This window comes from Kitasatospora aureofaciens (assembly GCF_019192735.1).
Taxonomy (GTDB): Bacteria; Actinomycetota; Actinomycetes; order Streptomycetales; family Streptomycetaceae; genus Kitasatospora; species Kitasatospora aureofaciens_A.
Map to the genome: position 1 here is coordinate 1 of NZ_JAHTKP010000052.1, position 54,854 is coordinate 54,854.

At 72.9% G+C, this 54,854-nt stretch carries 50 protein-coding genes and 1 pseudogene; 26 read left to right on the forward strand and 25 right to left on the reverse strand.

The window, feature by feature from the left end:
* Positions 1-539 precede the first annotated feature (539 nt).
* The 3 genes from KV557_RS32295 to KV557_RS32305 form a co-directional block, all read right to left on the reverse strand.
* Positions 540-962 (reverse strand): hypothetical protein, encoded by a 423-nt coding sequence (locus tag KV557_RS32295; protein WP_218205107.1) that lies wholly within the window; start codon positions 960-962, stop codon positions 540-542.
* A 181-nt stretch (positions 963-1,143) separates the two neighbouring features.
* A complete protein-coding gene (locus KV557_RS32300; protein ID WP_218205108.1) occupies positions 1,144-1,344 on the reverse strand; it encodes a DUF397 domain-containing protein in 201 nt (66 codons plus the stop codon).
* Positions 1,337-2,434 carry a helix-turn-helix domain-containing protein gene (locus KV557_RS32305; RefSeq protein ID WP_308130183.1) on the reverse strand — a complete coding sequence of 366 codons (1,098 nt, stop codon included), beginning with the start codon at positions 2,432-2,434 and terminating at the stop codon, positions 1,337-1,339. Before KV557_RS32305 ends, KV557_RS32300 begins: the two co-directional genes overlap by 8 nt.
* Before the next feature lie 75 nt (positions 2,435-2,509).
* On the opposite strand from KV557_RS32305, the gene KV557_RS32310 reads away from it, so the two are divergent.
* The 3 genes from KV557_RS32310 to KV557_RS43315 are packed head-to-tail and all read left to right on the forward strand — an operon-like array spanning position 2,510 to position 3,245.
* Positions 2,510-2,872 (forward strand): ATP-binding protein, encoded by a 363-nt coding sequence (locus KV557_RS32310; protein WP_218205110.1) that lies wholly within the window; start codon positions 2,510-2,512, stop codon positions 2,870-2,872.
* Positions 2,869-3,126 (forward strand): hypothetical protein, encoded by a 258-nt coding sequence (locus tag KV557_RS32315; RefSeq protein ID WP_218205111.1) that lies wholly within the window; start codon positions 2,869-2,871, stop codon positions 3,124-3,126. Before KV557_RS32310 ends, KV557_RS32315 begins: the two co-directional genes overlap by 4 nt.
* Entirely contained in the window at positions 3,114-3,245 is a 132-nt protein-coding gene (locus tag KV557_RS43315; protein WP_256178284.1) for a hypothetical protein, read from the forward strand. Before KV557_RS32315 ends, KV557_RS43315 begins: the two co-directional genes overlap by 13 nt.
* Positions 3,246-3,307: 62 nt before the next feature.
* Here KV557_RS43315 and KV557_RS32320 read toward each other — a convergent pair whose 3' ends face one another.
* The 5 genes from KV557_RS32320 to hisC all read right to left on the reverse strand — a co-directional run bounded on the left by KV557_RS32320 (position 3,308) and on the right by hisC (position 8,623).
* Positions 3,308-3,910 (reverse strand): DUF5666 domain-containing protein, encoded by a 603-nt coding sequence (locus tag KV557_RS32320; RefSeq protein ID WP_218205112.1) that lies wholly within the window; start codon positions 3,908-3,910, stop codon positions 3,308-3,310.
* A gap of 11 nt (positions 3,911-3,921) precedes the next feature.
* A complete protein-coding gene (locus KV557_RS32325) occupies positions 3,922-5,133 on the reverse strand; it encodes an ABC transporter permease (protein ID WP_218205113.1) in 1,212 nt (403 codons plus the stop codon).
* The gene (locus tag KV557_RS32330; RefSeq protein WP_218205114.1) at positions 5,130-5,939 is read right to left on the reverse strand and encodes an ABC transporter ATP-binding protein; all 810 of its coding nucleotides are present in this window, start codon (positions 5,937-5,939) and stop codon (positions 5,130-5,132) included. The genes KV557_RS32325 and KV557_RS32330 overlap by 4 nt, the downstream gene beginning before the upstream one ends.
* Before the next feature lie 2 nt (positions 5,940-5,941).
* Positions 5,942-7,291 (reverse strand): efflux RND transporter periplasmic adaptor subunit, encoded by a 1,350-nt coding sequence (locus KV557_RS32335; protein WP_218205115.1) that lies wholly within the window; start codon positions 7,289-7,291, stop codon positions 5,942-5,944.
* A 255-nt stretch (positions 7,292-7,546) separates the two neighbouring features.
* Entirely contained in the window at positions 7,547-8,623 is a 1,077-nt protein-coding gene (gene hisC / locus KV557_RS32340) for a histidinol-phosphate transaminase (RefSeq protein WP_218205116.1), read from the reverse strand.
* Between the two features lie 328 nt (positions 8,624-8,951).
* Between hisC and KV557_RS32345 the strand changes: the two genes are divergently transcribed.
* From KV557_RS32345 to KV557_RS32360, 4 genes are all read left to right on the forward strand, one after another.
* On the forward strand, positions 8,952-10,109 hold the full coding sequence (locus tag KV557_RS32345; RefSeq protein ID WP_218205117.1) for a LacI family DNA-binding transcriptional regulator: 1,158 nt from the start codon (positions 8,952-8,954) through the stop codon (positions 10,107-10,109).
* A gap of 114 nt (positions 10,110-10,223) precedes the next feature.
* Positions 10,224-11,453 (forward strand): metallophosphoesterase, encoded by a 1,230-nt coding sequence (locus KV557_RS32350; protein WP_218205118.1) that lies wholly within the window; start codon positions 10,224-10,226, stop codon positions 11,451-11,453.
* A gap of 236 nt (positions 11,454-11,689) precedes the next feature.
* Positions 11,690-12,511 (forward strand): hypothetical protein, encoded by an 822-nt coding sequence (locus tag KV557_RS32355; protein ID WP_218205119.1) that lies wholly within the window; start codon positions 11,690-11,692, stop codon positions 12,509-12,511.
* 164 nt (positions 12,512-12,675) lie between these two features.
* Positions 12,676-14,076 carry an alpha/beta hydrolase family protein gene (locus KV557_RS32360; RefSeq protein WP_218205120.1) on the forward strand — a complete coding sequence of 467 codons (1,401 nt, stop codon included), beginning with the start codon at positions 12,676-12,678 and terminating at the stop codon, positions 14,074-14,076.
* Between the two features lie 20 nt (positions 14,077-14,096).
* On the opposite strand, the gene KV557_RS32365 is transcribed toward KV557_RS32360, so the two are convergent.
* From KV557_RS32365 to thiC, 5 genes are all read right to left on the reverse strand, one after another.
* On the reverse strand, positions 14,097-14,306 hold the full coding sequence (locus tag KV557_RS32365) for a hypothetical protein (protein WP_256178285.1): 210 nt from the start codon (positions 14,304-14,306) through the stop codon (positions 14,097-14,099).
* Positions 14,307-14,409: 103 nt separating this feature from the next.
* Positions 14,410-14,811: a DUF5994 family protein gene (locus KV557_RS32370; RefSeq protein WP_218205121.1), complete on the reverse strand. Its 402-nt coding sequence runs from the start codon at positions 14,809-14,811 to the stop codon at positions 14,410-14,412.
* 281 nt (positions 14,812-15,092) lie between these two features.
* The gene (locus tag KV557_RS32375) at positions 15,093-15,665 is read right to left on the reverse strand and encodes a dihydrofolate reductase family protein (protein ID WP_218205122.1); all 573 of its coding nucleotides are present in this window, start codon (positions 15,663-15,665) and stop codon (positions 15,093-15,095) included.
* Positions 15,666-16,189: 524 nt separating this feature from the next.
* Positions 16,190-18,568, reverse strand: coding sequence for an ice-binding family protein (locus KV557_RS43320; protein ID WP_308130184.1), 2,379 nt, complete (start codon positions 18,566-18,568; stop codon positions 16,190-16,192).
* A gap of 83 nt (positions 18,569-18,651) precedes the next feature.
* A complete protein-coding gene (thiC, locus tag KV557_RS32385; RefSeq protein WP_218205123.1) occupies positions 18,652-20,484 on the reverse strand; it encodes a phosphomethylpyrimidine synthase ThiC in 1,833 nt (610 codons plus the stop codon).
* A gap of 225 nt (positions 20,485-20,709) precedes the next feature.
* Here thiC and KV557_RS32390 point away from each other — a divergent pair, with 225 nt between their 5' ends.
* The 7 genes from KV557_RS32390 to KV557_RS32420 all read left to right on the forward strand — a co-directional run bounded on the left by KV557_RS32390 (position 20,710) and on the right by KV557_RS32420 (position 27,881).
* Positions 20,710-20,910: a hypothetical protein gene (locus tag KV557_RS32390; protein WP_218205124.1), complete on the forward strand. Its 201-nt coding sequence runs from the start codon at positions 20,710-20,712 to the stop codon at positions 20,908-20,910.
* Positions 20,911-21,085: 175 nt separating this feature from the next.
* Positions 21,086-22,537: an SPFH domain-containing protein gene (locus KV557_RS32395; protein ID WP_218205125.1), complete on the forward strand. Its 1,452-nt coding sequence runs from the start codon at positions 21,086-21,088 to the stop codon at positions 22,535-22,537.
* Positions 22,538-22,640: 103 nt separating this feature from the next.
* Positions 22,641-23,654 (forward strand): 3-oxoacyl-ACP synthase III family protein, encoded by a 1,014-nt coding sequence (locus tag KV557_RS32400; RefSeq protein WP_218205126.1) that lies wholly within the window; start codon positions 22,641-22,643, stop codon positions 23,652-23,654.
* A complete protein-coding gene (locus tag KV557_RS32405; RefSeq protein ID WP_308130185.1) occupies positions 23,651-24,397 on the forward strand; it encodes a glycosyltransferase family 2 protein in 747 nt (248 codons plus the stop codon). The genes KV557_RS32400 and KV557_RS32405 overlap by 4 nt, the downstream gene beginning before the upstream one ends.
* 28 nt (positions 24,398-24,425) lie before the next feature.
* The gene (locus KV557_RS32410; protein WP_218205127.1) at positions 24,426-25,895 is read left to right on the forward strand and encodes a class I adenylate-forming enzyme family protein; all 1,470 of its coding nucleotides are present in this window, start codon (positions 24,426-24,428) and stop codon (positions 25,893-25,895) included.
* Positions 25,892-26,956 (forward strand): cytochrome P450, encoded by a 1,065-nt coding sequence (locus tag KV557_RS32415; RefSeq protein ID WP_218205128.1) that lies wholly within the window; start codon positions 25,892-25,894, stop codon positions 26,954-26,956. The genes KV557_RS32410 and KV557_RS32415 overlap by 4 nt, the downstream gene beginning before the upstream one ends.
* 31 nt (positions 26,957-26,987) lie before the next feature.
* Positions 26,988-27,881, forward strand: a complete 894-nt coding sequence (locus KV557_RS32420) for an NAD-dependent epimerase/dehydratase family protein (RefSeq protein WP_218205129.1) — start codon at positions 26,988-26,990, stop codon at positions 27,879-27,881.
* 43 nt (positions 27,882-27,924) lie between these two features.
* Here KV557_RS32420 and KV557_RS32425 read toward each other — a convergent pair whose 3' ends face one another.
* Together KV557_RS32425 and tenA are read right to left on the reverse strand one after the other, a co-directional pair.
* Entirely contained in the window at positions 27,925-28,125 is a 201-nt protein-coding gene (locus tag KV557_RS32425; RefSeq protein ID WP_218205130.1) for a DUF5326 family protein, read from the reverse strand.
* Between the two features lie 210 nt (positions 28,126-28,335).
* Positions 28,336-29,004, reverse strand: a complete 669-nt coding sequence (gene tenA / locus KV557_RS32430) for a thiaminase II (RefSeq protein WP_256178286.1) — start codon at positions 29,002-29,004, stop codon at positions 28,336-28,338.
* A 211-nt stretch (positions 29,005-29,215) separates the two neighbouring features.
* Between tenA and KV557_RS32435 the strand changes: the two genes are divergently transcribed.
* Together KV557_RS32435 and KV557_RS32440 are read left to right on the forward strand one after the other, a co-directional pair.
* On the forward strand, positions 29,216-29,596 hold the full coding sequence (locus tag KV557_RS32435; protein WP_218205131.1) for a phage holin family protein: 381 nt from the start codon (positions 29,216-29,218) through the stop codon (positions 29,594-29,596).
* Between the two features lie 290 nt (positions 29,597-29,886).
* Positions 29,887-30,429: an NUDIX domain-containing protein gene (locus tag KV557_RS32440; RefSeq protein WP_218205132.1), complete on the forward strand. Its 543-nt coding sequence runs from the start codon at positions 29,887-29,889 to the stop codon at positions 30,427-30,429.
* Here the strand turns inward: KV557_RS32440 and KV557_RS32445 are convergent.
* From KV557_RS32445 to pdhA, 4 genes are all read right to left on the reverse strand, one after another.
* Positions 30,426-31,940, reverse strand: a complete 1,515-nt coding sequence (locus KV557_RS32445; protein ID WP_308130186.1) for a globin domain-containing protein — start codon at positions 31,938-31,940, stop codon at positions 30,426-30,428. The two genes, KV557_RS32440 and KV557_RS32445, sit on opposite strands and share 4 nt — an antisense overlap.
* 367 nt (positions 31,941-32,307) lie before the next feature.
* Positions 32,308-33,615: a dihydrolipoamide acetyltransferase family protein gene (locus KV557_RS32450; RefSeq protein WP_218205153.1), complete on the reverse strand. Its 1,308-nt coding sequence runs from the start codon at positions 33,613-33,615 to the stop codon at positions 32,308-32,310.
* Positions 33,616-33,620: 5 nt separating this feature from the next.
* Positions 33,621-34,619 (reverse strand): alpha-ketoacid dehydrogenase subunit beta, encoded by a 999-nt coding sequence (locus tag KV557_RS32455; protein ID WP_218205133.1) that lies wholly within the window; start codon positions 34,617-34,619, stop codon positions 33,621-33,623.
* Positions 34,619-35,758 carry a pyruvate dehydrogenase (acetyl-transferring) E1 component subunit alpha gene (gene pdhA, locus KV557_RS32460; protein ID WP_218205134.1) on the reverse strand — a complete coding sequence of 380 codons (1,140 nt, stop codon included), beginning with the start codon at positions 35,756-35,758 and terminating at the stop codon, positions 34,619-34,621. Before pdhA ends, KV557_RS32455 begins: the two co-directional genes overlap by 1 nt.
* Positions 35,759-35,922: 164 nt before the next feature.
* On the opposite strand from pdhA, the gene KV557_RS32465 reads away from it, so the two are divergent.
* Positions 35,923-36,369, forward strand: coding sequence for an Lrp/AsnC family transcriptional regulator (locus KV557_RS32465; protein WP_078859968.1), 447 nt, complete (start codon positions 35,923-35,925; stop codon positions 36,367-36,369).
* Between the two features lie 24 nt (positions 36,370-36,393).
* On the opposite strand, the gene KV557_RS32470 is transcribed toward KV557_RS32465, so the two are convergent.
* Positions 36,394-36,978: a TetR/AcrR family transcriptional regulator gene (locus KV557_RS32470; protein WP_218205135.1), complete on the reverse strand. Its 585-nt coding sequence runs from the start codon at positions 36,976-36,978 to the stop codon at positions 36,394-36,396.
* A gap of 171 nt (positions 36,979-37,149) precedes the next feature.
* On the opposite strand from KV557_RS32470, the gene KV557_RS32475 reads away from it, so the two are divergent.
* The 3 genes from KV557_RS32475 (at position 37,150) to KV557_RS32485 (ending at position 41,903) form a co-directional block, all read left to right on the forward strand.
* Positions 37,150-38,415, forward strand: coding sequence for a glycosyltransferase family 39 protein (locus KV557_RS32475; protein ID WP_218205136.1), 1,266 nt, complete (start codon positions 37,150-37,152; stop codon positions 38,413-38,415).
* 151 nt (positions 38,416-38,566) lie between these two features.
* A complete protein-coding gene (gene paaN, locus KV557_RS32480) occupies positions 38,567-40,264 on the forward strand; it encodes a phenylacetic acid degradation protein PaaN (protein WP_218205137.1) in 1,698 nt (565 codons plus the stop codon).
* 145 nt (positions 40,265-40,409) lie between these two features.
* On the forward strand, positions 40,410-41,903 hold the full coding sequence (locus KV557_RS32485; protein ID WP_218205138.1) for an FAD-dependent monooxygenase: 1,494 nt from the start codon (positions 40,410-40,412) through the stop codon (positions 41,901-41,903).
* A 174-nt stretch (positions 41,904-42,077) separates the two neighbouring features.
* Here the strand turns inward: KV557_RS32485 and KV557_RS32490 are convergent, their stop codons facing one another.
* A complete protein-coding gene (locus KV557_RS32490; RefSeq protein WP_256178287.1) occupies positions 42,078-42,644 on the reverse strand; it encodes a CGNR zinc finger domain-containing protein in 567 nt (188 codons plus the stop codon).
* A 258-nt stretch (positions 42,645-42,902) separates the two neighbouring features.
* Between KV557_RS32490 and KV557_RS32495 the strand changes: the two genes are divergently transcribed.
* From KV557_RS32495 to KV557_RS32515, 5 genes are all read left to right on the forward strand, one after another.
* Entirely contained in the window at positions 42,903-45,059 is a 2,157-nt protein-coding gene (locus tag KV557_RS32495) for a protease pro-enzyme activation domain-containing protein (protein ID WP_218205139.1), read from the forward strand.
* A 291-nt stretch (positions 45,060-45,350) separates the two neighbouring features.
* Positions 45,351-46,379, forward strand: coding sequence for a hypothetical protein (locus KV557_RS32500; RefSeq protein WP_218205140.1), 1,029 nt, complete (start codon positions 45,351-45,353; stop codon positions 46,377-46,379).
* Positions 46,380-46,573: 194 nt separating this feature from the next.
* Positions 46,574-47,044, forward strand: coding sequence for a VOC family protein (locus tag KV557_RS32505; RefSeq protein ID WP_218205141.1), 471 nt, complete (start codon positions 46,574-46,576; stop codon positions 47,042-47,044).
* An 87-nt stretch (positions 47,045-47,131) separates the two neighbouring features.
* Complete coding sequence (locus KV557_RS32510; protein WP_218205142.1) at positions 47,132-48,052, forward strand: pyridoxamine 5'-phosphate oxidase family protein; 921 nt, start codon at positions 47,132-47,134, stop codon at positions 48,050-48,052.
* Positions 48,053-48,268: 216 nt separating this feature from the next.
* Positions 48,269-49,612: a peptidoglycan-binding protein gene (locus KV557_RS32515; RefSeq protein ID WP_218205143.1), complete on the forward strand. Its 1,344-nt coding sequence runs from the start codon at positions 48,269-48,271 to the stop codon at positions 49,610-49,612.
* A gap of 72 nt (positions 49,613-49,684) precedes the next feature.
* Here KV557_RS32515 and KV557_RS32520 read toward each other — a convergent pair whose 3' ends face one another.
* From KV557_RS32520 to KV557_RS44590, 4 genes are all read right to left on the reverse strand, one after another.
* Entirely contained in the window at positions 49,685-50,434 is a 750-nt protein-coding gene (locus tag KV557_RS32520) for a TrmH family RNA methyltransferase (protein ID WP_218205144.1), read from the reverse strand.
* Between the two features lie 36 nt (positions 50,435-50,470).
* Positions 50,471-51,631, reverse strand: coding sequence for an HTTM domain-containing protein (locus KV557_RS32525; protein WP_218205145.1), 1,161 nt, complete (start codon positions 51,629-51,631; stop codon positions 50,471-50,473).
* 164 nt (positions 51,632-51,795) lie between these two features.
* Positions 51,796-52,455 carry a DUF5819 family protein gene (locus KV557_RS32530; RefSeq protein WP_218205146.1) on the reverse strand — a complete coding sequence of 220 codons (660 nt, stop codon included), beginning with the start codon at positions 52,453-52,455 and terminating at the stop codon, positions 51,796-51,798.
* A 96-nt stretch (positions 52,456-52,551) separates the two neighbouring features.
* A complete protein-coding gene (locus KV557_RS44590) occupies positions 52,552-53,790 on the reverse strand; it encodes a rhodanese-like domain-containing protein (protein WP_218205147.1) in 1,239 nt (412 codons plus the stop codon).
* 246 nt (positions 53,791-54,036) lie between these two features.
* Here KV557_RS44590 and KV557_RS32540 point away from each other — a divergent pair.
* Positions 54,037-54,854, forward strand: a pseudogene (locus tag KV557_RS32540) (PAS domain-containing protein); the annotation flags it as partial.

The window sequence follows — 54,854 nt, forward strand, 5'->3', positions numbered from 1 at the left end:
CCCCGCCGCTATCTGCCTGAGGGCAGCATGGACCAGCTCTACCCTGGCGAGCAGGCTCGCGACCAACTACCACCCACCGCATGACCGTTGGCAAACGACCACTACACCACTTCACGGGACATGACCTGCAGAGTGGTGTCCCCTTCCACGAGACCGTCAGCCGAGCAGCCGAGATCGTTGCGGAGACCATTGCGGCCCATAGCTCGTTCAGCATCAGCTGCGTCAGTGGAATTCTCATGTGCTGGCGATGGGCCCGGAGCTCTTTGCCGGCGGCCCCTTGCGGCGAGCAAGGGGCCGCCGGAACGAATCGCTGGGCCTCGGTGATGAGGCGGTCGAACGTCCTGGGACTCACAGCAATGTGGCGAGGTGCGGCCCCTCGCGCGGGCCTTGAGCTCGAGGGGCCGTGAAGGTCGGGTGGTTCCACAACGTGCCGGCGCAGGAAGTCGGCTTGGCCGACTTCCTGCGCCAGGGGGACTTCGCTTGCCGGGTGGCCGGGTGTCGAAGGCGGTCCGGCAATCTGAAGGGCGGGGCTCAGGGCTTCACTTCTTGGGGAAGGCGGCGCTCAGCGCGACACCGCGGGTGATGAAGGCGACGCCGATCATGGCCAGGGCGGACAGTCCCTGGATCACGGCGTACCACGCCGGGCAGAGACCGGGGATCAGGTCGACGCCGATGATCGCGATCGGCATGATGGTGGAGAGGGTGCGCACCCGGTCGAAGGCCTTGTAGGACCCCTGCGAAGCCTGGACGGTCATCCGGTGGATGAACGGGGTGACCGCGAGCAGGATCGCTCCGCGGATCCACATGAACGAGGTCGCCTCGTGGCCGGTGAACGCCATCACGGCAACCGTCCCGAGGACGATCGCGCTGACGGCACCGAAGAGCGTCACGCACTTCTTCACCGTGTCGAATGCCTCCTGGGTACGGGAGTCGCCGAGCTGCGCCGTCGCGGTCGTCGCCATGATGTTTTCTCCTCCGTGTCGTTGTGGTACCGACGCTACGGAGCTCCCGGCCGGCCGGACACGGGTCTAGCCGTACGGGTGGGTGGGCCCAGACCCACTCCTGGGTTGGAGACGAACGAGAGAGTCACGCTTCCTGTCGGCGGCCCCTTGCGAGGAGCAAGGGGCCGCCGGAACGATTCGCTCAGGCGTCGGCGGTGAAGTGGTCGAACTCGCCGGCCCTCACGCCCTGGAGGAACCTGGCGAACTTGAGAGGGGTCGTACGGACGATGACATCCCCCTCGTCGGACTCACGGAGCTCGATCAGCCCATCGACAGTCCGCACCTCGACGCATGCATTACTTGAGCCGGAGTAGCTGGACTTCTGCCATGTGGGGCTACTCATGATTGCCCTCTATCTCCTTCTTGATAGATCGGATGAAGTCTCGCGAGTCCTCTTCCGAGAGAGCTACAGACTCCATGCGGTCGAGGATCTCGCGGTAACTTGCCAGGTCGGAGGGAGCATCGAAGAGCGGGCACCCGAAGCTGATGTCAATCTGCACAGTGTCCAGCTCGGGAACCGGGCCCTCGGTGTAGACGAAGTTCTCGCTGGGGCCAGGCAGCGATTCGATAGTGAACGGCACAACTCGAACTGAAATTCCGGAGCTCTCCGAGTCGTCGATGAGGGCACCGAGCTGCTCGGCAAGAGCCTCCGGGCCGCTGAACTGCATGCGGAGTGCGGCTTCGTGGATGAACGCCGTGTAGGGCGTCGCGCCGGACCGGACGATCTGCTGTCGCCGAAGGCGGAAGGACATCCTGAGATCGACGTCTGAGCTCGGCAACGGTGGGATCGCACGAGCGAACACCGACGCCGCGTAGGCCGGCGTTTGGAGCAGCCCGGGCACGAAGGTGATCGAGTAGGTGAAGACCCTCCGGGCATGAGCCTCGATCGCAGCGACGTCCAGCAAGTCGATGTTCAGGCTGTGGCTGTACTCCTCCCACCAACCGGTCTCTCGTTCCACGGCCATGCCGGCGAGCGCCTCGATCAGGGGTTCATTGGCGCACATGCAGGCCGTCGCGATCTCACGCAGGCGCTCCACGCCGACGGCGGACTTCCCGTTCTCCATCTGAGTCACCAGGGCAGGTGTCACCCCGAGCAGACGGGCGAGGTGGCTGCCTCCGAGGCCGGCTTGCTCTCGCATCCTCCGCAGTTCGGCACCGAGGCGGCGCTGACGAAGGGTTGGGGTTCGAAGGGCCATGGCGTCCTCTCTGCAGGTACAGGGGCCAGTGTGCCGCGCCGCCTGCGTAGGGAGCCATTTGGGTGCCGACGGGGCGCGCGTCCCACCGGAGGGGGAACCTTCTCGCATTCGGATTAACTTTAAGAGCCGATGCGCTATGGTCGTTCTCACATCGATCCGACGGATCGTCAGTAATGCCTGTTTCCCGGGCAGTAGGCGCATGCTGCCCGCGCACCGCAGAGCAGCCACGTGCGGCATCAGCCAGCCGCGGCCTGGCCTCGCTCACGGCGACGTATCCGCCGTCTCCTCCTTCTCCCTCCCCCGGAGGTTCCCGTGTGCACCCTTAACTCGCCCTCCCTCACCCTCGCCCGGCAGTCCCTCCGGGACGCCCTGACCCGCGCCGACTGGGACCCCGAGACCATCCTCAACGCCGAGCTGGCCCTCGCCGAACTGATCGTCAACGCCTGGCGGCACGGCGCCACCGCCTCCCCCGTCGTCCTCTACTCCCTCCTCGGCAACACCCTCCGCGTCTCCGTCTCCGACGAGAGCGCCGCCCTCCCCGAGCAGCGGACCCCCGCCGACCTCTCCGAATCCGGCCGGGGCCTCCAGCTCGTCGAAGGCCTCACCCACCGCTGGGGCGTCGACCCCCAGAAGCGCGGCAAAAGCGTCTGGTACGAGCTGGACTCCGCCGCGTGAGCACCGCCCGCGACCCCATCGCGCCGGACGACCCCCGCATGCGCGACTACACCGGACCCCAGGTCACCGCGCTCCTCCGCGAGTTGCGCAAGCGCGGCCGCCCCTACGGCCTCCTCTGGGGCTCCGCCTCCGCCACCGAGACCACCCTCGACGGCCGCCTCCTGGTCGACTTCGGGAACGCCCCGGTGAGCACTCTCCTCAACCTCCTCCACCTGCTCCGCGACGCGGAGAGGAACGAAGCGTGGGAGCGATGAACTTCCTCGTCGGCGCGGCCCTCGTCACGCTCCTCGCGCTCGCGATCGTCACCGTTGCCCTCGGCGTCATCGCGACCCTCAAGATGCGGCGCCCCGACGACAACGACGAACCCGGCTGAACACACGCGGAGGCCCTCGCCCACCTGGGGCGAGGGCCTCGCGGGCGTCCGGGGCTGCGGGGTCAGCCGCCGGACGGGTTCCTGGAGCCGCCACCGCCGAAGCCGCCCATGGCCGCCGCGCCTTCGACGAGTTGGCTGGCCGCGTAGCCACCGTTGGCGTCGGGGGTGCCGGCCACGGTCACGCTCTGGCCGGGCTGGAGGTCGGCGACCTTGCCGTCCTTGTTGAGCTGGACCTTCGTCGCGTCGCCGGTGGTGACCTTGACGGTGTTGCCGTTGGCGTCGGTCAGATAGACGGTGGTGCCGTCCACCGCCTTGACCGTGCCCCGGGTGAACCCGGGCTGGCCCTGACCACCGCCCTGACCACCGCCCTGACCGCCGCCCTGCCCACCCCGCCGCGAGCCGTTCTGCCCGTACCCGCCGCCGGCTGCCGGACGCTGGGCGGTGGAGGCGGCGGCCCGAGGGGAGGCGGCCGTCCCGTGGTTCTGCTGGTACCAGACCCCGCCCGCGAACGCGCCCGTGGCGATCACGCCCCCGGCCAGCACCAGGCTGAGCCAGGGCAGTGGCCGCCGCGGCGGCGCGGCCAGCTCGGCGCCGACGTCCCGGGCGTCCGGCGGGGTGGCGAGCAGGGCGACCTGCTCGGCCGGGGTGCTGATCTGGTCGGTCATGAGGTCTCGTCCTACTCGTGCCGGAGAGCGTCGATCGGCCGCAGCGAGGCGGCCCGGTTGGCGGGGTAGCTGCCGAAGAACAGCCCGATGGCGACGGCGATGCCGAACGCACCGAGCACGGACTCGGGGATCACCACCGGCTTGATGCCGACGATGCTGAAGTGCGACCCGGCAATCCCGGCCAGCACACCCAACCCGGCGCCGACCACCGACAGCAGGGTGGACTCGGTGAGGAACTGCCCGAGGATGACCGCGCGCGGAGCACCGAGCGCCTTGCGGATGCCGATCTCGCGGGTCCGCTCGGTGACGGTGACCAGCATGATGTTGGTGATCCCAATGCCCCCGACCAGCAGCGAGATCGCCGCCACCGCGCCGAGCAGCACGGTGAAGGTCTTCGTGGTGCTCTCCCGGGCGGTGAGCAGCGAGGCCTGGTTGGTGATCCGGAAGTCCGCCTTGGTCGGGTCGGCGATCGCGTGGGTGCCGAGCAGCACCCGGGTGATCTCGGCCTGCGCCGCATCCGTGCTGTCCGCCGACGATGCCTGCACCAGGATCTGGTTGACCGGGCCGAAGCCGGTGAAGGCGTTCTGCACGGTGGGCAGCGGGGCGATCAGGACGTCGTCCGGGTCAGTGAAGCCGCTGCCGCCCTTGGCCTGGAGCACGCCGACCACGGTGAACGGGGTGCCGCCGACGGTGATCTTCTTGCCGACCGGGTCCTCGGTGTCGAACAGCTGCTTGGCGGTGGTGGCGCCGAGCACCGCGACCTTGCGCGAACCGAGCACGTCGTCGTCGGTGAAGTACTCTCCGTGCGCCACCTTCTGGTTGGCGGTCTCGAAGTACGCAGGGTAGGTGCCGACGATCGAGCCGGGGCTGTACGAGACGTTCCCGTACAGCGCGGTGCCGCTGGTGGTGACGACGGGGGCGACGGACTTGATCGCGCCGGAGTCGGCGTCGCCGGCCAGCGCCTTGGCGTCGGCGATCGTCAGCTTCTTCACCGAGGAGGCGCTGCGCGCCCCGCCGTACGCCGAACCGGAGCTGACGGTGAGCGCGTTGGTGCCGAGCGACGTGATCGACTCCTTGACGGCGACGGACGAGCCGTTGCCGACGGCGAGCAGCAGGATCACCGAGGCGACGCCGATCAGCACGCCGAGCATGGTGAGTGCCGAGCGCACCTTGTTGGCGGCCAGGCCGCCGGCCGCGAAGCGGAGCATCTGCCAGAGGATCATGCGGGCACCCCCGCCTCGGCCCGGTGCAGCAGCGGCGGCGGGCCGTCCACCGGGGCCTGCCGGACGTCGCTCACGATCTGGCCGTCCACGAGCCGCAGTACCCGCTTGGCGTGCCGCGCGACCTCGTCCTCGTGGGTGATCAGGACGACGGTGCGGCCGGTGGCGTTGAGCCGGTCGATGATGGCGAGCACGTCCTCGGTGGAACGGCTGTCGAGGTTGCCGGTCGGCTCGTCGGCCAGCAGCATCGCGGGCGCGGTGACCAGCGCCCGGGCCACCGCGACGCGTTGCTGCTGGCCGCCGGAGAGCTCGTTGGGCCGGTGCCCGGCGCGCTCGGCGAGGCCGACCAGGGCGAGCGCGGCCTCGGCCCGGCGGCGCCGCTCGGCGGCCCGCACGCCCGCGTAGGCGAGCGGCAGCTCGACCTGGGCAAGGGCGGTGGTGCGGGGGACCAGGTTGAAGGACTGGAAGATGAAGCCGATCTTGCGGTTGCGGACCAGCGAGAGCTGCCGCTCGTCGAGGTGGCCGACGTCGATGCCGTCCAGCAGGTAGCGGCCGGCGGTGGGGACGTCGAGGCAGCCGAGAATGTTCATCAGGGTGGACTTTCCGGAGCCCGAACTGCCCATCACCGCGACGTAGTCGCCCTGCTCGATGTCCAGGCTGACGCCGAGCGGCGCGCCGGTGGCCGGGTCGGCCGGGCCGCGCAGCGCGTGCACGGTGGCGTCGCCGTGGCCGTACGCCTTGGTGAGGTGGCGGATCCGGATGACGGGCGGGGGATCCGCCGGCACCCGCTTGTCGATGACGTGACGCATGCTCAGCCCTTACCGCCCCGGCCGCCGCCCCCGATACCCGAGAGCCCGCCACCGCCCCCGCCGCGACCGCCCTGGCCGCCCTGGCCGCCGCCCAGGCCCGGGAAGGAGGCGTTCGGGAAGCCGTTTCCGCCGCTGGTGGTGGGGAGTTCGACCTTGTCGCCCTCCTTCAGCCCGGCGAGCACCTGCACGGTGCTGTCGCCCTCGACGCCAACACCGACACTCACCCGCTCGGTGGAGCCGTCCACGTGGACGAGGGTTGCGGTGCGGCTCGTACCGGTGCCGGAGAGGGCGGAAGTCGGCAGCGAGAGCGCGTTGTCGGCCTCGCCGGTGACCACCGAGACGGTCGCGCTGAGGCCGGTGCGCAGGGTGCTGGTGTCCCCGCTGATCTGCAGCGTCGCCGCGTACTGGACGGCCGTCGAGCCGGCGCTGCCGCCGCTGCTGGGCAGCGAACTGACGGACAGGACGGTCGCGTTGAGCTTGGTGTCGGACTGCGCGTTCAGCGCGACGGTGGCCGCCTCGCCCTTCTTCAGCTTGAGCGAGTCGAGTTCGGAGAAGTTGGCGGTGACCTGCATCCCGGCCGGGTTGGTGAGCACGATGAAGCCGCTCGGAGTACTGCCCGAACTCGCGGTCGCACCAGTCGACTTGGCACCAGAACCAGTCGTCGAGCTCCCGGTGCCGATGGTGTCGCCAACCTTCGCGGAGACGGCGGCGACGGTGCCGTCCACCGAGGCGGTGAGGGTGGTGCCGGCCAGCGCCGCCTGGGCGTTGGAGAGGTTGGTCTGCGCGGTGGCGACCTGCTGCTGGGCCTGGGCGACGGCCGCGTCGTCGACCTTGGTGGTGGTGACGGTGGTGGTCTGCGGAGCGGGCGTACTGCTCCCGCCCGCCCCGCGCTCACCGGCACCGCCCCCGCCGCCGGTGCCGGAGGTGCCGCCGGGAAGCGGCTCGGTGGTCGTGGTGGTGACACCCGCCTGGGCCTTGACCAGGTTGGCGTTCGCCGTGGTGAGCGCCGCCTGGGCGGCGTCCACCTGCTGCTGGGCCGCCGTGGTGTCGACGGTGGCCAGCACCTGGCCCTTCTTCACGGCGTCCCCGACCGCGACCTTGACCGCCGTGAGGCGGCCGCCGGTGGTGAAATCCTGGGCCGCATCGGTCGGTGACACCAGAGTGCCGGTTCCGGACACGGTGGCCAGGACCGTCCCCTTGGCCACGGTCGCGGTACGGGTCTGGGGCCGTGCGGCCGCCGCGCTGGTGCCGCTGTTCACGGTGGTGTACACCAGGGCGGCACCGCCCAGCAGGGCCACGCCCAGTGCGGAGTTGACGAGGACGGCACCGCGCCGTCGCGGGAGCACCTTCATGCCGGACAGCTTCGCCGGGCGCTCTTGCGGAGTCCTGGGCGCGGGCTGGGAGAAGACTGACCGGGCGGATCCGGACATTTCGGACGCACCGTCCCGTTCGCGCAGGCCCCTTGGCCGCCGCCTGGCCCGCCGTTGGCCGAACTCCCAGGCCGCTCCCAGCGATCCCCAGGCATCCGGGAGCACCCGAACCGTCCGCGGGCAACAACGCCGCAGGGGCGCACCGCACGCGCGGCACGCCCCTGCGAGAAGGAGAACTCAGAGCGTCTTGCGGAACGCCTCGGCCACCGAGAGGAAGATCAAGTTGCCCTCGACCTCGCCGATCGAGATCCGCACGCCCTCCGGGAACGGCCGGACGATCACCCCGGCCTCGGCGCACGCGGCGGCGAACTCCGCGGAGCGCTCGCCGAGCGGCAGCCAGACGAAGTTGGCCTGCGAGTCCGGGATCTCCCAGCCCTGCTCTCGCAGCCCGGCGACCACCCGGGCCCGCTCCTCGACCAGCGCCTCCACCCGCACCAGCAGCGCCTCCTCGGCGCGCAGCGAGGCGACGGCGGCGTTCTGGGCGAGCTGGTTCACGCCGAACGGGACGGCGGTCTTGCGCAGCGCGGTCGCCACCGGCTCGTGCGCGATCGCGAAGCCGACCCGCAGGCCCGCGAGGCCGTACGCCTTGGAGAAGGTGCGCAGCACGCAGACGTTCGGACGGTCCCGGTAGAGGTCGATGCCGTTGGGCACCTCGGGGTCGCGGATGAACTCGATGTAGGCCTCGTCGACGACGACGAGGACGTCGCCGGGCACCGCGTCCAGGAAGCGCTCCAGCTCGGCGCGGCGGATCACGTTGCCGGTGGGGTTGTTGGGGTTGCAGACGAAGATCAGCCGGGTGTTCGGCGTGATCGCGGCGAGCATCGCGTCCAGGTCGTGGTCCCCGCCGACGGTGAGCGGCACCGGGACGGGGGTGGCGCCGGCGACCTGGGTGATGATCGGGTACGCCTCGAAGGAGCGCCAGGCGAAGATCACCTCGTCGCCCGGGCCGGCCGTGGCGAGGATCAGCGACTGGGCGACGCCGACCGAGCCGGTGCCGGTGGCGATGTGGTCGACCGGCACGCCGAAGCGCTTGGCCAGTTCCTCGGTCAGCTCGGTGACCGCCATGTCGGGGTACCGGTTGAACGAGCCCGCCGCCGTGACGGCCGCCTCCAGCACGCCGGGCAGCGGCTCGTACGGGTTCTCGTTGGAGGACAGCTTGTAGGCGTCGGCGCCGGCCGGCTTGCCGGGCTTGTAGGTGGGGATGCCGTCCAGGGTCGGCCGCAGCCGCGGGCCCTGCGCTGACGTACCGCTCACGGTCGTACTCCTTCTTGGTCTTCTCGATCCCCTGCCGGGGCGGGGTCTCCGCCGGGCACGGGATCTCGGAACGCGCCCGGACCACCCCGGTCGGGTGCCTTGCACGATACCGACCGCCCTCACCCGTAGGAGTGAGATGGCCGATCGGGTTACAGGCGCAGATCAGCCATTCTGCCCCGTTCCTTTGGCACATGTCAGAGGTAAGACGGCTGGTTTCGGGCGGGTATCGAAGGGGCGCACCCCGGCTCACTCTTGGAGAAACGTATCTCCAAGGGCTCCCGATGCGCCGGTCACAGACCCTTGTCAGGAGCCATACGATCGGTCCGCCATGACAGCAGCAGCCAACCAGAGCGGTCGGCGACCCACTACCTCACGGCGTCTGGAGCGGGCCGGCATCCGGGATGTGGCAGCAGCCGCCGGAGTGTCGATCACCACCGTCTCCGACGCGCTGAACGGAAAGGGCCGCCTGCCCGACGAGACCCGCAGCCGGGTGCGCGAGGTCGCCGAGCGCCTCGGCTACCGCCCCTCGGCGGCCGCCCGAACCCTGCGCACCGGACGGTCCGGCCTGATCGGGCTGACCGTCACGACCTACGGTGAAGAGCCGTTCACCTTCACCGAGTTCGCGTACTTCGCCGAGATGGCCCGGGCCGCCACCAGCGCCGCCCTCGGCCGCGGCTACGCGCTGGTGGTGCTGCCCGCCTCCTCCCGGCACGACGTCTGGGGCAACATCGCCCTGGACGGCACCGTGGTGATCGACCCGCCCGACCAGGACCCTCTGGTCAGCGAGCTCTACCGGTCCGGCGTCCCGGTGGTCAGCGACGGCAAGCCCGGCAACTGCCCGGTCACCGCCTGGGTCGACAACGACCACGAGGCCGCCGTGCTCGGCATCCTCGACCACCTCTCCGAGGCCGGCGCCCGCCGGATCGGCCTGCTCACCGGCACCAGCACCGACACCTACACCCGGCTCTCCACCGAGGCCTACCTCGGCTGGTGCGCCAAGGTCGGCCAGGAGCCGGTGTACGAGGCCTACCCCGCGCACGACCCGGCCGCCGGCGCGGTCGCCGCCGACCGGCTGCTCGCCCGCCCCGACCGCCCGGACGCCGTCTACGGCCTGTTCGACCCCAACGGCACCGACCTGCTCGCCGCCGCCCGCCGCTACGGCCTGCGGGTGCCCGACGACCTGCTGCTGGTCTGCTGCAGCGAGAGCGACGTCTACGCGACCACCGAGCCGCCGATCACCACGCTCTCGCTCAAGCCGCGCCGGATCGGCACCACCGTGGTCAACCTGCTCATCGACGCCATCGAGGGCGTCGACTCCGGCACCGGCGTCGACATCGCCCGCCTCTTCCCGCCACGCTTCCGCACCGCCGGCACCGGCCCGCCGCCGGGCACCCTGATGCCGACCGAGCTGATCGTCCGCGCGTCCTCCCAGCGCCGGAGTCCGCGCACCACCGTCAACCCTCCCCGACCCCCGGGCGAGGTCTAGACCATACCGAGCCGGGACAAAACGGACCATGCGGGACGGCCCGGCTGACGCTCCGGAGGATTGGATACCCACCAGGTGACGACGCCGGGAGAGTGGTCTTCCTATGATGGGCGAATGACACCCGAGGACCGCTTCCCCGGGCCTGAACACCCCGACTCAGGCCCCCGCCACCAGCCGGACCTCGACGTGCTGCCGTACGGCACCTACTACGAACCGGAGCCAGCCCCCGGTTACGCGGCGACGCCGTACGACGCGGAGACCTACAGCGGCTACGGCGGCGCCCGCTACCTCGAACAGCACTGGCCAGACGGGCAGGCGCACGGCCACACCGTGCACGCCTCGGAGCACGCACCAGCGTTCTCCCCCCAGGACCACCCCGGCTACGAGCCGACCCTGCCCGACCGGCCCTCGCCCGCCCTCCAGCTGCCCGACCAGCTCCCCGGGCGCGACGACCCGCCGACCATCGAACTCGGCCCCCCGCTGCCCGACCCCGCCGCGCCCACCTACCCGTACCCGGCCCCCGGCCCCGGCGAGCCGCCCGGCCCGCTCTACGTCGTCGGCGACGTCCACGGCTACCTCGACGAGCTGCTCGCCGAACTCCGCAACCAGGGCCTCGTCGACGCCGACGGCCACTGGGCCGCAGGCCGCTCCCGGATCTGGTTCCTCGGCGACTTCACCGACCGCGGCCCCGACGGCATCGGCGTCATCGACCTGGTCATGCAGCTCGCCGCCGAGGCCGCCGCCGCCGGCGGCTACTGCCGGGCCCTGATGGGCAATCACGAACTGCTCTTCCTCGGCGCAGCCAGGTACGGCGACGAGCCCGTCCAGTCCACCGCCGGCACCGCCTCCTTCCTCGCCGCCTGGCGGCTCAACGGCGGCCAGCAGCACGACCTCGACCGCCTCCAGGCGCACCACATCAGCTGGCTCTCCCGGCTGCCCGCCATCGCCATCGAGGACGGCCACCTGCTCCTGCACTCCGACACCACCGCCTACCTCGAATACGGCGAGTCCATCCCCGACGTCAACGACGCCGTCCACGGACTGCTCGCCGACGAGGGCGTGGACGAGTGGTGGGACTGCTTCCGCCGCTTCACCAAGCGCTTCGCCTTCCGCGGCGACGCCGGCCCGATGGCCGTCCACGAACTCCTCGACACCTACGGCGGCACCCGGATCGTGCACGGGCACAGCCCCATCCCGTACCTCACCGGCGCGGTGCACGCCGACGACGGCGCCCCGCCGCACATCCCCGGCCCGTACGTCTACGCCGACGACCTCGCCGTCGCCATGGACGGCGGCGTCACGATGGAAGGCCGCCTGCTCATCGCCCGACTGCCCGTCAACTGACAGCACCCGTCGAACATCCGTTCCCGGCGCCCGGGCCCGCCGCACGCGCGCGGTCCGGGGCGCCCGGGGCGCGAAATTCCGGAAACCGACTGTCAGCACTGCCACACCCACCCCTACCATGAGGCGAACCACGCCCGGCCGCCCGTCCGGCGGCCCGCCTCCGCGCCCGATTCGGCGTCCCTGAGGGCCCTGCCCCTGGGGCGGAGCGAACCGGGGTCCGCATGAACGGGGTCCCCATGACCAACCCCCCGCCGCTGCACGCCGAGGACCGCCCGGAGTACGAGCGCCTCCTCGCCGAAGCCCTCCGCGACGGCACCGTCCTCACCGCCCTGCGCGCGCCCGGCGCGCTCACCGCCGACCAACTGCGCATCCGCGCCCTGCGCGACGCCGACACCATCGCCGCCGCGGCCGCCACCGAGTACCGGCACTACACCGAACTCCGCGACAGCCTCCGCAGCACACCCCCACCCGCCGAGGGCGCCGAACCCACCGCCCCCGGCCTGCTCAGCCAGCTGCGCTCCGCCAACGGCGGCGCCGGGCTCTTCCCCGTCCTCACCGTGCTCACGCCGATCCTCGCCTGGGCCGCCGCGCTCGTCCTGCTCCTCCTCGGCTACACCCTGCGCGCCGCCGACCCCGGACTCACCCTCGCCCGCTCCCTCCTCACCGCCGGCTGGGTCGCCCTCGCGGCCGGCGTCGCCGCCATGACCGTCGGCATCGTCGGACTCGTTCTCACCGCCTTACGCGACGGCACCGCCGCCCCCGCCGGCACCGACCCCGAACTCGCCGCCGAACTCGCCGACGCCCGCCGCGAATGGCGCGCCGCCCTCCGCGACCACGGCCTCCTGCCCTACCTGCACGCCGGCCTCCCGGCCGTCCCGGTGCCCAGGCCCGACTTCACCAGCCCCGGCTACACGTCCCCGGCCTTCAGCAGCCCCGGCGCCGACGGCCTCACCGACCCCGAAGGCCGCACCCCCCGCCCCGCCGCCTTCACCGGCCCCGACTTCACCGGCCCCGGCTACACCCCACCCGGCTTCACCGGCCCCGACGACGTCACCTGAGTTCTCCGACCCACCGCCACGGGGGGCTGCCCCCACCCCCGATTCGGGTGCGAGCGCCATCCTCCACGGGCCTCCGCGCGAGGAGGCTGGTCCCACCAGAGATCGAACGGGACATCGTGGTGGAGGACAGCGTGAAGACAACGGGGGCGGCAAGGCGACTGGGCTTGCTCATCGCGACCATGGCCGCCGCAGTGGCGGCCGTGTTGCCCGCGGCCGCACCGGCCGCAGCAGCCGTACCGGCCGCGGCAGCCGAGGAACCGGTACGGACGGAGGTCTCGTTCACCAGTGCCGACGGCACCGTCCTGCACGGCGCCGTCCTCGCCCCGCGCACCGCCGTGGCGGGCAGCCGCGGCCCGGGCCTGGTCATGGTCGCCGGGGCCGGTCCCGGCAAGCTGGCCGATCTGCGGGACGCCGCCGCCGCGTACGCCCGGCGCGGCATCCCCACCCTCGTCTACGACAAGCGCACCAACGGGTACTCCCTGACCCGGCGCGACTACGGCACGCTCGCCGACGACGCGCTCGCCGCCGTCCGCCTCCTCCGCACCCGCCCGGACGTCGACCCGTCCCGGGTCGGCCTCTGGGGTCTGTCCGAGGGCGCCTGGGTGGTGTCGCTGGCCGCCACCCGGTCCAGCGACGTGTCGTTCCTCGTCACCGCCGGCGCGGCCGGCCTCACCCCGTCCCGCCAGGAGGCCTGGGCCTACGGCGGCTACCTGCGCCACGCCGGCGTCTCCGGCTCGCTCCTGCCCGCCATGCAGGACACCGCCATCCGACAGCTCGTCGGCGCAGGCCTCTTCCCCGAGGCCGACTACGACCCGGTCCCGGTGTGGGAGCGCGTGCACCAACCCGTCCTCGCCGAGTGGGGCACCCTCGACCGCGAGGCCGCCCCCGAGGAGAGCGCCGCCGTCATCCGTCAGGCCCTCGACCGGGCGGGCAACACCCACTACACGCTCCGCACGATCCCCGGCGTCCGGCACAACCTGCACGTGACCCACGACGACGGCTACGACCGGCCGAAGGAACTCCCGTCCGACTACGCCGACTACGAGTCCGCCTGGATCACCCGCCTCGGCACCGGGCTCCCGCCGGTCACCGTCGACCCGGCGCCGCACCAGGACACCGCCAGCCGGCCGCTCGCCCCGCTCGCCTGGTACGAAGCCACCTGGCTGCAGGCCGCCGTCACCGCCCTCTGCCTGCTCGGCTTCGCCGCGTACGCCCTCACCGGCGCGGTCCGCCGCGTCCGGCGCCGCCCCCGCCACGACGCGCTTCCGCGGTCGGCCCGCTGGGCGGCGCTCGCCGGGACGGCCGCCGTCCTGACCACCCTCGGCTACCTGCTGTACCTGGCGGCCACCGCCGCCGCGCTCCCCGGCCCGGTCGTGCTCGGGCGCCCGGTCGTCTGGCTCGCCGCCCAGCTCCTGGCCGTGCTCACGCTCGCCACCTCGGCCCACACCGCGCTGCGGTACCGCCGCACCCTCCCGCCCGGGGACCGCCGCCGCCTCGCCGGGCTGCTGCTCGCCGCGGCCGTGTTCGTCCCCTGGGCCGCCTACTGGGGCCTCCTCCGGCCGTGAGGCCCCAGTGGTCCGACCTGCTACGGCAGGTACCGTTCGAGCGCGGCCGCGCCCTTCTCCTCGATCTCGCGCTTGGCCCGTTCGAGCCGCTCGGGCGTGACATCGCGCCCGGACGCCATGACGACGTCCTCGGGGTCGAACGGCCGCTCGCCACCGGTGTACAAGAGCCTCTGGGGCTCGCCCCGCCTCGACTCGTCCGCCGCCTCCGTGCCACTCATCGAGCTGCCCATCGCTGCCTCCCTTGGTCGGCCTTCCCCCAAGGGTGCCTCCGATTTCGGCCCGACGCACGACGACGGGCTGGGGGAAGGCCCGGGGCGCGGTGGGGCCGGCCGGTCAGCAGAGCAGGAGCTCGGCCGCGGGAGTATGGTTTCCGGTCTCGGCGGCCGCTGTCATCGCCGAGGAGGCCGTCTCCGGGTCGGTGCGGGGCGGCACCACCAGGAGGAGGAAGTGGTCCTGGAAACCTCTCGTGACACTGATCGTCGCGTCACTGCCGGAGAACCAGTTGATCCGGATCACGAGGCCGTTCACCGCGATGGACCGGGGCACGCCGTCCCACGCCGCGGTGTCGAGGCCCACCCTGATGATCCGTCCCAGGTGCGCGCCGAGTGCGGTGAGCATGTCCGGCAGTTCGGCCAGGATGTGGTTCGAGCGGGGCCACCAGGCGCCGTCGAAGATCCCGTCCCGCGACATCGTCGGCTCCAGCACCAGGCGTGGCAGCTGCGGGAATTCGGGCACGGACCACGGCCCGGGGGAAGTGGGGAGAGGGATCGGCATCATAAGGAGCCGCCCGTCCGGTCCACGAAGGACCAATCATGACCCAGGGCGACACCAGCGCGAATACCGGTATGCAGAATGTCCTCGGTTGTCTCCCACGCTACTCCGCAGCGGCGTCCTGCGGGCGCCGCTGCGGAGTAGCGGCGCCCGACAACCGGACTCAAGCGCCGGACGAGGACGCTTTCGGGCCGGAACCAGCACATTGGCGGCCGGAAGCGGCGACAGGGCAATGCGGGGCCTTGTCAGCGGACGACGTCGAAGACGTTCTTCTGCACGCCGTTGGCGTAGACCTCCTGCTCGACAAGCTTCAGCTTCTGGGTGTCCTTGTCCGTGCCGCTGAACAGACGCTTGCCCGCGCCGAGCAGGAGCGGGAAGACGAGCAGGTGGTAGCGGTCGATCAGGCCGGCGTCCGAAAGGCTCTGGTTCAGGGCGGCGCTTCCGTGGACGATGATCGGGCCGCCCTCGGTCTCCTTCAACGCGGCGACGTCGTCGAGTGAGCGCAGGATCGTGGTCTCGCCCCAGTTCGAGACCAGGTCGTCCTCGGTGAGGGTGGTGGAGACGACGTACTTCGGCATCACCTTGTAGTCGGCGAAGTCCGCCATGTCCGGCCACACCGGGCTGAACACCTCGTAGCTGGCCCGGCCCAGCAGCATCGCTGTCGCTTCCTTCTGCTCCCGACCCTTGATCTCGAATGCCTCGGGGAGGAACTCCATGTCCTTGAGGGTCCATCCGGAGTTCCGGTAACCGGGCTCGCCGCCCGGGGCCTCCACGACGCCGTCCAGGGAGATGAAGGCGGTGCTGATCAGGGTACGCATCTAGGGTTCCTCGGTGTCTCGCGTCCGGTTCTCAGCAGATTCGATCGGTGCGCGCTTCGACCGCTCTTGCGGCGGAGGCGCACCAGCCATGATCTATGACTGTGCATCACGGAGAAACTCATCGGTCGTCGCCCGCCTCCTTCGCAGGCCTCTTACCGAGGAGAGCCACACACGTACCTGACCGCGAGACCCACCAGCAACGTGCCACGTCGCGGATCTTTTGCGAGATCTTCATCGAGCAGAACATGAACCGAACCGGGATAATCCGCCTCGCCCGCGCAATCGACGCCGAGCCTACGGCTGCCTGGTCAAGTTGGGCACTTCAGGCCGCGCATGGGGGCGATTGGCGCGCCCGACGGAGACATCGCTGTTGGCTGACTGATGGATGATGCTCGAACATGCCGACGGAGCGCTGTTCCGAGAGGCCTGCACGGCCTTGCGGAACAGCGCCCGTCAGCTGACACGTCAGTCCGTCGGCGGGAAGTGGACCCGCTCGGGACGCTCGACGCTCATCCCTGCGAGGGCTAGTGGCGGCGGCGGGCTGCGGCTCGTCCGCTACGCCTCACGAGGATGAGGACCGAGCCTCCCAGGGCGATGGCGGCCGCCGAGCCAACCGCGATGCCAATCGATTTGCCGGAGCCAGTGGCGGCGAGTGCTTGCCCCGCCTCCTTCGGATGTCCGGCCGGTCCACCCTGCTCGTGACCGCCCTGGCCGTTGCCGTGGTTGCCATGGTCATTCCCCTGATCACCTTGCTCATGGCCGCCGTGCTCATGACCGCCGTGCTCATGACCGCCGTGACCGCCTGGATGCTGGGGCGGCCCTGCCGGACCGGCGGGGCCAGGAGGGCCAGCAGGGCCGGCGGGCCCGGCAGGCCCGGGCGAACCATTGGCACCGGGCGAACCATTGGCACCGGGCGAACCGTTAGCACCGGGCGAACCATTGGCACCGGGCAAGCCGTTGGCACCGGGCGAACCATTGGCACCGGGCGAACCGTTAGCACCGGGCGAACCGTTAGCACCGGGCGAACCGTTGGCACCGGGCGAACCATTGGCACCGGGCGAACCGTTGGCACCGGGCGAACCGTTAGCGCCGGGCAAGCCGTTGGCACCGGGCGAACCGTTGGCCCCGGGAGCACCTGGCGCGCCGTTGGGACCGGGAGCACCGGGCGAACCATTGGCCCCGGGAGCACCCGGCGCACCGTTGGGACCGGGAGCACCGGGCGAACCATTGGCCCCGGGAGCACCCGGTGCGCCGTTGGGACCGGGAGCACCCGGAGCACCCGGCGAACCGTTAGGACCAGGTGCGCCGGGGGCGCCAGGAGCACCCGGCGCGCCGTTGGGACCGGGAGCACCCGGAGCGCCCGGCGAACCGTTAGGACCAGGCGCACCATTAGGGCCAGGTGCACCGGGGGCGCCAGGAGCACCCGGTGCGCCGTTCGGACCGGGAGCACCCGGAGCGCCCGGCGAACCGTTAGGACCAGGCGCGCCGTTGGGACCGGGAGCACCCGGAGCGCCCGGCGAACCGTTAGGACCAGGCGCACCATTAGGACCAGGTGCGCCCGGAGAACCGGCAGCACCAGGAGGGCCGGCAGGCCCACTCGGTCCGGCAGGCCCACTCGGTCCAGGCGGGCCACTCGGTCCAGGCGGGCCGACGGTGCAGGCCGCCCGCGTGATGGTGTTGTCGTCGAGCGTGACGGCGCCGTTGCGCGCCAGGGCGCGACCTTCGATCACCGAAGCGTGGTTCACGCTGATGGACGTGAGGGCCAGGATGTTGCCCTTGAAGAAGGAGTTGACGTCGATGGTGGCGGAGCTACCCACCTGCCAGAACACATTGCAGGGCTGTGCTCCGTTGACCAGGCTGACGACGCTCGACGGAGCCGTGATCAGGGTGGAGCCGATCTGGAAGATGAAGACAGCGTTCGGGTCGCCCATGGCGTCGAGCGTGACGGTCCCGGTGAGGTTCAGTGACGAGCTCGCCTTGTAGACGCCGGGCGTCAGCGTCAGTCCGCCGATGTCGCCGGGAGAGGTCAGGATGGCCGTGGGGGCCCGACCGGCGGCGTCGTTGTAGGCGATGACCAGGTCGGACTGGGCCTGCGCAGCCTGCGCGTCGTTGACGTGCTGGACCCCGTTCACGGTTCCGGGCGGAAAGCCCGTGACGCTGGTGCCCGGGAAGAGCCCCAGGTCGCCGTTGATGACGCTGGGGCCGGTGTTGGTGACGGTTGAGCCCGCCAGGACCGCATAGCTGGTGTCGGTCCCCAGCCCCACCGGTGCCGTTGCGGCATGCGCGGGGCTCGTGACCAGACCGGCCGTCGCTAGCAACGTCAATCCGGACAGCAGGACGAACGCCCCCGCGAGTCGAGAGCGTTTACGCCCTCGTTCTGGTGGAGCGAACAACATGGCATCGACTGCCATAGGACAAAGACCTTTCTTGTCGCCACTGAACTCCGTCACCCGAAGAGGGGATTCGGAGCGCCGCTGGTGAGTTTCTGGTCCGGCCACACACCCTCGTACTCGCGCCGGAGGGGCCACGAAGAGCGGCTGAAGCCAGGCGAAGTGATGGAGAGTCACCGACTCACTACACCGTGCAACAACAACATAGAAAGAAGAGACTGGTAAAGATCCAACGGAGTGACGCACCAGCGCCGATCGGGGAATTCCCCCCGCTCCAGCATGTCGTTCGCCTACACGCCGAATGCCGGGTTGCCCTCCGCGTCCGCCGCCGACTGCCCAAGCCGCCACCGGCGCCATAGCAGTAACGTTTTTCCTCTTGGCCGCGTCCCGGCGGCGCTGCGCCGGACACCCCTTCCGGGATCCCAGCCCATCGCCTCGGCACCTGCCGTCAGTCGGCGAGCGGGAGGTAGACCCGGCCTCCTGGGCCTTGAACTCCTCGGACATGGCACCCATGGCCGGGCACCTGAGCTGACAACGTACGGGCGGCCATTCCAGGGCATCAATCCCCGGAACGGCCGCCCGTACGGTTTGTGGTGTCAGTCGGCGAGCGGGAGGTACACCCGGTTGCCGTGCTCCGCGAACTCCTCTGACTTGGCCTTCATGCCGGCCACGGCGTCCGCGTCGTACTCAGTGTCCACGGCGGTGGAGCCGTCGCCGTGCTCGTCGCGGATCTTCTGGGAGATCTTCATCGAGCAGAACTTCGGACCGCACATGGAGCAGAAGTGGGCGGTCTTGGCGGGCTCGGCGGGGAGGGTCTCGTCGTGGAAGTCGCGCGCGGTCTCCGGGTCGAGGGCCAGGTTGAACTGGTCCTCCCAGCGGAACTCGAAGCGGGCGTCGGAGAGGGCGTCGTCCCAGGCCTGGGCGCCGGGGTGGCCCTTGGCGAGGTCGGCGGCGTGGGCGGCGATCTTGTAGGTGATCACGCCGGTCTTGACGTCGTCCCGGTTGGGCAGGCCCAGGTGCTCCTTGGGCGTGACGTAGCAGAGCATCGCGGTGCCCCACCAGGCGATCATCGCGGCGCCGATGCCGGAGGTGATGTGGTCGTAGCCGGGGGCGACGTCGGTGGTGAGGGGGCCGAGGGTGTAGAACGGCGCCTCGTCGCAGATCTCCTTCTGGAGATCCATGTTCTCCTTGATCTTGTGCATCGGGACGTGGCCCGGGCCCTCGATCATCACCTGGACGTTGCGCTCGCGGGCGATCCGGCCGAGCTCGCCGAGGGTCTGCAGTTCGGCGAACTGGGCCTCGTCGTTGGCGTCGGCGATGGAGCCGGGGCGCAGGCCGTCACCGAGCGAGAAGGTGACGTCGTAGGTGGCGAGGATGTCGCAGAGTTCCTCGAAGTTGGTGTAGAGGAAGTTCTCCTTGTGGTGCGCGAGGCACCAGGCGGCCATGATCGAGCCGCCGCGGGAGACGATGCCGGTCTTGCGGCGGGCGGTGAGCGGGACGTACCGCAGCAGCACGCCGGCGTGGACGGTCATGTAGTCGACGCCCTGCTCGCACTGCTCGATGATGGTGTCCCGGTAGACCTCCCAGCTCAGCTCCTCGGCCCTGCCGTCGACCTTCTCCAGGGCCTGGTAGAGCGGCACGGTGCCGATCGGCACGGGGGAGTTGCGCAGGATCCACTCGCGGGTGGTGTGGATGTTGCGGCCGGTGGAGAGGTCCATGACGGTGTCGGCGCCCCAGCGGGTGGCCCAGGTCATCTTCTCCACCTCCTCCTCGATCGAGGAGGTGACGGCGGAGTTGCCGATGTTGGCGTTGATCTTCACCAGGAAGTTGGTGCCGATGGTGGCCGGCTCCACCTCGGGGTGGTTCACGTTGACCGGGATGACGGCCCGGCCGCGGGCCACCTCGTCGCGCACGTACTCCGGAGCGAGGCCCTCGCGCAGGGCGACGAACTCCATCTCCGGGGTGACGATGCCCTGCTTGGCGTAGGCCAGCTGGGTGACGGCGGCACCGCCGCGGCCGCGCAGCGGGCGGCGGGGGCGGCCGGGGAAGACGGCGTCGAGGTTGCGCAGGTTCCCGCCGCGCGGCGAGGTGTGCTTGATCCCGTCGTCCTCGGGGCGGGCCTCGCGGCCGTCGTACTCCTCGACGTCGCCGCGCTGGCGGATCCACGCGTCGCGCAGGGCGGGCAGGCCGCGCCGGACGTCGGGCTCGTAGGCGGGGTCGGTGTACGGGCCCGAGGTGTCGTACAGCGGGACGGTCCTGCCGTTGGTGAGCACCACCTCGCGGTACGGGGCCCGCAGGTCGGGCCGGGATCCCTCGCGGTAGGCCTTGCGCCAGGCCGGGGTGGGGTAGCCGGTGCCCGCGCTGGTGACGGCGGTGCTGCCAGTCTCGGTGTCGGAGGCAGACTGCGGCTGTGCGTCGAACGTGGTCATCTGACCTTCACTCCCTACGCCGGCATTACCCGGTCAGGTTCCTGCGGTCGACGCAGCCTCCGGTCCGTCCGTCGACGTACCGTCCAGCGTCCTCTCAGCCCGGTGCTCCGAGCTCCCGCGTCCACAGGCGGTGTTGCCTGCGCATGACGCCCAACACCGTAGCGACCGGATCGCCGCAGGTCCAGATGGCTTCCGGTGGACGGACGGCGGGTGGAAACTGAGCACATGATCGGACTGACGGGGCGGGTCACGGGGAAGGTCGGCGCGGGGCTGGTCGGGGAGGTGCTGGTGCACGTGCCCGAGCGGCAGGGGACGGAGGCGTTCCTGGCGTACCTGGCGGTGCCGGGGGATCCGCTGCCGACGGGGACGCAGGTGATCGTGGTGGAGTACCAGGCGCCGCGGACGGTCTTCGTATCGCCGGTCTGACGAGCACACCGGCTCCTGTCACCGGCCTGTACCAGGGCCGGGACGAAGTCACAACGTCACCTACTGGCGCGCGATCACGAACAGGCGCAGAATCTCCGCGTGCCACCGCGTCCGCGCACTCCTGCACAACCACGCGCAGCCACGGAGCGGTGTGCCCTGAAGGGGGAGTCGGCCGATGTTGATCGGCGTCGTTGCGGGGACCGTCGTGGTCTCCGTCATCATCCTGATCATCCTGTTCAAGCTCATGTGGCGGGTCGCCGAGCCGAACGAGGCACTGATCATCTCCGGTTCGAAGCACGGTGACGGTCTGGGCTTCCGGATCGTCACCGGGCGCGGCACCTTCGTCGTGCCGGGCATGCAGGCCGTGCGCCGGCTGTCGCTGGACCTCAACGAGGCCGAGCTGGACGTCGAGTGCGTGACCTCGCAGGGAATTCCGGTGCACGTCAAGGGCGTTGTGATCTTCAAGGTCGGCGACGACTCGGTGTCGATCGCCAACGCCGCCCGGCGTTTCCTGGACCAGCAGAAGCAGATGGGCCAGCGGGTGCACAACGTCTTCGCCGGTCATCTGCGGTCCATCGTCGGCGGGTTGACGGTCGAGGACATGATCCGCGACCGCGAGCGGCTGACCGGCGAGACCCGGGCCGCCTCGGGCGCCGAGATGGAGAAGCTCGGCCTGATCATCGACTCGCTGCAGATCCAGGAGATCCTGGACCCGACCGGCTACATCCGGAACCTGGCCGCCCCGCACGCCGCGGCCGTGCAGCGCGACGCCCGCATCGCGGCCGCCGCCGCCGACCGCGAGGCCACCGAGGCGGAGCAGGAGGCGTTCGCCCGCAAGGCCGAGGCCACCCGCAACAGCGAGATCCAACAGGCCTCCTACCAGGCCGAGATGGACACCGCCAGCGCCCGCGCCCGGCAGGCCGGACCGCTCGCCGAGGCGGCCGCCAAGCAGGAGGTCGTCGTCCAGGAGACGAAGGTCGCCGAGCTGGAGGCCCGCCGCAAGGAGCAGCAGCTGCAGATCGACATCCGCAAGCCGGCCGACGCCAAGGCGTACGAGACCCGTACCCGCGCCGAGGCCGAGCGCGACGCCCGGATCTCCTCGGCCCAGGCGAACGCCCAGGAGACCGAGCTGAAGGCGGCGGCCGACGCCAACCAGGTCAAGATCGCCGCGGCGGCCGAGGCGGAGGCCACCAAGGTGCGCGGCCTGGCCGCCGCCGAGGCGACCAGGGCCACCGGCCAGGCGGAGGCCGCGGCCGTCGAGGCGCGCGGTCTGGCGGACGCGGAGGCCGCCCGGGCGCTCGGGCTGGCCAACGCCGAGGGCATCCGGGCCCGGGCCGCCGCCCTCGCCGAGAACCAGGATGCCGTGGTGGCACAGGAGTTGGCGGAGAAGTGGCCGGAGGTCGTCCGGGCCGCGGCCGAGTCCTTCGGCAACGTCGAGCACATGGTGCTGCTCAACGGCGCCGAGGGCATGGGCGAGATGTTCGCGAAGGCGCTCACCATGGGCGGCACCGGGCTGGGCCTGGCCCGTCAGCTGCTGAGCACCATGAACACCCCGGAGCAGGGCCGGACCCAGGCCCCCGCCGACGCGCCGGCGCCGGTGGTGCAGCAGGTGCGGATCGAGGAGTGACGCCCGAGCAGGAGGGGTGATCCCCCGGTTTGGGTAACCCGCCGTGCCCACCTGAGTACCCGTACTCAGGTGGGCACGGCCGCGTCCGCCGGAGCATGAGGGCATGCATCAAGCAGCCACCACGCGGATCGGCATCACGGCCGTCGGCTCCCATCTGCCGGCCCGCCGGCTCACCTCCCAGGAACTCCAGGACGAGATCACCGCCGGCGGCCGACTCGCCCTTCCCGAGCGGATGTTCGAGAAGGCGACCGGCATCGTCACCCGGCACTTCGCGGCCGACGACGAGTACGCCTCCACCCTGGCCATCGGCGCCGCCCGGCGCGCCCTCGACGCCCGCGGCCTGGACCCGTGCGACATCGACCTGCTGCTCTTCGCCTCCGCCACCCGGGACGTCTGCGAGCCCGCGACCGCCCACCTCGTGCAGAGCGAACTCGGCACCCGGGCCCACGCCTTGGACGTCAGCAACGCCTGCAACAGCTTCCTCAACGGAATCGACCTGGCCCGCGCGATGATCCTGGCCGGACGGGCCCGGCGCGCCCTGGTGGTCACCGGCGAGACGCCCAGCCGGGCGATGCGCCGGGACCCGTCCGGTGCGGCCGACTTCCGGGACGGCTTCGCCGGCTACACCTTCGGGGACGCCGGGGCGGCCGTCGTGGTGGAGGCGGTCGAGCGCGGCGGCATCCTCGACATCGAGACCGAGACCGCCTCCGAGCACTGGGAGGCCGGCGGCATCCCCGGCGGCGGCTCGCGGCACCCGCGCGGCGACGAGTACAGCTACTTCCGGGGCGGCGGCAAGGAGTTGCGCGGGATCTTCGAGCGGATCGGCGGCGCCATCCTGACCCGGGTCGCCGCCCGCACCGGCCTCGGCTGGGACGACTACGCCCGGGTGCTGGTGCACCAGGTGACCGTCCCGTACCTGGACCGCTTCGTCGAGCTGACCGGGGTGCCGGCCGGGAAGCTGGTGCTCACCGTGCCCGAGCTGGGCAACATCGCCAGCGCCACGCTCGGCGTCCAACTCGACCGCATACGCCAGGAGTTGGCGCCCGGCGACAAGGTGCTCCTGATCGGTCTCGGCGGCGGTGTCAGCCTGATGACCATGGTCTGGGAGGCCTCGTGAACACGACGGACCTGTGGGTGGTGGTCCCCGCCTACCAGGAGGAGGCCCGGATCGACGGCACCCTGCGCGCCCTCGCCGCCCAGCGGGACCGGGACTTCACCCTCCTCGTCGCCGACAACGGCTCCACCGACGGCACCGTGGCCAGGGTCCGCGCCTTCGCCGCCCACGCGCCGTTCCCGGTCGAGGTGCTGGTCGAGCCGGAGAAGGGCGTCGGCTCGGCCGTCGACACCGCCTTCCGGTACGCCATCGCGCACGGCGCCACCATGCTCGCCCGCACCGACGCCGACTGCCTGCCCGACCACGGCTGGACGGCCGCCGCCCGGGCCGGGATGCGCGCCTCTGGCGGGCTCGTCTGCGGCCGGGTCACCGCCCGGCGGGACGAGCACGGGCGGGCCGGGCGCGCGGTGTTCCTCGTCCTCGTCGCCCTCGGCGCGTTCTTCGGCCGGATCCGGCCCGCCCACCACCGCCGGCACGGCTACCTCGCTCCCTACCGGATGCACGCCGGCAACAACATGGCGATCACCGCCGAGCTGTACGAGGCCGTCGGCGGCATGCCCCGGCGGCCATCGCCCACCGACCGGACCTTCCTGAACCGGGTCCGCCGGCACACCACGGCGATCGTCCGCCGCCCCGACATGGTGGTCCAGAACTCCACCCGCCGGATCCGCGCCTACGGCGTGCTCGGCACCGCCCGCTGGTACCTGGAGCGCGGCGCCGGGCCGCGCCCCGTCGACATCCGCTGACGCCCGAATCCTCCTGGGGGACCCCGCCATGCTCGACCGGCTCGCCCACGCCCTGCGCACCGACCACCCCGACCGGCCCGCCGTGCTGCACCACACCCGCACCGGCGCCACCCGGGTCCGGATCCGCCGCGGCGAACTCGCCGACCTCGCCGACGGGTACGCCGCCGCCCTGCAGGCCCGCGGCCTCGCGCCCGGCGCCACGCTCGGCGTCGCCGTCCGCCCCGGCCCGCGCGCGCTCGCCGTGATGCTCGCCGCGCACCGGCTCGGCCTGCGGATCGCCGTCCTCGACCCGACCGCGGGACCCGACGTGCTGGCCGCCCGGCTGGCCCTGGCCCGGCCCGACCTGATCCTCGCCGACGCCGCCGCCCAGGCGGTGGCCGGCTGGGCCGGGCCGCTCGCCCGCCGGGCCGACCTCGCGCTGCCCCGGCTCACCGCGCTCGGCCCGGTCGCCACCCTCGGCCGCCGGTTGCCCGGCTGCGCGCCCCGGCTCCGGCCCTCGGCCGCTCCCGTGCCGCCAAGGCGTGAAGAAGGAAGCGGCGACGCGGTGATCGTCTTCACGTCCGGCACCACCGCCCGCCCGCGCGCCGTCGTCCACACCCGGGACGGGCTGGCCGCCGGGCTGGGCACCGTCGCGGACCTCGTCCGGCCCCAGCCCGGGACGGTCGTCCTCGGCGGCACCTTCTTCGTCCTCGTCCCGGCCCTCGCCGCGGGCGCCACCGTCGCCCTCCCGGCCCGCACACCGGCCACGCTCGCCCGCCAGCTGACCCGGCTCGCCCCCGCGCACACCTACCTCACCCCGCCGCAGCTGCGCGCCGCGCTCACCGCCGGGGCCCGCTTCACCGGCCGGGTCTGGACCGGCTCCGCGCCCGCCGACGCCGCCCTGCTGCGCCGCGTCAAGCAGGCCGGCGCCGAACAGGCCTGGAGCGTGTACGCGCTCACCGAGCTCTTCCCGGCCGCCGCCGTCGAGGAGGCGGAGAAGAGCGCCCACGCCACGGACGGCGACCTCGTCGGCGCCCCGCTGCCCGGCGTCCGCGCCCGGCTCGCCCCGGACGGCGAACTGCTGCTCACCGGCCCCGGCGCCCGGCACCGCTACCTCGGCGAGGAACCCGACCCCTGGGTCCGCACCGGCGACCGCGCGGCCCTCACCCCCGACGGGCGGATCGTGCTCGCCGGACGGCTCAAGGACATGGTGCTGCGCCGCGCCGAGAACATCTACCCGGGCCTGTACGAGCCCGCGCTGCACCTGCCGGGCGTCGAACTCGCGGTGCTCGTGGGCGTTCCGGCGGGGGACGGGGACGAACGGCTGGTCGCCCTCGTCCAGCCCTCGGCCGGGGCCGACCCCGCGCGGCTGCGGGCCGAACTCCGCGCGCCGCTGGACCGGATGGGGGCGGCCCGACCGGATGCCGTGCTGTTCGGCGCAGTCCCACTCTCGGGACGCTCCCGCAAACCCGACCGGGCGGCAGCATCCGCCTACTGCGCACGGGAGTTGACCACGTGAACGCACCCGCCTCGGCCACCGCCGCCCGGCGCCGCGACCGACGCGTCTACCTGCGCAGCCACCCCGTCCTGTTCGCCCTGCTCTGCGCCACCCGCCGCCGCCCGGTGGTCCGGATCGGCCGGACGGTCCTGGTGCACGGCACCGACGCCTACCGCGAGGCGCTCACCCGGGTGCCGCTCGACCGCACCGCCGACGGCACGACCGGCGGCGCGGCGGCCCGGCTCACCGACGGCGGCCTGCTGTTCGACCAGGAGGGCGACGACCACCGGGCTGCCCGGCGGGCGGTGGCCGACGGGATCAACTCCGGTGCGCAGAAGCGGATCCGGCCGCTCTGGCAGGCGGTGCTCGCCGCACGCGTCCCCGCTCTCGCCACCGGCACGCTCGAACTCGTCGACCTCACCGAGGAGTTGGCCGGCGTCACCGCCGCCGCGCTGGTCGTCTCGGACGCCTGCCCACGCCAACTCGCCTGCGCCGCACGGGCGGCCGCCGCGGCGGCCGCCCGCGACCATCTGCCCGGGCCGCGCCGCCGCCGCCGAGGCGCCGGTACCGCCGAGGCGGCCCGGCTCACCGCGCTGCTCCCCGACCCGCGCGACGCGATGCTCGCCGTCGCAGCCGTGAACACCACCCTGGCCGCCGTCCCCCGGGCCGTCGCCTGGTGCGCGGACGCCGGACTCTGGCCCACCGTGGACGAGACGACCGCGCCCCGGCTCGCCGCCGAACTCCTGCGCCTGACCGCGCCGTCCCCACTGCTCCCCCGGGTCGCCGCCGCCGACGCCACGGTGGCCGGCCGCCCGGTCCGGGCGGGCGACCGGCTGATCCTGGTCGCCCGGCACGCCGCCCGGGCCCACCAGCGCACCCCCGCCGACTCCCCGGCCGCCACCCAGGCCGTCTTCGGCGCCGGCCCGCACGCCTGCCCGGGCGCCGGCCTCGCCCGCACCCAACTCGCCGACGTCCTGGTCGCGTTGGCCCACCACCGCCCGGTCGTCACCCGCGCCCGCGTCGACCGCCGCTCCGCCCTGCCTGGCTACGCCGAACTCACCCTCCGCCGGGGCACACCCTGATCAGCATCGCCCACCCACCAAGGACTCCCTGATGCGCATCGCCGTCACCGGCGCCGCCGGCTTCTGCGGCGCCCACCTCGCCCGCGCCGCCGCCGAACACGGCCTGGACGTGCGCTGCTACGGCCGCCGACCCGGCCCGGTCGGGCAGCACGTGCCGTGGGACGCCACCGCCGGCGACCCGGACTTCACCGGCGCCGACCTGGTCGTCCACTGCGCCGCCGCCGTCGCCGACCTGCCGCCGGGCTCCCCCGCCGAGGCCCACCAGCACGCCGTGAACGTCACCGGCACCGAGCGCGTGCTGCGCGCCGCCGCCGGCCGCCCGGTCGTCCAGGTGAGCAGCGCCAGCGTCTACGACCCACGGCTCACCGCCCCCGCCGTCACCGAGGACCACCCCACCGCCGCCGGCCAGCTCAACGCGTACGGCCGCACCAAGGCCGCCGCCGAGCAGCGCGCACTCGCGGCGGGCGCCGTCGTGCTGCGTCCGCGCGCCGTGTACGGCCCGGCCGATCCGCATCTCGTCCCCCAGCTGCTGGCCCGCGCCCGGCACGGCCTGCTGCTGCTCCCCGGCGGGGACGTCCGGCTCAGCCTGACCGCCGTGGCCAACCTCACCGACGCCTGCCTGGCCGCCCTGGGCCTCACCGGCGCCCCGCCCTGGCCGTCCGGCGCGTACAACATCGCCGACGCCACGCCGTACCGACGCGACGAGGCCGTCCGCCGGGTCCTCGCGGCACACCGCGTACGCGCCCGGATCGGGCACGTCCCCGCCCCGCTCGCCCGCCTCGCCGCCCGGACCGGCCGCGTGCCCGGTCTGACGCCGTACGCCGTGGACCTGCTCGCCCGCGGCGTCGTCCTCGACCTCGCCCGGGCCCGTGCCCAGGGCTGGCGGCCGCGGCACGACCTCACCACCTACCGTCCCGACGCCTGAGGCCCGGCACCCCGCGAAGGGGTACCGGGCCTCGGGCAGGACTTCAGCTCTTCGCTGCCTTCTTCACCAGGATCCACACCGCCGCCGCGATGCCGACGACGACGAGCAGCTTGATCAGCATGCCCAGCAGCGCGCCGATGACGCCGAACACGAAGGTCACGACGTTCCAGGCCAGCACCAGGACCAGCACCGGGACAACGATGTTGCGCACCCAGGAGGGCAGCGACTTCCAGAACTCAGCCATGTCCGTTCCTTCTCTCCCCTCGGGCCGGCTGCCGTCCGGTGCCGCATCCCGCTTGCTTTCGGTACTTCGATCGTACGGGGGCGCAAGTGCCGGAACGAGGCCCAACGGCCCGGAGAGAACCCCGAGATCACCCCGAGCCGCGACCCCGGGGGTGCCCCTGAGGGTCCCCGGCGGGAGGTCGGACCGGCCGGCGCTCGCCCCGGCGGGAGGTCAGACCGGCCAGCGCTCGCCCCGCCAGGCGGCGTCCCAGAACATCCACTCGTAGCGCGAGGTGGTCGTGAAGTGCTCGACCACCCGGCGGCGCTCGGCGGGGGAGATCTCCTCGCCGATCCGGTCGGCGAGCACCAGCACCCGCCGCACCACGGACTGGAACGCCTCGTCGCCGTAGGTGGCGATCCACTTGGCGTACAGCGGGTCGGGGGAGCCCTGGGCGAGCAGCGCCTCACCGACCCGGGCGTAGATCCAGTAGCAGGGCAGCACCGCGCCGAGCGCCTCCGCGAAGGAGCCGCCGTAGACGGTGGCCAGCAGGTAGCTGGTGTACGCCCGGGTGGTGGGCAACACCGGCTCGGCGGCGGCCTGTTCGGCGCTGCCGCCGAAGGCGGTCAGGAACTCGGCGTGCATGCCCTGCTCGGCCGCGAGGGCGCCGACCGCGTCGTCGGCGAAGGCCCGCACGTCCTCCTCGCCGGGAGCCTTGGCGGCGCAGACGGCGAGCGCGCGGGCGTAGTCGCGCAGATAGTGCGAGTCCTGGACGACGAAGTGGCGGAACGCCTCGCGCGGCAGCGTGCCGTCGGTGAGGCCGCCGATGAAGGGGTGGGCGAGGATCTCGGCGTAGACCGGCTCGATGGCCGCCCAGAGTTCTTCCGTCAGGCTCAGGCTCATGCGCCCACCTCGCTGCGCTCGGCGGGGGCATCCGCCCACGCGCGCCCTTCAATGATTCGCTCGCTGCGCTCGCTCATGCTCCCGACCCTAGACGACCGGGAACGTGTCACTCCTCGGGCGGAGAGAACACCACCCGGGACCACCGGCATTCAACACCAACATGCGGGTGGGAGCTTCCCTGCGTACCCGGCGGCCTGCCAGGCTGGGCGGCATGAAGGGTTTCGTTCTCAAAACGCTGATCAATGCGGTGGCCATCTGGGTCGCCGCCTGGATCGTCACCGGTATCCAACTCACCGACGGCAAGGCCGACTGGCAGCACAAGGCGCTGACGGTGGTGGCCGTCGCCCTGGTCTTCGGCGTGGTCAACTGGCTGATCAAGCCGGTCGTCAAGCTGTTCTCGTTCCCGCTGTTCATCCTCACCCTGGGCCTGATCACCTTCGTGATCAACGCCCTGATGCTCCTGCTGACCTCCTGGGCCTCGGAGAAGCTGAACCTGGACTTCCACGTCACCGGTTTCGTGCCGGCCCTGTTCGGCTCGCTGATCATCAGCCTGGTCTCGTGGGGCCTGCACCTGGCCCTGGACGACGACTGAGCACGGCCGTGCCGCGACGCGAGAAGGGCCCGTGCCCGGGTGGTTCACCGGGTACGGGCCCTTTTCCGCTGCTCCGCCTCCTTCGGCCGGCCGCGTGGGCCTGCCTCTTCGGCCGCTCACCCCGCGTTCTCACATCCTCTGAGGATGTCCGCGAGCTGGGCGTCGATCTCACCGCCGGCGAGCACAGCGCCCCACCAGAAAAGAAAACGGACGCACCCACCCGGGTCGGCGTTTCGGCCCCGCCGCCGTGCGGGAGACTCCCGCACAACGCTCCCGCCCCGGAGGTCGCCATGGGCCCCGACAACCGAACCCCGCCACCGCGGCCCGTCGTGAAGCGCACCGCCCGGGCAATCCTGCTGGAGCTGGATCCGGACGACCCGTACGGCCCGGCCGCCATCGTGCTGATCCGCCGGGTCCGGCCCGGCTCGCCCCATCCGTACTGGATCACCCCCGGCGGCGGGGTCGAAGGCGGCGACCGCACGGTGGTGGAGGCGCTGCACCGCGAGGTGGACGAGGAGCTCGGCGGCAAGATCGTCGACGTCGTGCCCGCCTTCGTCGACACCATCAGCCACACCCACCACGACGACGGGACGCTGCTCCACCCGCACGGGGTCAAGGTGCAGCACTTCTTCGCCTGCCGGCTCGCCTCGATGGACCTCAGCCGGCGGCACGGGCCGGAGGTGGAGGACCCCAACGGCGAGTACGAGGTGGTCCGGCTGCCCTTCACGCGCGAGGGCGTCACCTCGGTCAACGTCGTCCCGCCCCGGCTGCGGGCGTACCTGGCGGCCAACATCGAGGGCATCCGCGCCCTGCTCGCGCCCGACCTCGGCTAGCCCGCGGCCAGATCGCCGACCAGGTCGTGCCGGATCCGCTCCGGCGGCACCCCGGAGCGCAGCAGCACCCCGACCCCCCGGCGGATCATCGCGGCGGGCCCGCTGAGGACCGCGTCCCGGCCGTCCCACGGGCCGAACCGGCCCACCACCTCGGGCAGTTCGCCGGTCAGCGCGCCCTCGGCGGGGCCGGTGCCGGACACCACGGGACGCACGATGAGCCACGGGTGCCGCCGGGCCAGCTCGTACAGCCCGTCCAGCTCGTACAGCTCGGCAGCGCGGCGGGCCCCGTAGAACACCTCGACGGCCCGCCCGACACCGTGCTCGGCGACCTCCTCGACCATCGCGCGGATCGGCGCGATCCCGGTACCGCCGCCGAGGCAGAGCAGGCCCGCGCCGGAGGTGTGGTCGACGGTCATCGCCCCGGCCGCCGGGCCCAGCCGCAGGACGTCGCCGGGGGCGGCGCGGTGGACGAGCGCGTTGCTCACCCAGCCCGCCTGGACGGCCTTGACGTGGAAGGTCAGCAGCCCGTCCGGGCGGGGCGCCGAGGCGAACGAGAAGTGCCGCCAGACCCGCGGCCACCAGGGCGTCTCCAGGCTGGTGTACTGCCCGGCCCGGAACGGGTACGCCTGGTCGGGGCGGACGGTGATCACCGCGACGTCCCGGGTGCGGCGCTCGTGCCGGACCACCTCGCCGTGCCACCAGGGCGGGGAGGTCCGGGCGGCCTCCTCGGCGGCCTCGATCATGATCGAGGAGACCAGCCGGTAGACCCGGCGCCAGGCCAGCTCGGTGGCGGCGTCCCAGCGGCTGCCCGCGTACCGGGCCAGCGCCTGCACCAGGCACTCCCCCACCGGAGCGTAGTGGCCGGTCAGCGTGCCGTACCGGCGGTGGCCGCGGCCGAGCGCGCTCAGGTAGGTCCGCAGGCCGTCCGGGTCGTCCGCGCTGCGGGCGGCGGCCAGCAGGGCGCGGAAGAGGCGGTCGCGCTGGACGTCCATGGCGGCCGGGAAGAGCGCGCGGACCTCGGGGTGGTGCAGGAAGATCAGCGCGTAGAAGTGTGCGGTGGCCCGGTCGGCGACCGGTTCGACGACGGCCAGGCTGGCCCGGATCAGCTCGATGTCCCGTGCGGTGGGCGGAAGTTCGGCGGCGGCCGAGCCGGTGCCGGGGTCGATGGCCGGGGCCGGACGGTTCTCCGCGAGGGTCTGCACGGCCCAGGCGTGGCTCCAACCATCGCCGGGACCGGCCCAGTTGAGGCCGGGGGCGTCGGTGAACAGCGGACGGAACGCCGGGGCGGCGGGCGGTGCGGCGGGCTCCGGGAAGCTCGGCGCGGGGACGGCCGGCGGCTGGGCCGGCGGGTCCGGGATCACCTGGCGCACCGGCCCGGGGGCGGCCGGAGCCACCGGGCCGAGCACGAGGTCGGGCACCGCCGGCAGGACGGCCGTCGGCGCGTCCGCCGGCACCTGCGGCGGATCCAGCGGGTCCAGCGGCAGGCGTCCTGGCGCCTCCGCCGATGCCACTGGCCCCCTCGGCACGGGAACAGCCGGCGGGAGCTCCGCCAGGCCAGGGACGGAGGCGACCCCCGCCGAGCCGTGCCCGGTGCGGACCAGAAGTGTCCTGCGGGACTTCACCGCAACGTTTCGAGTACCCAAGAGAATCGTTTCGCCTCCGGCCGGCCTGCGCCACCACCTGGCTTGTCTCTGCTGACGCCTAGGCAGCGTGGCACGCCCGAACTGCTCATCCGACAAATCGCGCGAAGCCCGGACACCCGGGCCCGGGACGCGCTACTCTCGCTCGATCTGTGGTCGCCCTGCGTGGTCCCCCCGTCCACCCAGGGCGACCCTGCCCTGCTCAGCGCCGCCCCGGAACTGCCCCGGCGGCGGCACCTCAGAGCTGCCGCAGCAGCGTCCCCGGCCGCTCCACGCAGTCCGCGACGAACCGCAGGAACCCGCCCGCCGTCCCGCCGTCGCAGACCCGGTGGTCGAAGGTGAACGACAGCTGCGTCACCTCGCGCACCGCCAACTGCCCCTCGTGCACCCAGGGTTTGGCGACGATCCGGCCGACGCCGAGCATCGCCGCCTCCGGGTGGTTGAGGATCGGCGTGGAGCCGTCCACACCGAACACGCCGTAGTTGTTCAACGTGAAGGTGCCGCCGGTCAGTTCGGCCGGGGTCAGTGAGCCCTTGCGGGCCGCCTCGGTCAACCGGCCCAGCTCCTCGCCGAGTTGCTCGGTGGTCAGCGCCTGCGCCTCCCGCACCACCGGGACGACCAGCCCGCGCTCGCCCTGCGCGGCGAAGCCCAGGTGCACCACCTGATGCCGGATGATGCCCGAACCGTCCTCCGTCATACTTGAGTTGAGCTCGGGGAAGCGCGCCAGTGCCACCGTGCAGATCCGGGCGAGCAACGCCAGCACACTCACCTTCGGGCCCGGCGCGGAGTTCAACTGCCGCCGCAGCGCCATCAGTTCGGTGGCATCCGCGTCCACCCAGCAGGTCGCGGCGGGGATCTCGCGGTGGCTGCGGCTGAGCTTCTCGGCCACCGCCTTGCGCAGCCCGCGCAGCGGGATGACACCCTCGACGACGGCCGCCGCCTGAGCAGCCGGAGCGGAAACCTTCGCCGCGACCGCCCGTTCGACGTCCGCACGCACGATCAGTCCGTCCGGCCCGCTGCCGGTGAGCGCGGCCAGGTCGACCCCCTGCTCCCGGGCCAGCCGCCGCACCAGCGGCGAGATCACCGGCACCACGGCGGGAGCGGCAGAGACAGCGGGAGCAACGGGAGCAACGGGCGCGGCGACCGCCACGGGAGCAGCCCCGGTCACGCCGACCCGGCGCCGCCGCCCACTCCGCCCGGGCTCCGCAACGCCGTACCCGACCAGCGGGCGCTCCACCTCCGTAGCCGGAGCAGCCGAAACAGCGGACCCGCCCCCCGGTGCGTCCGTCGGCCCGTCCACCGGGGCCACCGCCACCGTCACCAGCGGCGCGCCCACGGCGACCTCCTCGCCCGGCTCGCCGTACCGCGCGGTGACCACCCCGCCGTACGGGCAGGGCACCTCCACCACGGCCTTGGCCGTCTCCACCTCCACCACCGGCTGGTCGACGGCGATCACCTCGCCGACCTCGACCATCCAGCGCACCACCTCCGCCCCGGTCAGTCCCTCACCGAGGTCGGGCAGGGTGAACTCGCGTACGACGGGCATCATCCTCAGTCCTCCCACTGCAGCCGGGCGACCGCGTCCAGGATCCGGTCCACCCCGGGCAGGTGGTGGTGCTCCAGCATCGGCGGCGGGTACGGGATGTCGAACCCGGTCACCCGCAGCACGGGCGCGGCAAGGTGGTGGAAGCACCGCTCGGTGACCCGGGCGGCGATCTCCGCGCCGGTGCCGCCGAAGCCGCTCGCCTCGTGCACCACGACGGCCCGGCCGACCGAGCGCACCACCCGGCAGACCGTCTCGTCGTCGAACGGCACCAGGGTGCGCAGGTCCAGCACCGCGAGGTCCCAGCCCTCGGCCTTCGCCGCCTCGGCCGCCTCCAGGCAGACCGGCAGCGAGGGCCCGTAGGTGATCAGCACGGCCGAGGTGCCGGTGCGCCGCAGCGCGGCCCTCCCGATCGGCTCGACCGGCGCCGCCGGGTCGAACTCGGCCTTGCCCCAGTAGAGCCGCTTGGGCTCCAGGAAGACCACCGGGTCGTCGGAGGCGATCGAGGCGCGCAACAGCCCGTACGCGTCGCCCACCGTCGCGGGGGTGACCACGTGCAGGCCGGGTGTGGCGGCGTAGTACGCCTCGGAGGCGTCGCTGTGGTGCTCGACCCCGCCGATGCCGCCGCCGTACGGGATGCGGACGGTGATCGGCAGCGGGAGCTTCCCGGCGGTGCGGTTGCGCATCTTGGCGACGTGCGAGAACAGCTGCTCCAGCGCCGGGTAGGCGAACGCGTCGAACTGCATCTCGACCACCGGGCGCAGCCCGTACATCGCCATGCCGATCGCGGTGCCGAGGATGCCGGCCTCGGCCAGCGGGGTGTCCAGGCAACGCTCCGGGCCGAACTCGGCGGTCAGGCCGTCGGTGATCCGGAAGACGCCGCCGAGCGCACCGACGTCCTCGCCGAGCACGTGCACCGTCGGGTCCTCGCGCATGGCGTCCCGCAGCGCGGAGTTGAGCGCCTGGGCCATGGTCGAGGTGCGGAGCGGGACAGCGGTCTGGTTCATCAGTGCTCCACCTCGGCCTCGGCAGCCAGCTCGGCGGACAACTGGGCGGCCTGCTCCCGCAGTTGCGGGGTCGGCTCGGCGAAGACGTGGGCGAACAGCGCCATCGGGTCCAGCGCGGCGCCGGCGTGGAACTCGGCCCGCATCCGGGCCGCCAGCGCCTCCGCCTCGTCGGCCGCCTCCTGCACCAGCCCGTCGTCCAGCAGCCCGAGCTCGCGCAGCGCGCGGTCCATCAGCAGGATCGGATCGTGCTCCCGCCAGGCGGTGACCTCGGCCTCGGTGCGGTAGCGGGTGGCGTCGTCGGCGTTGGTGTGCGCCTCGATCCGGTAGGTCAGTGCCTCGACCAGGGTCGGGCCGCCGCCGGCCCGGGCCCGTTCGACCGCCTCGGTGAGCACCGAGTGCAGGGCCGGCGCGTCGTTGCCGTCCACCAGCCGGCCCGGCATGCCGTAGCCGACGGCCTTGTGGGCCAGGGTGGGCGCGGCGGACTGCGCGGTGAGCGGGACGGAGATCGCGTAGCCGTTGTTCTGCACCAGGAAGACGACCGGGGCCTGGAGCACGGCGGCGAAGTTCAGCGCCTCGTGGAAGTCGCCCTCGCTGGTGCCGCCGTCGCCGAGCATGGCGAGGGCGACCACCTGCTCGCCGCGCAGCCGGGCGGCGTGCGCCAGCCCGACGGCGTGCGGGGCCTGGGTGGCGAGCGGGGTGCAGAGCGGGGCGGTGCGGGCGGCGCGCGGGTCGTAACCGGTGTGGGCGTTGCCGCGCAGCAGGGTCAGCGCCTCCAGCGGGTCGACGCCGCGGGAGACCACCGCGAGGGTGTCGCGGTAGCTGGGGAACAGCCAGTCCTGCTCGCCGAGCGCCAGCGCGGCGGCGATCTGGCAGGCCTCCTGGCCGGTGGACGCCGGGTAGACGGCGAGCCGGCCCTGCTTGGTGAGGGTGGTGGCCTGCTGGTTGTAGCGGCGGCCGACCACCAGGCGGCGGTACAGCTCGCGCAGCAGCGCGGGGTCGTGCTTCTCCAGCGCGGGGGTGCCGAGCACGCGGACGGGGGAGACGTCCGGGAGGAGCGGGGCCGGGTCGGTGCGGGGGGCGGTCGCCCCGGGCAGCCAGCCGGGCACCGCCGTGTGGTGTCTGTGGTCGAGAACGGTCATCTCGGGGCACCTCCTGGGGTGGCGGGGGCTCCCTACCGATTGTTCGGTCGTCTGTTCATCTTGACCAGAACCGTGACAAGGTGGTGGACATTCGGCCCGAGCGGAGGTCGACTGGTGGCAGTGCGTCCAATCGGTGAGGGTGGGGGGTCATGTCGGCTGAACAGATGTCCAGACTCGACCGTGTCGACCGGTCGATCCTGCGGCTGCTGCAGCAGGACGGTCGCGCCTCGATCCGCTCGGTGGCCGAGCGGGTGCACGTGTCCCGGGCCAATGCGTACGCCCGGATCTCCAGGATGGTCGAGGACGGCGTCATTCGCGGCTTCACCGCCCGCGTCGACCACGAACGAGCAGGTCAGGGCGCGTCCGCGTACATCACCCTGAAGATCGTCCAGAACTCGTGGCGCACCGTCCGGGAGCAGCTGCTGGAGCTTCCCGGGGTCGCCCACATCGCGCTCGTCGGCGGGGACTTCGACGTCCTGCTGCTGGTGCACACCGCCGACAACCACGCCCTCCGGGAGCTGGTGTTGAACCGCATCCAGTCCATCCCGCAGGTGCTCGGCACCCGGACCATGCTCGTCTTCGAGGAGACCGACCAGGTCCCGCCGGACTAGGGCACCCCCGGCCCTGACAGGGCCCTACCGCGCGCGCAGCCCGTCGAAGGCCAGGTGGACGACCGCGTCCGCGACGCCGTCCGCCGCCTTGAGGCCAGGCCGGTACCACTCCACGATCGAGTTGATCATGCCGAACAGCAGCCGGGTGGCCAGCCGCGGCTCGACGTCCGCCCGCAGCGCGCCGTCCGCGACGGCCGCCCGCAGCAGCTCGGCCACCTGGTGGTCGAAGTCCCGGCGCCGCTCCAACGCCCACTGCTCGGTGGCCGTGTTGCCGCGCACCCGCAGCAGCAGGGTGACGTACGGCAGCTCCTCCAGCAGCACCTCGGCGGTCCGCCGGACCACGTGCTCCAGCCGCGCCACGGCCGGACCCTCGACCGCCGCCGGCTCGGCCAGGATCGCGAACAGCCCGTCCAGCGCCCGCCCGACGGCCAGCCGCAGCAGCTCCTCCTTGCCGCGGACGTGGTGGTAGATGGACGACTTGGAGATCCCGGCGGCCCGGGACAGGTCCTCCATCGAGGTGCCGTCGTACCCGCGCTCGTTGAACACGTCGACGGTCACCGCGAGCAGTGACTCGACGGTGTAGGCGGGACGCGTGGTGTGATCGGCCATCCTCCGAGTATCCCCGGCCCCACCACGCGGCACTCGATCGGGTCGGCCGGTCCGCACCGGGACGACCGGCTCCGAGCAGCACCGGGACCATTTGGTCCGCCCCCGGAGAAATGGAGAGGCCCTAGACTCGGCGGACGATCGTCCACGGCCAGCAGGGTGGGGTCCAGTCCGATGAACGCAATACCGGCAGTCGCCGACGTGCCCGAGCAGCAGAGCGACGAACCGGCGGAAGCACGCGGCACCGGGTGGCAGGAGCGCGCCCGCGCCCTGGTGGTCCGGTTCGGCCCGGCCGTGTGGTGTTACGCGGTGCTCAAGCTGATCGGCTTCGCCGTCTTCATGAAGCTGCTCTCGTTCTCCGGCGACTACGTCAAGAAGCACCCCCGCTTCGGCGGCGGCGCCAACCCCTGGGACGTCCTGGCCAGCTGGGACGGCTGGTGGTACCAGCAGGTGGCCGAGTTCGGCTACCACCCGGCGCTGGTGCCGATCCCCGGCGGCCCGGTCGGCTTCAACATCGAGCAGAACTCGGCCGCGTTCTTCCCGCTCTACCCGGGCCTGATGCGGCTGACCTCGGACGTCACCGGCCTCGGCCTGTACGGCGCCGGGATGCTGGTCTCGGTGGTGGCCTCGCTGCTCGCCGCGGCCGGCATCTACGCGGTGGTGGACAAGCTGGCCGGCCCCCGGGCGGGCGTGATCGCGGCCGGCCTCTGGGCGATCGCCCCGGGCTCGGGCGCCGAGTGGGCGCTCTACTCGGACTCGACCTTCGTCGCGCTGGCCGCCTGGGCCTGCTACTGCGTGATGACCAGGCAGTGGGTCGCGGCCGGCGTGATCACCCTGGTCGCCGGCCTCAACCGCCCGACCGCGGCGGCGCTGATCGGCGCCGTCGGCCTGGCCGCGCTGGTCGAGCTGTGGCGCCGGGAGAGCGGCGTCGTCCGCCCGCTGACCGCGCTGCTCCTGGCCCCGGTGGGTCTGCTCGGCTACGTCGGCTGGGTGGGCTCGCAGATGGGCGAGTGGGGCGGCTACTTCCGGCTCCAGCACGACGCCTGGCTGCACTACTTCGACTGGGGCCAGGGCACCTACTACGCGATCCGGGGTGTGCTGCTGGGCCGCAACGACTACCCGTTCGCGTTCCCCGTCCCGGACCTGTTCGCCACCCTCATCGTGCTGAGCCTGCCCGTCCTGATCGTGCTGATGATCCGGCTGCGCCCGCCGCTGGTGCTGACCGCCTACACGCTCGCGACGATCGTCTCGGTGCTCGGCAGCCTGGGCATCTTCGGCAACGTCTCGCGCTATCTGCTGCCCGCGTTCCCGCTGTTCATCGCGCTCGCGGTGGCGATGCGCAAGCTGAGCTGGCCGGTGCTGGCCGCCGTGCTCGGCACCGGCGCGGTGGCCTCCGGCTGGTACGCCGGGTACGTCATATTCGAGCTCGGCGTGCCGTAGACCGTTCGCCGTTTCCGCCCTCGGGAGCGCGTCCGCCACGGACGCGCCCCCATCTGTTTCCACGAAAATCCGGCCCGATTGCCCTCTTGAGCCGACCGATCGTTCGGTTACCCTGTGACGTGTCCAGTCCTCCCTTCTGAGGAGCGCACAGATGTCCGCGGTCACCCACCCCCTCGTCAGCGAAATCGTCGCGCGCCACCAGGCCACCCTGGACGCCGCGCTCGACGCCGCCGCCAAGCGCGACTACTGGTCGCCCTACCCCGAGTTCCCGAAGGCGTACGGCGAGAGCGGCCCGGCGGACGGCAAGGCCGCCTTCGACGCCCTGCTCGGCACGACGTTCACCCTCGACGGCCACCCCGCCGACGGCGACCTGGTCGGCGGCGAGGCCTCCCCGTACGGCGTCGAGCTGGGCATCGGCTACCCGCACGCCGAGCCGGACGCGCTGATCGCCGCCATGCGCGCCGCCCAGCCCGGCTGGGCCGCCGCCACCCCGCTGGAGCGCGCCGCCGTCTGCGTGGAGATCCTGCACCGGATCAACGCCCGCTCGCACGAGTTCGCGCAGGCCGTCATGCACACCACCGGCCAGGCCTACGGCATGGCCTTTCAGGCCGGCGGCCCGCACGCCCAGGACCGCGGCCTGGAGGCCGTCGCCTACGCGTACGCCGAGCAGACCCGGCTGCCCCGCCGGGCCGGCTGGACCAAGCCGCAGGGCAAGCGCGACCCGCTGGTGATGACCAAGGAGTTCACCGTCGTCCCGCGCGGCCTCGCGCTGCTGATCGGCTGCAACACCTTCCCCACCTGGAACGGCTACCCAGGCCTGTTCGCCTCGCTGGCCACCGGCAACCCGGTGCTGGTCAAGCCGCACCCGCGGGCCGTGCTGCCGCTCGCGCTCACCGTCCGGATCGCCCGCGAGGTGCTCGCCGAGGCCGGCTTCGACCCCAACCTGGTCTGCCTGGCCGCCGAGCACGAGGGCGGCACCGTCGCCCAGACCCTCGCCGTCCACCCCGCGATCCGGATGATCGACTACACCGGCTCCACCGCCTTCGGCGACTGGCTGGAGGAGCACGCCAAGCAGGCGCAGGTCTACACCGAGAAGGCCGGCGTCAACGCCGTGGTCATCGACTCCACGGACGACTACAAGGGCATGCTCGGCAACCTGGCCTTCTCGCTCTCGCTCTACAGCGGCCAGATGTGCACCACCCCGCAGAACCTGCTGATCCCGCGCGGCGGCATCGCCACCGACCAGGGCGACAAGACCTACGACCAGGTGGTCGCCGACCTCGCCGCCGCGATCGACGGCCTGCTCTCCGACGACGCCCGCGCCGCCGCCATCCTCGGCGCGATCGTCAACCCCGGCGTGCTCCAGCGCTCGGCCGCCGCGGCCGGCGGCGAGTACGGCGAACTCGCCCTCGCCCCGCGGACGGTGACCTCCCCCGAGTTCCCCGGCGCGGCCGTCCGCACCCCGGCGCTGATCAAGCTGGACGCCGACAAGCCGGACGACCGCGCGGTCTTCCGCAGCGAGTGCTTCGGCCCGGTCTCCTTCGCCGTCGCCGTCGAATCCACCCCCGCCGCCGTCGAGTTGCTGCGCGCCACGGTCCGCGACAAGGGCGCGATGACGGCCTCCGGCTACACCACCTCGCCGCAGGTCGAGGCCCTGCTGGTCGAGGCCGCGCTGGACGCCGGCGTCTCGCTCTCGCTCAACCTCACCGGCGGCGTCTACGCCAACCAGACCGCCGCCTTCTCCGACCTGCACGGCACCGGCGCCAACCCGGCCGCCAACTCGGCCTACTGCGACGGCGCGTTCGTCGCCAACCGGTTCCGTACGGTGGAGATCCGCCGGCACAGCTGAACCCCCGGCACCTCTCCCCGGGCCCCCGGCGATCACCACCGCCGGGGGCCCGGCGGTTCAGCTCCCGTCCGGGGCGGAGATGATGGAGGCTGGGAGAGCGCCGATCACCGCGGCCAACCACCCTCCGACCACCGGGAGCTGACACATGACCGCGAAGCCGACCGTCACCGACGTCCTGATCGTCGGCGCCGGACCGACCGGCCTGCTGCTGGCCGGCGACCTCGCCGCCGCCGGGGTCGCGGTCACCCTGCTGGAGAAGCGCGGCGCCGAGTCCAACCTCACCCGCGCCTTCGCCGTGCACGCCCGCACCCTGGAACTGCTCGACGCCCGCGGCCTCGCCGACGACCTCATCGCCACCGGCCGGCCGCTCGGCTCGCTGCGGATGTTCAACCGCCTCGGCGTCGACCTCACCGGCCTGCCGACCCGCTTCCCGTTCGTCCTGATCACCCCGCAGTACAACGTCGAACGGCTGCTCCACGAGCGCGCGGTGCGGGCCGGCGCGACGATCCTGCGCGGCGCCGAGGTCACCGGCCTGCGGCAGGACGCCGAGGGCGTCACCCTGGAGACCGCCGACGGCACCACCCATCGCGCCCGGTACGCGGTCGGCACCGACGGCGTCCGCTCGATCGTCCGCGACCTGCTCGGCATCCCCTTCCCCGGCGAGTCGGTGGTCGACTCCGTCCTGCTCGCCGACGTCCGGCTGGAGCGTGAGCCCGCCGACACCATCACCGTCGGCGCCAACGACGCCGGGTTCGCCTTCCTCGTCCCCTTCGGCGACGGCTGGTACCGGGTCATCGCCTGGGACCGCCACGAGCGGGTCCCGGACGGCACCACCCCCTCACTGGAGCGGATCGCCGCCATCACCGAGGCCGCCCTCGGCGAGGACCCCGGCCTGCGCGAAGCCCGCTGGACGTCCACCTTCCACAGCGACGAGCGCCAGGTGCCCAGCTACCGCTCCGGCCGGGTCTTCCTCGCCGGGGACGCCGCGCACTGCCACTCGCCGGCCGGCGGCCAGGGCATGAACACCGGCCTCCAGGACGCCGCCAACCTCTCCTGGAAGCTCGCCGCCGCGCTGCGCGGGCGGGCCACCGACGCGCTGCTCGACACCTACCAGACCGAGCGGCACCCGGTCGGCCGGACCGTCCTGCGCACCTCCGGCGCCCTGATCCGGCTCGCCCTCGCCGAGTCCGTCCCCACCCGCGCCCTGCGCGGGGCGCTCACCGCGATCGGCAGCCACCTCGACCCGGTCACCGAGCGCGGCGCCCGGATGATCTCCGGGATCGGCATCGCCTACCCGGCCCCGAAGGATGCCCATCCCCTGGTCGGCAAGCGCGTCCCGGACCTGCGGCTGACCGCGCTGGAGAAGCCCCGGGAGGGCGAGGCGGCCGCCCCGGAACGGCTCTACGAGGCGCTGCGCGCCGGGAAGTTCGTGCTGGTCAGCAATGACGTGCAGACCGCCGCCGAGCCGTGGGCGGACGAGCTGGTCACCGCCGCCCCCGCCGACCCGCACGGCAAGCTGCGCGACACCGTCCTGCTGATCCGCCCCGACGGCTACGCCGCCTGGGCCGCCGTCGACCCCGGCCACCGCGACATCGCCGAGGCCCTCGCCAGCCACCTCGGCACCCCCGCCAAGGCCTGACGCCACCCCGGCGCTCTTCCCCCGCGCCCCTTCCTTCCCCACGCCTCAATCCCCGCGCCCCGACCGGGGCGCGGGGATCTGCGCGCAGCGGAAGGCCACGACGCCGCACCCAAGCACCCGCAGCCCTCCGGCCGCGCCCCCTCACAACCGCGCCCGCGCCCCCGCAGCAGCGTCCTACCCACGCGCTTTCACATAGTGCCGCGCCGCCTTCGCGCGATTCCCGCACACCGCCATCCGGCACCACCTCCGCCGCCCGTTCTGCGACGCGTCGAAGAAATGCAGAATGCACGCCTCGTGCGCGCACTGCCGCACCCGGTGGGCCCCCTGCCCGACCAGCCCGAGGAAGTCGTCCACCGCCAGCCAGGCCGACAGCCACTCCGGCCGGTCCACCTCGATCCGGTCCTCGGCCCCGCCCGGCCCGGCCCTCCGCCGGATCCGCCCGTGCGCCAGCACCCGGTCCAGTCCGGCCCGGGCAGACTCGCCCAACTCCCCGTTCTCGCCCAGTGATTGCACTGCGGCGCCGAGCACCTCGCGAGCCTTCAGGGTGGCCGCCAGCCCTGCCTCGTCGGCCGCGCAGCGCCCGCTCAGTCCGACGGAGGAGAGCCAGATCCCGTACCCGTCGGCCCCGCTGAGCAGGTCGTTGACGGGCGTGCCGGCCCAGCGCGTGTTGAGCAGGTCGAGCGCCAGCGGCTCGCCGATCAGCGGGCGGGGGTCCCTCGGGTCTGCCATCACGTCAGTCATCGTTCTCCCTCTGCTCGACGCGATTCTACGTCCGCCCCACACGCCCCGAATTGGTGTGGACCACATCCGGAATTCCGGCCATTCACTGTATGAAACGCCCGGGCTTACCAGGTTCCACAGTTGACTGTTTTTTAGCAACGAATTACTTGACCATGAACCAATTCACCAAGTTGTTCTGTCATGTTCTAGCCAGCGTTCACGACCCCGGAACGCTCTGGCCCCTTGCCGGCCCCCACAGCCGGCCAAGAGGAGGATCCGTTGCGCCCCCGCTCTCTCGCCCTCGCCGCTGCCATAGCCGTGCTGCCGCTGACCGCCGTCTCCCTCGGCGTCACCACCGCACAGGCCGCTCCCATCCCCCACGCCACCCCGCGCGTCGAGCTGCCGAACACCGTGAACCCCGCGGTCGCCCGCTCCGAGAAGAAGGGTGACGTCCCGGCCGAGCAGCAGATCTCGGTGGCCGTCAGCCTGAAGCTGCGGAACGCCGACGCCCTGGACCGCTTCCTCGCCGCGGTCACCACCCCGGGCACCCCGGAGTTCGGCAAGTACCTGACGCCGGAGCAGTTCACCGCCCAGTTCGGCCCGACCCAGGACGCCGTCGACCAGGTCAAGGCGTACCTCGCCGACCAGGGCCTGACCGTCACCGAGGTGAGCGCCAACCGCCAGGTGATCAGCGCCAAGGGCACCACCGAGCAGGTCTCGCAGGCCTTCGGCACCCACGAGAGCGCCTACGTCGACCCGCAGCTGCAGCGCACCTTCTTCGCGAACGACGCCGCCGCCTCCGTCCCGACCGACCTCGCCGACATCGTCCAGGGCGTGCACGGCCTGGACAACCACGCCGTGCGCAAGAACCGCCTCGCCAAGCCGAACGCGGTCACCCCGAACGCGGCCACCTCGACCCCGAACGGTGTCGGCCCGGCCCAGTACGACGGCGCTTACAACCTGGACAAGACCGGCGCCGACGGCACCGGCGTCACCGTCGCCCTCTGGGAGTTCGACGGCTACTCGTCGACCAACCTGCGCACCTACGACTCGCAGTACGGCCTGACCGGCCCGGCCGTCTCCACGGTCTCGGTGGACGGCGCCAGCTACGACTCCGCCCCCGGCCAGGGCCAGGGCGAGGTCGAGCTGGACAGCGAGATCGTCCGCGGCGCGGCGCCCAAGGCGACCCAGCTGGTCTACGAGGCGCCCAACAGCGACCAGGGCGAGATCGACATGGCCAACAAGATCGTGGCCGACAACAAGGCCTCGGTCATCTCGATCTCGTGGGGCTCCTGCGAGCCGGACACCACCGCCGCCTCGATGACGGCCGTCGACAACGCCTTCAAGCAGGCCGCCGCCCAGGGCATCTCGATCTTCTCCGCCTCCGGTGACGACGGCTCGCGCGACTGCACCCGCTCCACCAGCGGCTCGACCGTCAAGGCGGTCGACTTCCCGGCCTCCAGCCCGCACCAGACCGGTGTCGGCGGCACCAACCTCAAGGTCTCCGGCAACACCTACTCCTCGGAGAGCGCCTGGAGCACCGCGGGCGGCGGCGTCTCCACCGTCTTCAGCAAGCCGAGCTGGCAGACCGGCACCGGCGTCAGCGGCACCATGCGCACCGTCCCGGACGTCGCCTCCAACGCCGACCCGGCGAGCGGCTTCGCGATCTACACGGCCGGCGGCTGGCAGGTCTACGGCGGCACCAGCGCGGCCGCGCCGCTCTGGTCCGGCTACGCGGCCCAGTTCAACCAGAAGGCCAAGGCGGCCGGGCAGCCCGTCCTCGGCGAGGCGAGCCCGCGGCTGTACGCGGTCGCGAACAGCAGCAGCTACGGCAGCACGTTCCACGACGTGACCACCGGCGCCAACCAGGACTTCTCCGCCAAGGCCGGCTACGACCAGGTCACCGGCTGGGGCTCCCCGGTCGCCGACGCGCTGACCACCGCCCTGCTCGGCGGCAGCACCCCGCCGCCCACCGGCGGCTGCACCGCGGCCCAGCTGATCGGCAACGGCGGCTTCGAGACCGGCACCGCGGCCCCGTGGACGACCTCCAGCGGCGTGATCGACAACAGCTCCTCGCAGCCGGCCCACTCGGGCAGCTGGAAGGCCTGGCTGGACGGCTACGGCACCACCCACACCGACACCCTGGCGCAGACCGTCTCGATCCCGGCCGGCTGCAAGTCCGCCACCCTGACGTTCTGGCTGCACGTCGACACCGCCGAGACCGGCACCACCGCGTACGACAAGCTGACCCTGCAGGCGAACTCGACCACGCTGAAGACCTGGTCCAACGTGGACGCCGCCGCCGGCTACGTGCAGCGCACCGTCGACCTGACCTCCTTCGCCGGCCAGACCGTGACCCTCAAGTTCACCGGCACCGAGGACGGCTCGAACCAGACCAGCTTCGTGATCGACGACGTCGCGCTGAACGTCAACTGATCACCGGCCGGTAGCACCACGAGACTCCCGCCGGGGCGGCGCCGTCAGGGCCCGCCCCGGCGGTGTGTTGCATCCGCCCGTTTTCCGCCCGGTACTTCCGCCTGGTGTTTCCGCAATGTTTCAAGATCGCTAACCATTCGGTTCACCTGCCGTGACCACTGTCATACGCACGACTGATGACGTAGCCTCTCGACCGTGCATAGGGTTCCCCAAAGCTCGGTGAAGCCGCTGGCGACGCGCCCCGGCGCCGGCCCGGTCCCCCCGAGCGCACCTGGTGGGGAGGGTTACCGCATGGCCGCACAGCAGCCCCAGGACGCCGCGCGGCTCCGGCTGGTCGGACAGCGCCCGGAGCGCCCCGGCCCGCCCGCACCCGCGCCGACGCCCGCATCGACACCCGTCGGGCCACCGTCCGCCGGCCGGCCCGCCGGCGCGGGCGGCTTCGCGGACACCCTGCACCTGGCCATCGAGGCCAGCGGTCTCAGCCTGGACCGGATCAGGGCCGCACTCGCCCAACGCGGCGTCAGAGTCAGTGTCACTACGCTGAGTTACTGGCGGCGCGGACGCAGCCAGCCCGAGCGGGCCAGCTCGCTGCGCGCCGTGCACCTGCTGGAGGAGCTGCTCGGCCTGCCGCACAGCGCCCTCTCCTCGCTGCTCGGCCCGCCGCGCCCGCGCGGCCGCTGGGCCGCCGCCGCGAACACCTGCCACCTCGGGCTGGAGGACGTCTGGCCCGGCGAGCAGGAGATCGCCGACATCTTCGCCGAGCTGGACGCCCCGCCGGCCGGCGAGCTGGAGCGGCTGAGCATCCACGACTCGTACTACGTCGACGCCGAGCGGCGCGGCAACCTGCTGCGGATGCGCCAGGTGGTGCGCGCCACCGTCGGCGGCGTCGGCCGCTGCCTGGTCGTGCACAAGGCCGACGAGGAGGCCACCGGCTGCCCCGAGATCACCTCGGTCCGACACGGCCGGCTGGGCCGGGTCCGCCGCCGCCCGGAGGCCGGGCTGACCGTCGGCGAGCTGATGCTGGACCGCCCGCTCGGGCTGGGCGACAGCACGGTCTTCGAGTACGAGGTGGAGATCCCGCCGGGCGGCCCCACGATGGAGTACAGCCGCCGCTTCGCCACCCAGGTGCGCGAGTACGTGCTCCAGGTGCACTTCGACCCGGCGGCCGTCCCGGTGCACTGCGAGCGGTACGACCGCGAGCCGGGCGAGGACGTCGACAGCCGCCGCGAGCAGCTGTGGATCGGCGCCTCCGCGAGCGCCCACGTGCTCGCCCCGGACCAGCAGCCCGGCCACATCGGCATCCGGTGGGAGTGGGAGTAACCCCTCCCGGCCTTTCCGGCGTCGCCGCACGCCAGGACCCGACCCCTGCATGCCCCTCTTCGGCGTCGCCCTGCGCCACTACCTAACCCCTTCACGCCCTGATGCTGGTTGACGCTCCATCACCTAACCACTAACTTCATGAGTACCGGTTAGGCATGAGCTTCTCCGGCCGCCCAGCCACGGGGAGATCAGGCATGTCCGGCACCACCCTGCTCCGCACCCTGAAGACCGGCCACGTGGGCCTGAACGTCACCGACCTGGACCGCTCGATCGACTTCTACCGCGCCGTCCTCGGCGTCCAGGTGGTGCACGAGGGCACCGACCCGGAGCGCCGCTACGCCCTGATGGGCCGCGACGGCCGCCTGGTGGTGACGCTCTGGCAGCAGAGCGCGGGCACCTTCGCCACCGCCACCCCTGGCCTGCACCACCTCTCCTTCGAGGTCGAGAGCCTCGACGAGGTCCGCGCCACCGAGCACCTGCTGCGCGAGCTCGGCGCCGGGTTCGCCTACGACGGCGTCGTCCCGCACGGCGAGGGCTCGGCCTCCGGCGGCCTCTTCTTCACCGACCCGGACGGCATCCGGCTGGAGATCTACACCCGTACCGGCGTCGCGGAGACGGGCGCCACCGCCCCCACCTCCGACGCCCCGACCTGCGGCTTCTTCTAGACCCGACTTCCGGACCCGACTTCCGGACCCGACCTCTGCACCCGACTTCTGCACCCGACTTCTGCACCCGACCGAGCGGAGACCGTCGTGACGAGCGTCGACACGCCCTACCACCCCGGCGAGCTGGCCGCCCAGACGCTGGCCGGCCTGCGGGACCGGGCCGACCACTCCGGCCGGTCGATCCGCAGCACCATCCCCCCGGTGGCCGCCCGCTTCCTGACCGAGCGGCGGATGCTGGTGGTCGGCGCCGCCGCCCCGGACGGCCGGGTCTGGGCCACCCAGCTCGCCGGCGTCCCGGGCTTCCTCCAGGCCGCGGACGAGCGGGCCCTGACGGTCGCCGCCCTGCCGTCCGAGCACGACCCGCTGGCCGCCGCCCTGGCCGGCCCGGCGCAGGTCGGCACGATCGCCCTGGACCCGGCCGGCCGGCGCCGGATGCGGCTCAACGGCCGTTCCGTGCCGGACCGCCGGGGCGGCCTGGTGATCACCGCCGAGCAGGTGGTCGCCAACTGCCCGAAGTACATCCAGCGCCGCACCCCGACGGACCGCCCGGACGCCGGCGCGCCGCGCGTGGTGGCCGCCGGCCAGGCCCTGTCCACCGTCCAGCAGCTGACCGCCGCCACCGCCGACACCTTCTTCGTCGCCACCGTCGGCCCGGACGGCAGCGTGGACGCCTCCCACCGGGGCGGCTTTCCCGGCTTCCTGCGGGCGACCGCGCCGGACCGGCTGTGCTGGCCCGAGTACCCGGGCAACAGCATGTTCATGACGCTCGGCAACCTGGAGCTGGACCCGCGCACCGGCCTCCTGCTGCCCGACTGGGAGACCGGCGGCGCCCTGCTCGTCACCGGCGAGGCCCGCACCGACTGGTCCGCCGAGGCCCGTGCGGGCATCCCGGGCGCCCAGCGGATGGTCGAACTGACCGTCACCGGCGTCCTCGAACTGGCCGACGCCACCCCGCTGACGTGGACCGACCCCGAGTACTCGCCCGCCAACCCGCCCACCGCCGGTTAGCCGGCCACAGCTGACCGGACGCCAGGTCGGCACCGGCGCTACCGTTTCCCGCCCACCCACGCCACGCCCGGGCCGCCGAACGGCCGCCACCCGCCCGGCGCAACCCGCCGCGCCGGGCTCCGCCCGGTTTGGGACTTTGGTCCCGATGCCAGCGGAACCGGCCCGGGAAGGTCAGCCCTGTCACACCGTCAGGCCTGACCAGGAAAGAGGCGGACCATGACCCGTACCGACCACCTGTCCCCGCTGCTGGAGTTCGACGAGGTCGAACCGGACGAGGACTGCGTATGCGGGGGCTGCATTGCCCGCCGCCGGGCCCGGCTGCGCGCCGCACCGGTGCACGCGGGCGGGCACGCCTCGGCCCACAGCATCCGCCGCCGGGCCGCCGTGCTGATGGCCGCCGTCGGCACCGCGATAGGTGGCGGCACCGCCGCCGCCACCTCGGCCGCCGCGGCACCCGCCCCGAGCCCCGGTCCCACCCCGGGCGGCAGCAGCAGCACCCGGTCCCCGCAGAACCCACAGGGCGAGGTCAGCGGCCTCTACGGCGAGGCCCCCGGCGCCCGTGCCTTCGCCGCCCCGCGCGCCGCCGCCCAGCCGCTGACCAGAGCGCAGATCGTCCGGCGCGCCCAGAGCTGGGTCGACCAGCAGGTCCCGTACAGCATGGGCCGCTACTGGTCGGACGGCTACCGCCAGGACTGCTCCGGCTTCGTCTCGATGGCCTGGAGCCTGGGCAGCAGCCAGACCACCTGGACCCTGCCGAACTTCGCCGACCGGATCGGCAAGGCCGACCTCCAGCCCGGCGACGTCCTGATCTACAACAACCCGGCCAACCCGCAGGCCGGTTCGCACGTCGCGATCTTCGGCGGCTGGACGGACTCGTCCCGCACCCGCTACCTGGCCTACGAGCAGACCTCCCCCGGCACGAAGAAGCGGGCCACCCCGTACGCGTACTGGAACAACTCCGGCTCGTACGTCCCCTACCGCTACACCGGGCTCTCCGGTGGCAGCAACGACGGCACCTCCTCGACCGCCTTCCCCGGCGCGGACAAGTTCGGCCCGGGCGCCAACAACGCGTACGTCACCAAGCTGGGCCAGATGCTCGTGCAGCGCGGCGGCGCCCGCTTCTACTCCGAGGGCCCGGGACCGCGGTGGGGCGAGGCCGATCGCAAGGCCACCCAGGCGTTCCAGCAGGCCCAGGGCTGGCAGGGCAGCGAGGCCGACGGCATCCCGGGCAAGGACACCTGGGACTACCTGGTCTACGGCAAGGGCCGGAACATCGACGCCGGCACCCCGCTGCCGCCGCCGGTCCAGCCGGGCACCGGGGTACCCGCCTTCCCCGGCGCGGACAAGTTCGGCCCGGGCGCCTCCAACGACTACGTCCGGCAGCTCGGCGAACAACTGGTCCGCAAGGGCTTCGGCGGCGCCTACAGCGTCGGCCCGGGCCCGCAGTGGAGCGAGAGCGACCGCCGCAACGTCCAGGCCTTCCAGCAGGCCCAGGGCTGGAGCGGCGCCGACGCCGACGGCTACCCCGGCCCGGAGACCTGGGGCCGCCTCTTCTCCTGACGCCCCTTCCGCAGAGGCGCGGTGCCCGCCCGGGCGCCGCGCCTCACCGCTTCGGCCTCACCGCTTCGTGCCTCACCGCTTCGACGACATCCAGTGGAAGAGCCCCATCGCGACACTGGTCGCCAGGTTGAAGCTGGACACCCCCGGCTGCATCGGCACCGCCACCAGGTGGTCCGCGCGCGCCTTGAGCTCGTCCGAGACGCCGTGCCGCTCGGTGCCGAAGGCCAGCAGGGCATCGTCCGGGAAGTCCAGCGTCCGGATGTCCGCGCCCTCCGGGTCCAGCACGTACAGCGGCCCGGCGGGCAGCTCCGGCAGCGCCAGCCGCTCGACCGCGGTGGCGAAGTGCAGGCCCGCGCTGCCCCGCACCACGGTCGGGTGCCAGGGATCCAGATCGCCGGTGGTGACCACCCCGGTGGCGCCGAAGCCCGCCGCCAGCCGGATCACCGCGCCGACGTTGCCCAGGTTGCGCGGGTTCTCCAGCAGCACGACCGGCGCCCGGCGCGGCAGCCGGTCGAGCACGGCCCGGTTGGCCTCGGCGGACGGCCGGACGGCCAGCGCGATCACCCCGGTCGGGTGCAGCCGGGGCGCCAGCGTCCGCAGCGCCGGCTCCGGCACCTCCACCGCGAGCGCGTCCACCGCCGGCACGACGTCCTCGGCCAGCTCGGCGGCGAGCGCCAGCAGCGCGGCCCGGTCGGCGGTCAGCACCCGCCGGACGTCACCGCCGAACCGCAGCGCGTGCTTCAGCGGGTGGAACCCGTCCAGCAACACCGTGCCCGGCTCCCGCTCCACCGCCCGCCAGCCCCGCACCACCTCGTCGTCCATGGCCCTCACTCTGCCACGCCCCTCACCCGCACCCCCTCACCTCACGTCCTCCCGCCTCCGCAAAGCCCGCTCCAGATCCCGCAGCGCCTGCCCCAGCAACCGCGCCCCCGCCCGCACCACATCCCGCTGCACCCGCGCTTCCACCCAGAGCAGCGCCCCCGTCGGCAGGAACACCGCGTCCGCCGCGATCATCGCGAGCGAGAACACCGGCAGCCCGAGCATCACCGCGATCCCCAGGTGCTCGGCCATCATGACCGCCAGCAGTACGTTCTTGACCCGCCGGTTGAGCAGCGTGAACGGGAACGCGACCTGCACGATCACCGTGCCGTACGAGATCAGGAAGACCGGCACCAGCGCCGAGCCGGCCAGCGCGGACAGCCACGGCCAGGGCGTGAAGTAGTCCAGGTGCAGCGGGTAGTACAGCGCGGTGCCGTCCTGCCAGCGCGAGCCCTGCACCTTGTACCAGCCGGCCGTGGCGTAGATCAGCATCACCTCGGCGGCGATCACCAGCATCGCGCAGTTGTGGATCATGTTCGCCAGCGCGTCGAGCACCGCCCGCGGCTCGCCGTCCGGCCGCAGCCGTCCGAGCACCCACCAGAGCCCGGCCACCGCCCAGAGCCCCCAGAACAGCGGCGCCCAGCCGACGTACGGGAAGGCGGGGGAGGTCCAGGTGAGGCTCTCGCCTGAGAAGTCGCCGAGCTGACAGACCGCCAGGACGGCGCCGAGGACGGCCCAGAGCACCACGCCGACGCGCCCGGGACCGGCCCGGCGGGCGTCCAGCGACCAGACCTCGGCGCAGCGGGTGAAGACCAGGTACACCGCCATCAGGTGGACGACGTTGTCGCCGCCGTCGCCGAGGAAGACGTTGCGGTTCTGCAGCGACAGCACGGTGACCAGGAACAGCACCGTGCTCGCCCTGGTCCGCCAGCCCAGCACCACCGCCACGGCGGCCAGCACCGCCAGGTGGTAGACCAGCTCGAACCAGAGCCGCCCGCCGAACCAGGGCAGCACGGTGAACGCGCCGTTCTCCGCCAGCAGCCGCTGGGCGAGGTCCATCGACCAGGGCGAGCGGTCGCCGTACAGCACCCGCCGGTGGGGCCACTCGCGCAGCAGGTAGGCGAGCCAGACCAGGCCGAAGCCGATCCGCACCACCGCCGCCTGGTGACGGCCGAGCACCCGCCCGGTGAACGCGGCCATCCCCCGGGCCACAAGCTCACCCGGCCCGGGCCCGCGCGGCGCCTGGGCGGGCCCGGGGGCGGCAGGTTGCCCGGCCTGGCGCGGAATGCCGTCCGACAGCCGTTGCTCCACGGCCGCCGATGTCGCCGACGATGCCGCGGACGCAGGCGGCTGCGACACCTCGTTCACCCGAGCCCCCGGTAGTCCTCGTCGTCCACCGGCCACCAGGGCAGCTCCCGCACCTTCGGCGCGGGCGGCGGCGCCTCCCCGCTCCAGGACGGCGGCAGGACGGTGGCCGAGGTCACCCGGAACTCGATCTCCAGGACCCGCTCGCCGTCCACGCTCCGCCCGATCCGCTGGAGCGCGATCCGCTTCAGGTACTCCTCGGCGAGCTTGCCGCGGGCGGTGGTCAGCGTCTCGTCCTGCGGGTTGTGCGAGCCGTCGTAGAAGTCCCAGGCCCGCCGCAGCAGGTTCTGGTCGACGTGGCTGGGCGCCGGGTTGCCCCGTATCGCGGCGATGTCCTGTGCGGTCAGCCCGGTCCAGTCGTGGGTCCGGGTGGCGCCGCCCTCCGCGACGGTCCGCACCCGGGCGTCCACGCTGACGTTCTGCTGGAGCGGGTTGGGCGCGAAGAGCTTCCAGTTCTGCTCGAACTCGGGGTACACCACACCGTCGACCTCGGCCCGGTACTGCCGGGACACCGAGTTGGCGGGCGCGACGTGCAGGAACACCGCGCCGAGGAAGAGCCCGGTGCCGGTCAGCAGCGCCGCCCCGGCCAGGCCGATCACCAGCTGCGCGGGCCCCGACCAGACCCGCCCGCCGGCCGGTGTGTCGGTGCTGTCGGCCATGCGCACTCCCCCTGCCGGACGGGCGCCGCCGGGTCCCGTCCCGGGTCGGTCGCGCGCCCATCCTGCCCTACGGCCCGGGGGGAGCGGCGGTACGGGCTACAGGACGTAGGCGTCCTGGCCGGTGCTGCTCACCATCGGGCGGCCCGCGCTCTCCCAGGCGTACATGCCGCCGTCCACGTTCACCGCGTCCCGGCCCTGCTGGACCAGGTACTGGACGACCTGCGCGGAGCGCCCGCCGACCCGGCACAGCACGTACAGCTTCTCGTCCGGCAGCTCGCCGAGCCGGGCGATCACCTGGCCGAGCGGGATGTGCAGCGCGCCGTCCGCGTGGCCGGCGTCCCACTCGTCCTGCTCGCGCACGTCCAGCAGGACGGCATCGGCGGGCACGGAGGCGGCGGCGGAGGAGGGGATCTGCGCGAACATCGTGTGACTCTCCTGGGAGTGGGTCGGGTCCGTGCCATTGTCGCCCACCGGCGGTGGGTTGCCGTCGCCCGCCGGCGACGGGTTGCGGTCGCCCACCGGCGACGGGTCGCCGAGCAGCCGGGCCAGCTCGGCCTGCCGGTCGGCGGCCTTGGCGAGCAGTTCCTCGGCGAGCTGCTCCAGCAGCCGGTCCGGGTCCTGCGGGGCGAGTGCGAGCAGCTCGCCCATCGGGGTCTGTTCCAGCCGGACCTGCTCGGCGGCGGTCTCGGCGATCTTGGCGGTGAGCCACTCCAGCCGGCGGCGCAGCCACTCCAGCCGGTCCGGGGCGTCCGGCGCGGGCGCGGCCTCGGGCGCGGTGGACCACTCGGCGGCCAGACCGGCCAGCGCGGCGGCGTCGCCGAACGCGTAGGCCTCGTTGACCCGGACGAGGAACGCGGCCCGGCGCTGCTGCTCGGCGGGGTCGGTGGTGAGGTCCGGGTGGGCGCGGCGGACCAGCTCACGGTAGATCCGCTGGGCCTCCCGGCCGGGGCGGACCTTGGCCGGGGCGGCGGGCGGCGGCGGGGCCGGCTCCCCGTCCCGGCCGCTCTGCTCCCGCTGCTCCTGGACGGAGTCGAACAGCGCGTCCAGGTCGGGCAGTTCCTCGACCTGTTGCCGGGCCTCCGCGGCCCGCCGCAGGTCCTCCGGCCGCCCGGTCCGGGCCGCCACCGCCTCGGCGACGAGCGCGTCCAGCTCGTCCAGCCGGGCGTAGAGCGGGCCGAGCAACTGGTGGTGGATCAGCGCGAAGTTGTCGATCTCGACGCGCAGCGTCTGCACGTCGACGTCCATGCTGAGCCAGGCGAGTTCGGCGGCGGCGACCCGCTCCTCCAGCTCCTGCTGCTCCGGGTCCGTCCAGCGGGCGGGGCTCTGCGCGGTCACGTCTCGCCTCTGTCTCGTCCTGCCGTCTGCGTCCTGCCGACCGGCCCGCAGCGCGGCCCGGCCTGCCACCCTACCCCCGCGCACTCCGCGTCAAGCGGGCGGAAGGGGGGTACGAACCGGCGCGAGGCATGTGCCGTGCAACCGATCCTGATGAATCTCCCCGTTTCGCTATCGAGCCCGGCCCGGTCCGTGCTTCGCTGGTATCCGCACAGCGTGCCTCCTCCAGAGAGACGGCCGCCTCCAGGCGTGGCGGCCAGGCAGGAGCAGACCGAATCCATGGTGGACGAGCCCAACTCCACACCGCGTCCGGCGGGCGCCGAGGCCGTACCGGGTGATCACCCGTCCGGCGTGGTCGCCCTGGTCCGGCTCGCCCTCGTCCTGGTCGACCGGGCCGGGCGGATCGCGCACTGGAGCCGGGCCGCCGAGGAGCTGTTCGGCCACCGCGCCGAGGTCGCGCACGACCGTCCCGCCTCCGGTCTGCTGCCCGCCGTCGAACCCCGCGCAGGCCGCGGGTGCGTCCGCCGCCGCTGCGACGCCCTCGACACGCTGGCCACGCTGACCGCCGACGGCCACCCCTGGGCAGGCCAGATGCCCGTCACCGACCGCGAGGACCACCTGCGCGACGTGCTCTGGTGGGCCTACCCGCTGACCGGCCCGTCCGGCGGCCTGCTCGCCCTCGCCGCGGACGCCCGCCCGCTGCGCACCGCAGGACCGCGCCTCGCGCTCGGCGAGCGGTTACTGCCGTTCGCCGCCGCCCCCGCCGCCCGGGGCGGCTTCCACGGGCTGGTCGCGGCCTTCACGCCGCCGGGCCGTCGGCTCGCCGGTCCCGCTCCGGCCGAACCACTCGCCCGTCTGCTGCCGGCCGCCCACCGCGCCCCGCTCCTGGAGGCGCTGGACCGGTCCGGGCTGCCCGCCCTGCGGCTGGACGCGGCCGCCGTGCTGCCAGTGCTGCCGTCCGACCCGCAGGCCGGCACGGCACACGTCGCCGCCGGGATCGGCCGCCGCTACCCCACCGCCCAGCAGCGCGCCGCCCGGGTCGGCCCGCCGCCGCAGCCGGAGCAGTC

Bases quoted from the DNA above. Each gene is read 5' to 3' on its own strand.
- KV557_RS43320 (WP_308130184.1), bottom strand. From the start codon at position 18,568: ATGGGTGCCATGTCCGAGGAGTTCAAGGCCCAGGAGGCCGGGTCTACC.
- KV557_RS32350 (WP_218205118.1), top strand. From the start codon at position 10,224: ATGACACCCGAGGACCGCTTCCCCGGGCCTGAACACCCCGACTCAGGC.
- KV557_RS32330 (WP_218205114.1), bottom strand. From the start codon at position 5,939: ATGCGTCACGTCATCGACAAGCGGGTGCCGGCGGATCCCCCGCCCGTC.
- KV557_RS32355 (WP_218205119.1), top strand. From the start codon at position 11,690: ATGACCAACCCCCCGCCGCTGCACGCCGAGGACCGCCCGGAGTACGAG.
- KV557_RS32530 (WP_218205146.1), bottom strand. From the start codon at position 52,455: ATGGCCGACAGCACCGACACACCGGCCGGCGGGCGGGTCTGGTCGGGG.
- KV557_RS32515 (WP_218205143.1), top strand. From the start codon at position 48,269: ATGACCCGTACCGACCACCTGTCCCCGCTGCTGGAGTTCGACGAGGTC.
- KV557_RS32400 (WP_218205126.1), top strand. From the start codon at position 22,641: ATGCATCAAGCAGCCACCACGCGGATCGGCATCACGGCCGTCGGCTCC.
- KV557_RS32320 (WP_218205112.1), bottom strand. From the start codon at position 3,910: ATGACCGACCAGATCAGCACCCCGGCCGAGCAGGTCGCCCTGCTCGCC.
- KV557_RS32390 (WP_218205124.1), top strand. From the start codon at position 20,710: ATGATCGGACTGACGGGGCGGGTCACGGGGAAGGTCGGCGCGGGGCTG.
- KV557_RS32425 (WP_218205130.1), bottom strand. From the start codon at position 28,125: ATGGCTGAGTTCTGGAAGTCGCTGCCCTCCTGGGTGCGCAACATCGTT.
- KV557_RS32490 (WP_256178287.1), bottom strand. From the start codon at position 42,644: ATGACTGACGTGATGGCAGACCCGAGGGACCCCCGCCCGCTGATCGGC.
- KV557_RS32525 (WP_218205145.1), bottom strand. From the start codon at position 51,631: ATGGCCGCGTTCACCGGGCGGGTGCTCGGCCGTCACCAGGCGGCGGTG.
- KV557_RS32420 (WP_218205129.1), top strand. From the start codon at position 26,988: ATGCGCATCGCCGTCACCGGCGCCGCCGGCTTCTGCGGCGCCCACCTC.
- KV557_RS32365 (WP_256178285.1), bottom strand. From the start codon at position 14,306: ATGGGCAGCTCGATGAGTGGCACGGAGGCGGCGGACGAGTCGAGGCGG.
- KV557_RS32395 (WP_218205125.1), top strand. From the start codon at position 21,086: ATGTTGATCGGCGTCGTTGCGGGGACCGTCGTGGTCTCCGTCATCATC.
- KV557_RS32435 (WP_218205131.1), top strand. From the start codon at position 29,216: ATGAAGGGTTTCGTTCTCAAAACGCTGATCAATGCGGTGGCCATCTGG.
- KV557_RS32450 (WP_218205153.1), bottom strand. From the start codon at position 33,615: ATGCCCGTCGTACGCGAGTTCACCCTGCCCGACCTCGGTGAGGGACTG.
- KV557_RS32505 (WP_218205141.1), top strand. From the start codon at position 46,574: ATGTCCGGCACCACCCTGCTCCGCACCCTGAAGACCGGCCACGTGGGC.
- KV557_RS32375 (WP_218205122.1), bottom strand. From the start codon at position 15,665: ATGCGTACCCTGATCAGCACCGCCTTCATCTCCCTGGACGGCGTCGTG.
- KV557_RS32455 (WP_218205133.1), bottom strand. From the start codon at position 34,619: ATGAACCAGACCGCTGTCCCGCTCCGCACCTCGACCATGGCCCAGGCG.
- KV557_RS32410 (WP_218205127.1), top strand. From the start codon at position 24,426: ATGCTCGACCGGCTCGCCCACGCCCTGCGCACCGACCACCCCGACCGG.
- paaN (WP_218205137.1), top strand. From the start codon at position 38,567: ATGTCCGCGGTCACCCACCCCCTCGTCAGCGAAATCGTCGCGCGCCAC.
- KV557_RS32295 (WP_218205107.1), bottom strand. From the start codon at position 962: ATGGCGACGACCGCGACGGCGCAGCTCGGCGACTCCCGTACCCAGGAG.
- pdhA (WP_218205134.1), bottom strand. From the start codon at position 35,758: ATGACCGTTCTCGACCACAGACACCACACGGCGGTGCCCGGCTGGCTG.
- KV557_RS32475 (WP_218205136.1), top strand. From the start codon at position 37,150: ATGAACGCAATACCGGCAGTCGCCGACGTGCCCGAGCAGCAGAGCGAC.
- KV557_RS32485 (WP_218205138.1), top strand. From the start codon at position 40,410: ATGACCGCGAAGCCGACCGTCACCGACGTCCTGATCGTCGGCGCCGGA.
- KV557_RS32335 (WP_218205115.1), bottom strand. From the start codon at position 7,291: ATGAAGGTGCTCCCGCGACGGCGCGGTGCCGTCCTCGTCAACTCCGCA.
- KV557_RS32520 (WP_218205144.1), bottom strand. From the start codon at position 50,434: ATGGACGACGAGGTGGTGCGGGGCTGGCGGGCGGTGGAGCGGGAGCCG.
- KV557_RS32440 (WP_218205132.1), top strand. From the start codon at position 29,887: ATGGGCCCCGACAACCGAACCCCGCCACCGCGGCCCGTCGTGAAGCGC.
- tenA (WP_256178286.1), bottom strand. From the start codon at position 29,004: ATGAGCCTGAGCCTGACGGAAGAACTCTGGGCGGCCATCGAGCCGGTC.
- KV557_RS32500 (WP_218205140.1), top strand. From the start codon at position 45,351: ATGGCCGCACAGCAGCCCCAGGACGCCGCGCGGCTCCGGCTGGTCGGA.
- KV557_RS32465 (WP_078859968.1), top strand. From the start codon at position 35,923: ATGTCCAGACTCGACCGTGTCGACCGGTCGATCCTGCGGCTGCTGCAG.
- KV557_RS32470 (WP_218205135.1), bottom strand. From the start codon at position 36,978: ATGGCCGATCACACCACGCGTCCCGCCTACACCGTCGAGTCACTGCTC.
- KV557_RS32325 (WP_218205113.1), bottom strand. From the start codon at position 5,133: ATGATCCTCTGGCAGATGCTCCGCTTCGCGGCCGGCGGCCTGGCCGCC.
- KV557_RS32300 (WP_218205108.1), bottom strand. From the start codon at position 1,344: ATGAGTAGCCCCACATGGCAGAAGTCCAGCTACTCCGGCTCAAGTAAT.
- KV557_RS32345 (WP_218205117.1), top strand. From the start codon at position 8,952: ATGACAGCAGCAGCCAACCAGAGCGGTCGGCGACCCACTACCTCACGG.
- thiC (WP_218205123.1), bottom strand. From the start codon at position 20,484: ATGACCACGTTCGACGCACAGCCGCAGTCTGCCTCCGACACCGAGACT.
- KV557_RS32305 (WP_308130183.1), bottom strand. From the start codon at position 2,434: ATGCCGCACGTGGCTGCTCTGCGGTGCGCGGGCAGCATGCGCCTACTG.